Below are 57,671 nucleotides of genomic sequence, written 5' to 3'. Positions count from 1 at the left end.
CGAGGACCTCGGCGAAGCCAAGCGCATCACCATCACCAAGGAAAACACCGTCGTCGTCGAAGGCGCCGGCACTTCCGAAGGCATCACCGGCCGCGTGAACCAGATCCGCCGCCAGATCGAGGAAACCTCCAGCGACTACGACCGTGAGAAGCTCCAGGAGCGCCTCGCCAAGCTCGCCGGCGGTGTGGCCGTCATCAACGTCGGTGCCGCCACCGAAACCGAGATGAAGGAAAAGAAGGCCCGCGTGGAAGACGCCCTGCACGCCACCCGCGCTGCGGTGGAAGAAGGCATCGTCCCCGGCGGTGGCACGGCGCTCATCCGCGCCCAGGCCCTCGTCGGCGAACTCGGCCTCAGCGGTGACGAGTCCACCGGTGCCGGCATCGTCGCCCGCGCCGTGGAATCCCCGCTCCGCCAGCTGGCCGCCAACGCCGGCCGCGAAGGCGCCCTCATCGTCGAGCGCGTCAAGAACGGCTCCGGCAACGAAGGCTACAACGTCGCCACCGACACCTACGAGGACCTCATCGCCTCCGGTGTGGTCGACCCGACCAAGGTCACCCGCTCGGCCCTGCAGAACGCCGCCTCCATTTCCGGCCTCCTGCTCACCACCGAGTGCCTCATCACCGACATCCCGGAGAAGGAAGCTCCGGCCGCCGGTGGTCACGACCACGGCATGGGCGGCATGGGCGGCATGATGTAAGCCATCCGTCAGTCCCACGACTTCCCAGGCCGGGCAGCTTCTGCTGCCCGGCCTTTTTTGCGCTCAGGTTTTCCGGTCATTTCCGCGAACGAAATCCGAGGCCGGGGAATGCATGAAGACGCCCCGGTCACCCGCCGGTCGGCGAAACCCAGTCCCAAAACCCATCCGGATGACCCAAGACCTCTCAAGCCTGCGGGCCCCGCGCCGCAGCCCGTGGAAACCGACGCCCCGCCTTCAAATCGGATCGGGAATCGCGGGATCGCTGCTGGCCCTGAGCCTCGGCATGGCTCCGCTTTCCGCGGAAATCCTGGTCCGCTCCAACGGCACCGACAGCGGCAGCTCGGAGGTGGGAATCCTGGCCGAGATCGATGCCTCCGGCAACGGCCTCAGCGCCACCGGCATCTGGTCGGTCACCGGCTCGTCCGGCGTGCCCGCCGCCTTCGGAGGCAGCGTGCGCGTGAAGTTCGATGCCATGAAGAACGTCAGCACCGAGGCCTCGACGCTCGGCGACAAGCTGGTCGATGGCAACGTGGACCGCGATGCGAATGGTTACATCGGCGTCGTGGATAATCCCAACGGCGGCGGCATCGGCACCGACGCCTCGAACCGAGAAGGCATCGCCATCCGTTTCGATGAAATCAACGGCATGCCCGCCGGCACGGGCGTGCGGATCACCCGACTGAATGTCCGCAACGTGGGCCGCGACGGGACGGATCCGGTCGGCACCGAGTCCTTCACCATCGTCAACCTCCAGACCCGCGAATTCCTGGAGGTGATCCCCACCGAAGGCAGCGAGGGCGACTTCGACGTCAGCTCTCTCAACCTCGTTCGCACCAGCGGCGATCCGGGTCCGGTGGCGGCGATCTTTTCCGGGGATACCGGCGGCTTCCGCATCGATGGCCTGAACTTCGCCATCCAGTCCGACGGTGGCGACCAGCCACCCTACATCGGCTCCTTCGTGGTCAATGACGCCCAGGTCTCGGCCGGCGACCCGGTCCGCCTCGCCTGGGACGTGCTGGGCGCCGACACGATCGAGATTTCCCCCGAACCCGGAGACGTGACGAGCCTGACGGATGGCTTCACCGTGGTGAATCCGGCGGCCTCCACCACCTACACGCTCACCGCCACCAACTCCGAGGGATCCAGTACTTCCACGCTGACCGTGCTGGTGGACCCCTCGCCTGCCACGCCGGAGGGTGTGGTCGAGGCCCACGGCATCCGCTACGTTTCCGGTGATCTCACCATCCTCGACCCGCCGCCGGCATCGGTCCGCGCCGGCGAGTCGGAGCGCTACAGCACGGTGCAGTTGGTTCCGGAAAAGGCCGGCATCACCCTCGATTCAGCAGTTGAGGTCGACCACCTCGTCGCCGGTCCCGTCACCATCCTCGGTGCCACGGGCAATGCCGGTGCCCTGCCCACCGGCGTGCTTCTCAACAGTTATCTCTTCCACGGCGACCTGCCGGCTGACGCGCCGCAGAGCACGCTGACGACCACCGTCACCTTCGATGCGCCCGTCGTCGGGCTCGCCTACCGCACCGGCACGGCTCCGTCCTCGGGCTTTGCCAACCGTCTTGAGGAAACCGACGTCGTCTTCGGTCTCGACGGGATGACCTTCGAGGACGAGTCGCTGTCACCCGATTCAGCCCTGCGCCGCAGCGCCGATGGCGAGGTGGTCGACGAGTTCTCGATCAGCCCGGATGGTCTCACGCTCACCGTGACCTTCCGTCTGCTCGGCGATGCGCCGAAGGTGATCGACGACCTGCGCGTGATCACCCGCGCCACGCCGGTCACGCCGCCGCCGGCCGCGCCGAACATCGTCGTGTTCCTCGCCGACGATATGGGCATCGGCGACACCAGCGCCTATCAGGATTGGTCGGGCCTCACGGACGCCCAGCAGATCGAAACGCCGGCCATGGACCGCCTGGCGGACCTGGGCGTGCGTTTCACCGACGCCCATGCGCAGAACCGCTGCACGCCCACGCGCTACGCGCTGATGACCGGCCGCTACGCCTGGCGGGCCGGCCTTTTGAACGGCGTGCTGATGGGCTCCGTGAAGCCCCCGCTGATCGAGCGCGAGCGGCCGACGCTGCCCGCCTTCCTCAAGGCCAACGGCTACGCCACGGGCATGGTCGGCAAGTGGCACATGGGCCTGGAATACCGGCAGGACGACGGCGCTCCCGCCCCCGGCTGGGACCAGGCCAGCTTCGCCACCCTGATGCGCGACACGCCGCTCGATCACGGCTTCGATTCCTTCTACGGCTTCTCCCGCTCGCACCTGACCTCGGGTCCCGATGGACAGGATGGAAACGGCCCGTCGCAATCGGTCGGACCGGGCTGGATCGCGGGTCGCCGCGTGGCTGGTGCCACCGGAAACGGCAAGCAGCTCGACGGCAGCTACGACTGGAACGAGATGGGTCAGACGATGCTCGATCAGGCGACCGGATTCATGCAGTCGCACATCGACCACCCGGCCGGGAGCCAGCGGCCGTTCTTCCTCTACTTCGCCTCGCACTCGAACCACGTGGTCTACTCGCCGGACACGGAAATCAACGGCATCCCGGTGGTCGGGGCAAGCCGCTGGAAGGACGGCACCCCCACCGGCGACGTCCGCCGCGACTTCGTCTACCTCAACGACGTCCTGCTGGCCCAGCTGATGGATTATCTGGAAACCACCGACGACCCGCGGGCCCCGGGCTCGAAGCTGATCGACAACACGCTGCTGGTCTTCGCCAGCGACAACGGCTCCGAGATCAACGACGAGCGTGCGGTCGGCAACCTGCGCGCCTTCAAGGCCCACATCTACGAGGGCGGTCACCGCGTCCCGCTGATGGCCTACTGGAAAAACGGCGGCATCGGCGACGCCACCGAGGGCAATGGCGGCACGACCCGCGATGACCTGATCGCCATGCAGGACCTCTACCCGACGGTGGCGGAAATCCTCGGCACTCCCCTGGCCCATCCGTCCTCCGGCGACGACGCGGCGGTCGATGGTTTCCCGCGGCTCGCGGTGTTCAAGAACCAGCCAGCCGACCCCCGTCCGCCGATCCTCACCAACGAGCAAGCCGGCAACACCTGGCTGGCGCTCCAGTATCACGGCACGATCCCGGTCGATCCGCCCCTCTCGGGTTATTGGAAGATCATCTTCGACAACCCGCTGCTGGCGAACGCCAACGCCGGAACGGGTCACGCCGTCCCGCTGGAGCTCTACAATCTGGAAAACGACCGCCTGGAAACCCACAACCTGATCCACGACACCAGCTATCGGGATCTGGTCACGTGGCTCTCGTCGTGGGCGGAAAAGCTGGCCAATGGCGAGATCTCGCGCGAGGCACCGCCCGCGCCGGAGTCCTCGCTGGAGAAGGATGGCGAGGGAGCTTCGATCGGCTTCCCGGCCGAGCCGTTCTTCTTTTATGAAATCTGGAACTCGGAGAACCTGAGTGACTGGTCGCGCCTGGCCACGCTGCAATCGCCCGACACCGGCTTCCTCTCGCTGCCGCTCGAATTCGACCCTCCCCGTCGGTTCTTCCAAGTACGAGTGAGGCAGTAGATCCCGGAGCGGGATTCAGTCGCCCACGGGCGTCAGCTCGATCTTCCGGAACTGGATGCCGGCGCCCTCGCTCTGGAGCCCGATGGCTCCCTTGCGGGCGCTCAGGTTTTTCCCCTGGTTCACGAGCTTGCCGTTGATCCACACGATCAGTTCTCCGGCTTCCGCGCGGACTTTCATCGTGTTCCATTCGCCAGGCGGGTTCTCGGCACCGTCCACGAACTTCGGAATCTTCGCCCCTTCCGTCCGGTCCTCCGGTGCATGGGCCGCTTCCAGCGTTTCCCCGAGCATCCAGAAATCCCCCGCGCTGCCGGACTCGAGCTGCACCTCCACGCACTTCGGCCAGATGTCGCGGGTCCGGGGCGTCGAGGCATACAGCAGCAGGCCGCTGTTTCCGCCATCGGAACCCGGCGTCCAGCGCCATTCGATGACCAGTTCGTAGTCGCGATACGGCTCCTTGGTCCGCATCACCCCGACCGGGCTTCCGGTGCAGAAAAGGATGCCGTCCTTGACGCTCCAGACCTTGGCAGGATCGCCATCGTCCTTGAGGTCGAAGCTCCATCCGGCGAGATCCTCACCGTTGAAGAGCTTCACGGTTTCCGCCGACAGGGCGACCGGTGCGAGGGTCAGGGAAAGGGAAGCGGCAAGGGATTGGATCGTCATCGGTCCACTCAAGCGCGTCCCGATCCGGGCCACAAGGCGACAAACCCGCCTGCACGCTCCGCGGCAGGGCTCCCTGCTTTTGGGAGTTACCGCGCATGAACGCCAATGGACGCGAATCTCAGGTCTTGAGGCCATGGGGACCGCGGGTTGGCAGGGACGAGCGCCCTCGGCTCGGACGTCCGCCTGTGGGTGAGGCCGGCACCGCGGGACCACTCGCGGTCGAGCGAGGGCGCTCGACCCTACCTTAGCGGTCGAGCGAGGGTGCTCGACCTTGCGATCACCCCACCGGAGGCTCCGGCTCGGGCTCATTGTTGCTGCGCGTCGGATCTTGGAGGAGGGACTGGTCGAAGTAATCCGCGGCACGTTCGGGGTGGCCGAGGTGGTGGAGGGCGATGGTAAGAATGTTGGCGCCGAGCTGGAGTTCGAGGACGCCGCGGGCGGCGGCGAGGTTGGCGCGGGCTTGGGCGAGTTCGCCTTTGGCATCGACCTGGCCTTCGCGGGCGTTGCTGAAGGTCGCTTTCAGGGCGGTGAACTCGGCGAGGAGTTCGGGGCCGAGCTGGGCCTGGTATTTTTCCGCGGCCGCGATGAGGCGATCGAGCAGGCCGGGAACCTGGCCGAGGCGTGGCTTGTTGTATTCGCTCAGGCCGCGGGGGTAGAACTCGACATAGGGGCCGCTGGCTTTGGCGAACTTGTCGCGGATGCGGCCTTCGCGCTGGCGGACGGTGGTGCGGAAGAGTTCAAGGGCCTCGTCCTTGGTGATGGTGCCTCCGGATTGGGTGGCCTGGAGGATGGTCCGGGCGGAAAGCGCCTCGTCGAAGGCCTGGAAAGCCGCATCAGTGGGTGCCAACAGGGCGGTGAGGGGAGCCGGGAGATCGGGCAGGGCCCGGAGTTTGCCCAGGTGATCCTCGGCGAATTGGCGAAGCTCCTCGGAGCTAATTTCCGGGTTGTCGAGATGGTTCTGGAAGAAGCGTTGGATGTTCATCATGGCGTCACGGCTACTAGCAGAAAGGTCGTTTCGTGCAACCTGCAGCCCCTTCGGATCTGTCATGCAGGATGCCTATCCGCCGGCAGACCGATGGCCTTCGACCCATCCCGGGGAGCCTGCGCCCTTCGGAAAGAGCCATTCGGAATTCTCCGAAGGGCCTTCTCCAGTTGGCGGAAGCCATTCGGAGTTTTCCGAGCGGCCTTTTCCAATCTGCGGAAGCCATTCGGAGTTTTCCGAATGGCCTTTTCCAATCTGCGGAAGGCATTCGGGATTTTCCGAATGGCCTTTTCCAGTTGGCGGAGGGCGTTCGGCGTTTTCCGAGCGGCCTTTTCCGCTTGGCGGAAGGCATTCGGAATTCTCCGATCGGTGCCGGCCTCTGATCGACCCATGGAAATCCTCCGCCTGCTCCTTGTCTCCGCTTGCCTCCTGATCCCGCCCGCACCCGCTGATGGAAACGAGGGCGCCTGCGTGCTCGCCTATTTCCGCCAGAGGTATCCGACGCGGGTCGAGATCGATGCCAAGGGCAAGATCCACGACATCCCGCTGGCCGAGCCGATGGCGGTGGAAAAGCTGCACTTCGCGGTGAGCGATGACGGCCGCCACTGGACGCCGCTCCACGGCAACGAGCCCGTGTGGGACCAGCGCCTGCGCGATCCCTTCATCCGCAAGGCGCCCGACGGCCTTTGGCACCTGATGGCCACCGGCCGCGCGGCGGGCGACCCGCGCCGCGGCCAGGGACCGGTCTGCCTCCACGCCGTTTCGCGCGACCTCGTGAGCTGGGACCTGGTCGAGTCCCTGCCGCTGATGAAGGGCGTGAAGGATGCCTCCGGCCGCCCGGCGAGGAACATCTGGGCGCCGGAGTGGTTTTACGACGAGCGGTCCGGCGACTACCTGCTTCTCTGGTCATCGAGCTTCGAGGACGCAGGGTGGAAAGACAGCCGGCTCTGGTGTTCGCGGACGCGGGACTGGGAAACCTTCAGCCCGGCCCGCGTGCTGTTCGATCCCGACTACTCCGCCATCGATGGCTCCCTGCTCGAACACGCGGGGAAGTACTATCTTTACCATAAAGAGGAGGAGTTCGGCGAACGAACCGGGGAACGCCGCGCGATCCGGCTGGCCACGGCGGACCGGCCGGAAGGGCCTTACGCCGTCCATGAGGGGCCTCTCAATGACGGCCAGATCGTGCCCACCATCACCGAGGGTTGCTCGATCATGGCCGATCCGACGCAACCCGGCTGGCTGCTGCTCTACGATTACTGCATGACCAACCGCTTCGGCGCTTCGTTTTCCCGGAACCTGGTGGACTGGTCGGTGATCGAGGATGTCGGCTTCCCGCCGGATGCCCGTCACGGCAGCGTGTTTCACGTGGATGGCGACCAGCTCGCCAAGCTCCGCAGCGCTTTTTCAAAACCGCGCCCGCAAGGAAACGGCCCTTCCGCCGGCGGATCGGATCGCTAGTTTCGGCGCAAGATGATCCGCGTCCTCACCGCCGCCGTGCTTGCCGTGCTTCCCGCCATGGGTCAGGGAAAAGCCATGACGCTCGAGCAGGCCACCGCCTTCGTCGAACTCGCCGAGGCGGGGATCGACCGCGAATTCCCGAACAAGACCGGCCACGTCACCACCGGTCCGGACGACCTGCGCACCCCGCGGCAGATGCACCCGGTGTTCTACGGGCACTTCGACTGGCATTCCTCGGTCCACGGCCACTGGACGCTGGTGCGCCTGCTGAAGCTTTTCCCGGACGCGCCCTTTGCCGGCGAGGTCCGCGAGCTGCTCGGCCAGCGTTTCGGCCGCGAGGCGCTGGAGGCCGAGGCCGCGTATTTCCGCCGCAAGGAAAACCGCAGCTTCGAGCGGATGTACGGCTGGGCCTGGCTGCTGCGCCTTTCCGCGGAGCTTCGGTCATGGAACGACCCGGACGCCCGTGAGTGGGCCGAGCGCCTGAAGCCGCTGGAATCCGAGATCGTCGAGGCCGCCAAGGCCTACCTGCCGAAGCTCGACTGGCCGGTGCGCTGCGGCTTCCACCCCGAGTCGGCGTTCCCGCTGGGGCAGATGCTCGACTACGCGGAGGTGGCCGGTGATGCGGAACTCGCGAAGCTGGTGCGCGAAAAGGCGGTGGCCTTCTACGGCAAGGATCGTAGCTACCCGGTCGACTACGAGCCGTCGGGCAACGACTTCTTTTCTCCGGGCCTCAACGTCGCCGACCTGATGCGCCGCGTGCTGCCGAAGGACGCATTCTCCACCTGGCTCGACGGCTATTTCCCCGATCTCAAGCACGGCCGCGCCGGCAACCTGCTGGAGCCGGTGCAGGTCAGCGATCCGACCGACGGCCACCTCGTCCACCTCGCCGGGCTCAACCTCAGCCGGGCCTGGACCATGCAGGGCATCGCTTCGGTGCTCGAGGCCGGCGACCCCCGGCGGACGATCCTTGAGGAGTCCGCCGAACGCCACCAGGCGGCGGGCCTGGAATCGGTGGCCAGCGGCCACTACGAGGGCGACCACTGGCTGGGATCCTTCGCCGTCTATCTGCTGACCGGCGTGGGGCGGTGATTCAGCCTTCGATGCCGAGCTTCTTGGCGTGATACGCCTTCCACTCCTCGTTGAGTTCCTCCACCGACTTGCCGGTCCACTCTTTCCACAGATCGTCGTAGTAGCCTTCGTGGGTGGCCACGTTGAGCTTCCGCATCAGGTCCTTTTCGTAGTGCTTGATCACCCAGTCGAAGAAGTTCGCCGTGACGCGGTAGCTGCTGTCGTAGCTGGCGCGCTCGAAGTTGCGCTTGGTGATCTCGGCGCCCTTGCTTTCGGGCTCGTAGAGGAACCAGCGGATGTAGTCGGCCACGCCTTCGGTAACCCAGGTCGGGGGCCGGCGCCCATGGCGGGGTCGCTCCCGGCGCCGCTCTCCACCGCCGCCGAACTGGACCACGTGGACCACCTCGTGGACCCCCGCCCCGATCGCCTCACCGGTCTGCTGGTCGCGCATGAAGCCGGCGTTGAAGACGACCGAGTTACCGCTGGCATAGGCCGGCACGCCGCGGAGGTAGCCCGGCAGATCGGTGGTGTTCTTGAGGGTGAAGGTGATGTCCTTTGACGGCGTGACACCCTCCACCGGCAGCATTTCGATGATCTTCGGATACCACTCATCCATCACCGGGATCAGGTGCTCGGCGCACCACTGCTGCAGGTCGGGCGCCTCGGTCACGTCGAGGGTGTAGTGGAATTCGCCGTGCTTGGAATCAAACTCCTGCTTGATCTTGACCGGCTTTTCGACCTTCACCAGCTCCGGGCCGGCGGCGTCCACGATGTCGATCTCGCTGTAGAAGGTGTCGTTGAAAACGTCGCCCTTGGGGTTTTTGCCGATGTCGAAGAGCACGTAGCGGAAGTTCCCCACCGACTTGCCGGCCGTGGGGGTCAGCCGCACCGCCTGCTGGCCGGGCTCCTCGTCCGAGGTATCGACCTCCGCCAGCAGCGTCCATCCCTGGTCCGCGGGGCTGCCCTCGCCCGGTTCCGCCACGAAGCCCTCGGCGGATCCGTCCGCGGCAAAGACGGAGTATTTCTGCGCCGAGCGTGAGCCGGGGTGCCACGAGTAGGTGGCGATGGCACCGATCTCGATCGGCTTTCCGAGGTCGACCAGGATCCGGCCGCCCTTGCCGGCGGCGGAGAAAAAGAAGTTGCTGCGCGGCTCGTCGGCCCCGCCGGGGATCTTGCCGTCGTGCAATACGGCGAGACCGCCGCCGTTCGGATCGGCCTGGCCGGCGATCATCTTGAAAGTGGCGTCCGTGGCGGCGTCGTTGGTTGCCGGGGAATCCACGGTGTCGGACTGGAAGGCGTCGTCATCGCCAGTATGGGCGGTGGTGACTTTCACCTCGGCGGCCTGGAGCGGCGCCCATCCGGCGAGACCGGCCAGCAGGATCCCGGAGAGCGCCCGGGCTGGGAGAACTTGGAGTGGTTTCATGAGATCGGATGAAAGCCGGCGCCATAGCAGATCGTGGGCCCGGCGGGCGTCCGATGCTACTTGCCAAAGCCTCCGTGGCTTTCATCCACCGGCCTCCGGCGGCGTTTTTTCCCTCCGGGGTGGTTTGTCTGAGGTGCGGCCAAAGAACTTGAGGCCCTCCGGGATGAAATGACCGCTGGACATCCCGGTCACCCCGCCATGGTCGCCGGGATGCGTCTCCGCTCCCTGCCGGCCCTGCTTTTTCTCATCACCGGCCGGCTCCTCGGCGGCGGCGGCGGCTCCGCCCATTCCCTCGGCCAAGTGAAGGGCGAACTGGAAGCCACGGGCAACCCATGGCACGCCCGGCTCTGGATTCCGGCATGGACGGCGTTTCCCGAGAACTCCCTGAAAGCCTCGACGGGCGAGGATGGATCCGCCGGGCAGGCGTGCCTTGATACTCTCGGTCCCGGCGATCTGTAGCTCATGCGCGACATCGCCCGGAGCTTCGGGGAGGACGCCTCGGGTGACCGGGCTTGAAGCCGGACATTGGTATACAATCAACGACTCTTCTTTCTTCGAATGAAGGGAGTCCGGGTTCGTGCACTATTTCACATTGTCTTCATGGACCCCGTGCGCACACGAAATCTCCTTGCGATTGTATACACGCAGACTTAATGGGTCCCTCACTTTCCACCGGGCGGCCTCCGCCCTCGAACCTGAAATCCATGTACCTCCAACCCACTCCCCACGCTTCACCGCGTCAAAACCGGCCCATCCGTGCCGGCGCAGGTCGAAAGCTATGCTCCGCCGCTTTTGCCGGCATCCTCCTCGCCGGGACCTCCCGGTCCGAGGCCTCTCTGATCGCTGCCGATGGCTTTGATTACCCCGCGGGCTCCGCCCTGAGCCTTCAGACCGGCCCCACGGGATTCAGCGGCGCCTACACCGCCTCCAACGGCGGCCTCAGCATTTCCGCCGGAGGAGCGACCTATGGCGACCTGGCCGTGAGCGGCAACAAGCTGGCCTTTTCCGGCTCCAACAACAACGGCAACTACGGTGTTTTCAGTAGTTCGCCGCAGGCACCGGGCACCACGGTCTACTTCAGCTATCTGATGCAGGTCGATCCCGGTGGCTCGGGCTACGCCGGCGTGTCGCTCTTCGATGGCACGAGCGAGACCCTGTTCACCGGCCGCCGCAACGGCACCGGCAACTACTTCGGCCTGGAACCCAAGGACGGCGACGGTGCCGACACCACGACCCGCTGCACCCGGCCCTCGATGGTGGTGTGCCGCATCGACTTCGAAAGCGACTCCGCCACCATCCGGATGTACATCAACCCGCAGACCGCGGACGAACCCGCCACGGCCGATGCCACCGTCACCCGCAACAGCGCGCTGACCTACGACCGCGTCCGCTTCCAGAGCAACGGCGTGGCCGGCAACGTCGACGAGTTCCGCCTCGGCGACACCTTCGCCGACGTGGCCCCGATGACCTACGGCGGCATTCCCGCCGAGGTGGTCGTGCTCGGCTCCTCGGTCGCCGCCGGCACCGGTGCCATCCCGCAGAGCGAGGGCTGGGCCTACCGCCTGGAAACCCTGCTCGAGAAACCGCCGGCGGAAGTGCCGGGCTCGCATGTCGACTGGACCGTTCACAACGCCTCGATCGGCGGAGACACGACCAGCAAGGTTCTTGCGAGGTTCAACAACGACGTCGCGGTTCCCCGGGCCGGGGCGGACATCGTGATGATCGGTCTTTCCCTCGCCAACCAAGGCCTGGTCGGCTCGTCGAACCCGCAGCCGGTGTTCGACAGCTTCAAGAACGGCATGGCCGAAATCGTCAGCCGCTGCCGCGCGGAAGGATTCTATCCGGTGATCGCGCTGTGCTACCCGCAGAATACCTACAACGCCGAGCAGTATGCCTACGTGCGGGAAATGAACCTGCTGCTCAACACCTGGGACGTGCCCTGCGTGAACTTTCTCGGAGCCATCGACGATGGCAACGGGCACTGGGTTCCAGGCTATTCCTTCGATGATGGCCACCCGAACTCGCAAGGCCACCTCGAGCTGTTTTCGTCCATCGTGCCGACCTTCTTCGATGCGGTGATCGCGGGGAAAACCGAGACGCCCGAATGGGACGGCACCCCCGGCTACCTGCGGCTCCAGCAGGACGCCGGCAGCCCCTCGCCGCTGGTCTACACGCCCGATCACGAGTATCGCTCGTTGACCCTGTCCTATCGCCTGCGCACCACCGATACCGGCAGCGTGGCGGCGATCGAAGCGGCCGGCGCCGGAGCCACCATGGAGGTGCGCGACACCGAACTGGTCTACATTTCGCCCACCGGGGCGGAAACGAGCATCCCCGCCGACCTGAACGACGGTCACTGGCACAGCCTCGCCCTCTCGCATCGCAAGCCGACGGCACAAACGCTGGTGTTCGTGGACGGCCAGCTCGAGGCCACCATCAGTGGTGCGCTGGCTGCGGAAACCTTCGTCGTGGGCGGCCCTGGATCGACCCCCGGCCGCGCTGCCGCGCCGCTGCAGGCGGACTTCCAGGACGTGGCGATCTATCGGGCCGCGTGGACCGAGGACGAAGCGCGGGCGCAGAGCGATGGCGCGCTTCAGCAGGCCAGCCTCGACGTGCTCGCCACCCTGAACGACGCCGCCCCGACCCAAGGCGCGGCGCTCGACAACGAAGCCCAAAGCTTCGCCGAGATGACCCTGGAAACGGGCAGCTTCACCACCGCCGCCGTCACCACCACGCCGGACGGGCTCACGGCCGTTTCATACAGCCCGGGCACGGCCAGCCTTTCGTGGACCGACCACGCCGGCGGCTCGGCCACCTTCACCATCGAGCGGCGCCAGAGCGGGGTCGCGGAGCCATGGGTGGAAATCGCCACCACACCCGGCGGCACGACCATCTACGACGACTCCGGCCTGACCGCCGGCACCTCCTATGATTACCGTATTTCCATCCCGGAAGGTGCGCTGCAGGGCGACTACAGCAACGTCGCCACGGTCGCTTCCGCCGGCCAGGATTCCGTTTCCTACGACGACTGGATCGCCTCCTACTATCCGCCGGACGCCGGCGAACCGAGCTACCTCGTCGATTTCAATTCGTCCGGCTCCACGGATTACGGCGACCTCGTTTGGAACACCATCGCCAGCTCGGGACCGTCGGCGCCGCTCGCTCTCAGCGACAGCAGCGGCCGGGCTTCGGGCATCACGGTGGCGATCTCGGACGGCTTCGACCAGGTGCGCGACAACGCGGGCTCCATTTCGACCGCCTACCCCTCCACCGCCCAAACCACTCTGTTCGCGCTGCGGGACGACAATCCGCTGACCGGCTCGATCACCTTCGGCGGGCTCGACCCGGCGGAGACCTACGACTTCGGATTCTTCGCCCGTCGTGGTGCTTTGATCGAGGGGTACGACTACAGCGGCACCTACACCTTCACCGGTGGCGGCGATCCGGTTACCATGGTGGTCGATTCCGCCACCAACAACGCCCTCGCCTACGCGCTGGCCATTGCCCCCACCGCGGGCGGCGAGGTGGTGCTCACCATCACCGCCGGCCCCGGCACGGGGGACGACTTCCCGGTCATCAATTTCATGAAGATCGCGAAGAGCACGCCGGGCATCCACCTCGTCGATTTCAATACCAACGCGGGCCCGAACTATGCCGGCATGGGCTGGAACACGGTCACCTCGATCGCCGCCTCCGGTCCTTACGCGCTGGCCGACATCTACGGCAACGACGACGGGTTCTCGCTGACCCTGAGCGACGGCTTCGATCAGTTCCGCAACGACACCATCACCAATCTTCCCGACTTCGCCGGCGCGGCGCAGGGCAGCCAGTTCGCGCTGCGCGATGACAACCCGCTGACGGCCTCCATGACCTTCAGCGGCCTCGATCCCGCCGCCAGCTACGAGTTCTCGTTTTTCGCGAAACGGGGAACTATCATCGATGGCTACGACTATTCCGGCACCTACACCTTCACCGGCGCGGGGGATCCGGTGGTCGTGCAAACGGATGGCGCGGTCAATACCACCCTGACGGAGGTGCCGCCGCTGATGCCGGATGCGTCCGGCAACATCGTGCTGACCGTTTCCGCCGGGCCGAACAGCGGCGACGATTTCCCCGTGCTCAACTTCCTGCGCTTTGCCACCTCGGTGCAGTCGGCTGCCTATCTCGCCTTGATCGACCCCGATGCCGACCCCGATGGCGATGGCATCAGCAACTTCGAGGAATATGCCCGCGCCTTTGATCCCACCGTGGCGGACGGCACACCTTTCCGAGTCGGCTCCTTCGCTCATTCGCCAGCCGGCAGTGTTCTGGAAATGACCCGCTACCTCCGTGCCTCGGACGCGGAGCTGGTCCTCGAAACCTCCGACGACCTTTCCACGTGGACGCCGGACGAGGCCATCACCCCGATGATCCTCGATCGCAGCGACAACATGGAAACCCTGCGCTACGAGGTCCCGGCCTCCGAAACCGAGCGCTTTTTCCGTTTCGCGATCTCGCCGAACTGATCGGCTCCCGGCGGCGGGCTCCCTCCTGGGGAGCCCGTTCTTTTTACTCCGTTCCGATTTCCACCACGCGGTAAAACCGGACGTCGTCTTCGGCCGGTGGCGAAGCTGTCTTCGGAGGGCCTTGGTCGAGCCACTGGGTCCGGTTGGCCGTGGCGGTCACCGGCTCCCCGGCATCGAGCCACCCGGTGCCGTCACTGGAATACTGCACCTGATAGGCCCGCCCGGCCTGGCTTGCGAACTCGATGAGCATCGAGCCGCGTTCGGTCCTGATCATTCGATCGACGGCCAGCAACTCGCCTGCCGCGCCGGGCTCCGGATCGAGGGGCAACACGAAATCCGCCGACACCTCGGGAGCGACCGCCTCGGCTCGCTGGGTTGAGAAATACTCCAGCACGAAGGTCACCGTTTCCCCGGGCTCGACGGGGTGATGGTAGGCCAAAACATCGCCCGCCGCGCCTTTGCCCATTCCCAGCCAGAGCTCCAGTCCTTCCGGCAGGTCACCGAGTCCGAGCCGGATCCCGCCAGCCGCCCTCGCCCCGGTGTTCGAGACCTGAAGGGTCTGCTCGTAGAGTCCGGTCTGGCGGTTGAGGACGAAGGCCTGCGACACCTCCAGCTCGGGCTCGCCGATCTCCGGCAAGACGAAATCCGCGATCCGCTCCTCCCACAAACCGCGGCCATCGGTATAGCGCACGTTCACCCGCGAGGTTCCGGAAACGTAGGGCGCATAGCTGGCCGACAGCACCCCGGTGAGGGGGTCGATCTCGATCGCTGAAAAAATCGCCGGGTTGCTGTTTCCCTGGATGGAAAACAGCGGTTCATCTCCTCGCGCGAGGTCGGGGTCCGAAAAGACCGGGCCGAAATCGAGCGTCACCGGCCTCGCCTCGGGGTCCGGAGCCGGCACCGGGGCCGCTCCGGCAATGACCGGGGGATTCTCCAGCTCGAAGGCGTGGACCGCACCGATCCCGTCGCGCGGCGCACCGACCACCAGCAGCCCGCCACTGATCGCCACGGAAAAGCCGAAGTACTGCTGCTCCTGCGAACTCGACGATTCCAGCACGGCGACCCGTCCCCAGGCGTCGGTTCCGCCCAGATTCCGATGATAAAGGTAGACTCTTCCCATTTCGCCGTCCTCCAGATGCGCCCCGACCGCGAGATAGTGGCCGCCGATGGCGAGGGAGTAGCTGAACCCGCTGGCGGCTTCCGGATTGTCCGGCTCGAGCACGGCGGTCTCCTGCCAACTGCCATCCGTCCGCCGTTCGAAGACGAAGGCCGAATCAGAGCGCGACTCCCGCGCCGTCTCGTAGATGCCGGTGCCTACGACGATCGTCGTACCATCGACCGCCACCGACGCGCCGAACTCCTCGTTGGAGGCACCGAAAGGACCGCTGACGACCGCGTCCTTCTGCCGCAGCGTGGCCACCTGGTGGAAATCCGGAGCCTCGAGGGAATCCGTCTCGAACACATAGGCGGCGCCGGGGCCGTTGGTATTGCCGATCGCTCCATCATAGGGAGCCCCCGCCACCAGCACCGTCCCATCGAGCGCCAGGCGGTATCCTTCAGCGAAGCCTCTGCCCCCGTTGTCCGGCCGGATCGTCTGCTGGTGCAGATACGGACGGCCGGGCGACGGTCGTTTGAAGACCTCGATGTAGCCGGCCCGGACGCCTGTGTTGACGCCGTCCACGCCGCGGGAGAAGACCAGAAGGTCGCCGCTGATGGCGAAGTTTCCGACCGCGCGTTCGTCGAATTCCCGAAAGGCCCCGGCCTCGAATCCCCACCGCGGGGAACCCCCGAAGATGGCCACCGGTGATCCGCGCAGGTTGGCGAGGTCCGGCAGGAGAGCCCGCACGGCCGCCTTCCCGCCGCTGAGCCCGACCTGATGGCCGAACAAGCCGCCCGCCGCCGCCGAAGGCGGCCTCAGAACCGCCTGCAAGGTCAGCCCGGGGCTCGGTCCTTGATACCTCATCGCATACGCGACCCCTGGGGGTTCGAAAATCGCTCCGGCACCGGGAGCCCCGGCCACCACGAGTTCTCCATCCACGGCCACGCTCCTGCCCAGAGTCGAACCGTCCCGCCGCGCCGACTCGCGATCGGTGAATACCGGCAGCGGCACCTCTTCCCGCAGGGTGTAGAGCAGCCGCTTCGTGGCGCCGTAGGCATTCACCGCCTCCAGCTCGTAGCGCCCGGCTTGCGCGGTGGACAGCTCCGACCCCGTCGCCCCGTCGATCGGCACGTCATCGCGATACCATTGGTAGGCGATCGGACGGCTGCCGGTCACCTCCGCCACCAGTTCCACCGCGGCCGCCCCGCCCAGATAGGCAGGCTGGTGGGATTGCAGGAAAAGCGGTGCCTGATCGATCACCACCACCGTCGCCACCTCGCTCTCCACCACTCCGTAGTCGTTGCGGATCCTCACCGTCCAAGAGCCGGAGTCCGAAGCCAACGCCGGGTCGAGCGTCCACACCGGCAGGTCCGAATCCGGCACCGCGATGCCATCGTGAAACCACTGGTAGTGCCTCGGAATCGCGCCGTCCGCCACCACGCGGAGGGCCATCGTTTCCCCCGAAAAAACCTGCCTGTCCGCCGGAGGCGTGACGATCGTCGGCGGATCCGGCCTCACCTCGACGAGGATCGGCTCCGACCAGACTTCCCCGCCCTGATTGGCGACCCGGACGCGGTAGCTGCCGCCGTCCGCCGGCAGCGCGGGATCGACCGAGAGGACCGGCGAGGTCTCTCCATTCAAAATCGTCCCGTCCTTTTCCCAAACATACTCGAAGGGCCCGCTTCCTCCGGCCGTGACCGACAGCTCGAAGCCAAATCCCGCCGCGACCGAAACATCATCGCTCACCTCCTGGATGACCGGCCCGGGAAGCGGCACATCGAACACATAGGCAGCTCCGTAGGTGTCCCGCGGCTGCCCCTCGTAGGTATCCACATTGAAATGATCGCTGAGGATCAACGTGGAGCCCTTCAGGTCGGCCGCAAAGCCGAACAGATTGGACGCGCTGTCCGGATCCGGGGCCACCACGGTGGCGATCCGCGTCCAGTTCCCCAGCGTGGGCGACTGGAGATCGTAGACATAGCCCGCTCCTTCCTGACCATTGGCGCCGGCCCCGCGGGTCGCTGTCACCACCGCCCTCCGGCCGTCCACCACCACGCTGGAGCCGAAGGAATCGGAGATGCCCCGGGTGGGAGCGGTGAGCTTGGCATGCAGCGACCATGTCGGCGTCTCCCCACCGCCGCGCTTGAAAATGTAGGCCGCTCCGGGGTTGCCGGCCAACTGTCCGGAGTCGAGCGGACAGCCGACGAAGACGTAATCGCCGCTCACCGACACCGAGTGTCCGAAGCGGTCGTTGTTTCCGCCGGCGGTCGCCTGCACCACCGTCACCTCACCCCAGTTCCCGGGACCTCCCCGGTTTCTCTCGTAGATGTAAACGCGGCCGCGCGGAGAAGAGGGCGTCAGGATCTGGGAATCGGCCACCACCAGCGTGTCGCCATCGATCGCCAGCGCCTCTCCATAGACGAACGACGCATCGCTGCGCGAGGGCGTGAGGATCCTGCTCTCCAGCCATTCGTCGCCCTGGCGCTCGAAGACATGGACCTCGCCGTCGTGGGAGGCCGCGATGGTATCGCCGGAAATCGCGACCGTGGCCCCGAAGTGCTTGCCGAAGCCGGGATTGCTGGGCAGCAGCTTGGCCAGTTCCCCCCACCGGTCCTGGCCGCCGAGATCCCGTTGGAAAACATACACCGATCCCGACTCGTAGCTCACCGAGCCGTTGAGGTTGCCGCTCCCTTCATTGGGCGAGCCGACCACCAGCAGGTCTCCTTGGGCGGCCAACGAGGTTCCGAAACTCCCTCCGTAGGCCCCGAACGGGTGGTCCACCACCTCCGGCAGCGCCACGGGTGCCGCCCATCCCCCCGGCGCGGACTCATCGCGGCGGTAGGCGAAGACCTTGTTTTCCCGCGTGTACGACACGAAACAGTAGTCGGAGCCCGTCGCCACCTCCTCGCCGAAGCGGTAAGTCCGCGTCACGGACGCCTGCAGTTTTTTTTCAAACACCGGCAGCTGACCCGCGGCAGGCAGGCAGGCGAGCACCATCAGGACACCGGCCCGCCACCACGCCGGCTTTGGGAAAACAGGGCGGGCTTGGGGCATGAGTCCGAGATCCATCGGTGAAGAACACCAAGGGAGACGGATCGATTCGAGGGAAATTGTCCGGGCATCTTTTACCGGACGCCCGGCCCGTACGACAAACCGCCCGCCCCGGAATCGTCCGGCGCGGGCGGTGATGTTCTGATTTCGACCCGGATCAGGGCGTTTCCGAGATCCGGATGCGGATGAATCCGTTCGCCCCGCCGCCATCGAGTCGGAAACTGCGGAGTTCCCAGGCACCGTCGGGCGTCGCGACGCCGTCGCTGGCGGCCGGGACCACCTCAACGACCTGCGCCGACCAGTCCACGAGGTTGGTCGAGGCCTCGACCCGATAACGGACGCCATCGATTTCCGCCACCAGCGACGTTCCGTCGGCGGAAAAGACCGCGCCCTGCCGGATCGCGGCGGTGAGGACGCCTTCGTTGCCGTCTTTCACCACCTGATGGATGCCGCGCGAGGCGGCGGTCACCGGGCTGCCGTTCAGGCCGAACTCGACGATGTTCGCGATGCCGTCGTGATCCGCATCCTCCTCCGCCAGCGCGCCCGTGAGGCTGAACGAGGCGGCCCACGCGGCGAACTCGCTGGGGGTGCCGTCGCCCACGGAGATCGTGGTGGTGTCGGAGCCCGGGCTGTAAACGGCCTGCGTGCCGGCCACCGCCGTGAACCAGCTCTCGCCAGGCAGGCCCGACTTGTCGCCCTGCAGCGTGATGACGCCGCCGGTGAACTCGAAGGTGCCCATCGCCCCCGCCGTCAGGTCGGCCGCCTCGAGCGTGCCGCCGGACATGGTGAAGCTGCCGCCGGCCGTTTCGGTGCCGACCGTGACCGACTGGTCGCAGAGCAGGCTCCCGCCTTCCAGCACCACCGCGCCATCGGTTCCCTCGCCCACGCGCAGCGGCGTGCTGCCGAGATCGAGCGTGCCGCCGGTGACGTGCAGCAGGTTTCCGCCGGTGCCTTCATGGCCCACGGTGAAGGAGCTGTAATCCACGACGTTCACCGTACCTCCGGCGACCAGGAAGGTCGATGCGCGGGACAGCCACACGTTGTTGTCCGCCGTGCTGGTGAAGGTGGCGCTGCCGCCGGTGATCCGGAACAGGTCGCCATCGCCGCCCTTGCCGAGGTGGACGTTGTAGAGCGTGTTGCCTTCTCCGGTGGAATTGACCTCCAGCACCGCCGAACCGGACATCAGATAGCGCGAGCCCGCGCCCGCCTCGTTGTCGGAGAGGAACCAACCGCGGTCATGGGTGGAAACGATCCGCCCGCCGGTGTGGAACAGGGTCCCCACTCCGCCACTACCGACCAGGAAATAGTTTCCCGCCTGGGTCAGCGTGCCGCCGCTCACGGTGAGCGTGCCGCGGTTGATCAGGCGCCCGTTCACCGTGAGCGAACCCTCGCCGGACACCGCGGTGGTGGCCGTGCGGGTCAGGTTGGCGTTGAGGGTGGCCGCGCCGGTCGCGATCTCCACCGGATCCAGCTCGCCCGGAACGGTGCCGGTGCTCCAGTTGGCCGCCGTGGCGTAGTCGCCCGTTTCGGCGGTCCAGGTGAAGGGCGGGACCGTCACGATGTCCTGCTTCAGCGAGCTTCCCGGCAGCGGAAATGCCTGCGTGTCCGCGTTTCGCGTTTCCGTGACCGGGTAGTCGAAGGCCGTCACGTTGTCGATCAGCGTCCAGCTGGTGCCGTCGTCGCTACCCTCGAGGATCCAGCGCACCGGGTCGGAGTTGATGCTGCCATCGGTGGTGGCGAACTGGTAGCCGTCGATTGTCACCGCCTCGTTGAACTCAAACACCACCGGCCGGCCGCCGGCATCGGCGAAGCGGCTTGGGACGAAGCCTTCGCCGCCCGGCATTTCACTGGTGTAGCCATCGACCAACCGCACCGCGCCGTTGTCCGCATTCGGATCGTTGCTGCCGCCGGGGTTCGTCACGGTCACGGGCACCAGGTCGATATCCGTGCCGTTGCTACCGGTCACCTGCGCGGGGACCGCGTTGGCGGCCGTGAGGTTCAGCGCCGCTCCTTGGTGGAAAAAGCGGAACTCCGACATCTGCACCTCGCCGACGCGGTTGCGCGTGGCGATCGGGGTAAAGCGATAGAACGGGTGACTCGCGCTTCCGCCCACCACCGAGCGGACCACCAGGCTGCGGGTCGCGCTCAGGCCGCCCTTGGTCGCCGTCAGCGTGTAGGTCGTGTCCGCGTCCGCCGGCGGCCTGACGGCCACGTCGAAATCGACCGTATCGAGCGGTTGCGAGGAAATCGAAGGCGCGATCGAGATTTCATCCGGGTAATCGAGGTCCTCGTCCCAGGTGTCCCAGGTGAAGTAGACCGGCTCACCATCGCGCACGATCAGCGGCGAATCGGGCTCGAGTTCGAAGGCCCAGATCGAGGGCGCAAAGGTGCCGGTGGCGGTGAAGCCGGATTCGAAGGTCGAGTTCGCCGCCACGGTCGGGTAGTCGAGCTGCCGATCCAGAATCGTCCAGGTGGTGCCGTCGTTGCTGCCTTCCAGCCGCCAGCTGATCGGATTGCGGTTGGGAAAAGTCGCGGTGTCGCCGCCGGTGGCGAAATTGTAGCCGTCGATTTCCACCTCGCTGCCGAAGTCGAAGGACAGGTAGCGGGCCGCGCCGCCATCGGCGGTGATGCTGGTGAGCCACTTGGTCGAGGTCGAGCCATCGACAATCTTGAGCGCGCCTTCGCCGTCCGTGGTCGCGCGTTCGCCACCGGTGACGATGACGGGCACCATGTCGGTGTTGGTGCCGTCCTGGCCGACGGCCGGCTTGGGCGACAGCTCGAGGTTGTCCGCCACCAGGTTGAGCATGGATCCGTTGTGGAAGAACTGGAACTCGGACAACTGGATGACGGTGCCGCCCTGTGCCAGCGCGAAGGGATCGAAGCGGTAGTAGCGGTAGGCGGCCTCGGCTTGAAGTGAGGTGAGCCCGAGCAGCGGCAGCAGCAGCACCGCCGGACGGGAGTGGAATGAGGTGTTTCTGATCATGGGGTTGATGGAATGAGAGGGCGGGAAAATGCTTCCCACCGCCCCGCGCGCGCAAATCCACCGCGGCCACAATACCGGCACCAAATCGCACTAAACCTCACCGCCGGCCCGGGAGTCTTCTCAAAGTCCGCTTCAGCCGTCGGCCGCCGACATTTTCTCCCTCCCGGCCGTGGCCGGAACGTCGAGCGGGATCGGCTGCATCGCCTTGCCGCCGGCCAGCACCACATGCGGGAACGGAATCTCGATGCCCTCCCGGTCGAAGGCCTCCTTGATTCTCAGCGGGATCTCGTTCTTGACCGTCAGGAAATCCTCCTTCGCTCCCCAGGTGCCGAGCAGGAAATTGAGCGACGAATCGCCGAAACCGGTGAAGATCACCAGCGGCGACGGCTCGTCGAGCACGCACGGATGGGCGTCGGCCACCTGCTTGAGCACCTCCATCACCTTGCCGATCGATTCGTCGTAGGCCACGCCCACCTCGGTATCGATCCGCCGGATCGGGTAGCGCGTCACGGTGATGACGTTGGTTTTCACCAGCGTCTCGTTCGGGATCCGCACCGAGCGGTTGTCGAAGGTGCGCACCGTCAGCGCCATCAGGCCGATCTCCTCGACCAGCCCGATGATGCCCGCGATCTCGACCACGTCGCCTTTTTCAAACGGCCGCTCGCCCACGATGAAGAGCCCCGAGATCAGGTTGGAGAGCGACGTTTGCGAAGCGAAACCGATGGCCACGCCCGCCACGCCGGCCGCCCCCAGCACGGCGGCGAGGTTGAAGCCGAACTGCTGCAGGATCGTCAGCACCACGATGATGAAGCCGGCATAGCGAAGGATCTTCGCCAGCAGCCGGCCGCCCTGCTCGCCGAAGCGCGCCTTCAGCAGCCGGGCCGCAAAGCGCGCGCCGAGCGCCACCAGCGGCAGACCGATCACCGCGATCACGAAGGCGCGCAACATGTGCCCCGGCACGTCGCTCTCGGTGAAGTTCTTCCAGAGTTCGTTCGGATCAAGTTCCGCCCCCATGGTTCAGTCGTCTTGAAAAGTTCCGAGGACGGTGGAGAAGGCGGATCGCAGGATGCTGCGCCTCACGATGCCCCGCCGCGCCGCGCTGATGATCCGGGCATCCGCCGCCGGGCCGTAGGGCTTCGGCGAGAAGGCCACGCCGTTCAACTCATCGGCCCCCTCGCTGGCGCGGATCCGTGCATGGTTCGCCCACAAGCGCGAGCCATGCAGGAACAGCGCCAGGTGGTCGGTCTCGAAAAACAGCCGTTCGAAGGGCAGCGTGTTCTCGGACTGGTTGGAGATTTCGACCGTGGTCGCGATGTCGAACTCGCTCCATTCCTCCGTCGTATAGCGCCGCCGGGCGTGGGTCCGCGAGGCATAGCACAGCTCTCCCTGCGTCGGCACGCCGTGCCAGCTGTTCGAGAGCCTCACGCTCGGCCACGAGGACAGCACGCGGCGCGTCCGCTCAAGGTCGGCCGACAGCTCGATCCACGCCGGAATGCCGAGGTAAAACACCGCCTTGGCCCGCGGCGAGAGGTGCAGCGGTGCCCGTGGCCGCACGATCACCGGCCGGTCCGGAAAAACCGGCCGGAAGTTCAGCCCGCGGTCCTCGGGGCCCCGGTCCCAGCGCTCCCACGGCAGGCCTTCCGGCAGCCGGTCCCCTTTTTCCAGCCCCTCCAGCTCCGACCGGCGCTCGGGTCCCACCGCGGCCACGCGCCACTCCTCCAGGGTCGAGAACACCAGCAGCGTCAGGTCCACAAAGTCGGCCCGCAGCCAATCCCCGTCCTCCAACCTGCGCTCGTTCCATGGTGATGGAAACTCCATGCCGTTGACCTTGGGGTGAACCCCACGGCAGGCAAGGGAAGATCTTCCGCCCGAGCTTGGGATCCGCCCGCGCCCATCCCGCACCGGCTTTCAGCTCTTCAAAAACTCCTCCATTTCCCCGAAGAAATCGTCGAGTTCCTCGTCGTCCACCTCCGCGCCCATGATGTCGTCGTAGGTCGTGTGGATCAGGTGTTTCTCATCGATCTCCGGGATGAAGGTGCTCGGCGCGCAGCCGACCTGCTGACCCCACTTCGTCCGTGCCTGGCAGTAGGTCATCGTCAGCTTCTTCTGCGCGCGGGTGATGCCCACATACAGCAGCCGCCGCTCCTCGTCCTTGGTCCCCTCCTCGATGCTCCGACGGTGCGGCAGCACGCCCTCCTCCAGCCCCACCAGATAGACCACGGGAAACTCCAGGCCCTTCGAGGCATGCAGGGTGATCAACGTCGCGCCCGACTTCTTTTCCAAATCGTCATCCTCGCGATCCGAGGCCAGCGCGCTGTCGTCGAGGAATTTCCGGATGCTCTTCCCGCGCTGCACATATTTCGAGACTTCCTGGAGCAGCTCGTGGATGCTCTCCATGCGCTGGCTGGCTTCCTGTGGGTTCTTGCAGCCGCGCTCCAGCCAGTCGCGGTAGCCGCACTCGTCGAGAAACTCGCTCAGCACCTTGTTCGCCGGCTCCACCTTGCCGTCGATCTTCGCCTTCGCCGTCACCACCAGCGCCACGAACTCGCCGATGGCGTTCCGCGCCTTGGCCGCCAGCAGGTCGGCAAACTCCGGGTCGCACATCGCCTCCCACACGCTCAGCTCGCGCTCGCGGCTGAAATCGGTGGCCATCACGGTGGTTGCCTGCCCGATTCCCCGCGGCGGCGAGTTGAGGATCCGCAGCAGGGGCACGTCGGCACGCGGGTCGTCGAGGATCTCGAGGTAGGCCATCACGTCCTTGACCTCGCGTTTGTCGAAGAAGCTCTGCGCCCCGACCATCCGGTAGGGCACCTGCGACTTGCGCAGCGCCTCCTCCAGCTTGCGGCTCTGCATGTTGGTGCGGAAAAGGATCGCGAAATCCTCCCACGGCCGCTTCTCACTGCCCTTCAGGCCCAGGATTTCCTCGGCGATGAACTCCGCCTCCTCCTCGTCGCCCGGCATGCCCACCAGCCGCACCGGCTCGCCGCCCGCCATCGTCGGCCGCAGCATCTTCTCCCGCCGGCCCGCGTTGTGGCGGATCAGGCTGTTGGCCGTGTGAAGGATCGCCTCGGTCGAGCGGTAGTTCTCCTCCAGCCGGATCACCGTCGGGTTCGGGAAAAAGCGCTCGAACTCGAGAATGTTCGCCGATTCGGCGCCCCGCCAGCCGTAGATCGACTGGTCGTCGTCGCCCACCACGCACACGTGGTACGGCTTGCCCACCAGCTGCTGGAGCAGCTGCATCTGCAGGCCGTTGGTGTCCTGGAACTCGTCCACCGTCACCCGCTTGTAGACCTGCCGGAAATGGTCGCGCACATCCGCATGCTCGCGCAGCAGTTTTTCCGCGAGCAGCAGCAGGTCATCGAAGTCCACCGCATTGCGGACGCGCAGCTCGTTGTCGTAGGCCACCGCGAGCTGCGAGATGAAGTCGTCCTTCATCTTCTCCAGCGGCAGGCCGGCATTCTTCGCCTTCGACACCGCCGCCAGCACCTCCTCGGCCTTGATCTTCTCCTCCTTGCCGCCCTTGCGGACGATCAGTTGCTTCATCACGCCGACCTGGTCGGTCTGGGTGCAGATCGAGAAGTTCTTCTTGTAGCCCAAGCGGTCGATCCCGCCCCGCAGCAAACGGACGCAGAGCGAGTGGAAGGTGCAGACCGTCATTTTCTCGGCCTTCTTCCTGCCCACCATGCCACCGATGCGCTCGCGCATTTCCGCGGCGGCCTTGTTGGTGAAGGTCACCGCCAGCACGTTCTCCGGGGAAATCCCCGACTCCAGCATGTTCGAGATCCGACAGGTCACGGTGCGGGTTTTCCCCGTCCCCGCCCCCGCCAGGATCAGCACCGGACCATCCAGCGTGCCCACGGCATCCCGCTGGGCCCGGTTGAGCGAATCGAACGAAAATCCTCCTGCCATGCGCGGCGCGGAGGAAAGCGCAGCCGACCGGCCGTTTCAAGCCCGCTCGACCATCAGAAATCCGGACCGGCGGATCCCCGCCGACAAGCCCGGCGTCAGCCCTTCTTTTGCGGCACCAGCATCGCCAGCTTCCACTTGCCGTCCATTTTCCCGGCCAGCGAGCGCTGCGACGATGCCGGCCGCCCGCCCTTCGCCTCCATGTGGAAGACGATCACCTTCTGCGGCTCCAGATTCAGGAAAAGCCGGCCATAGCCCGGCACGTCCTGCCCCTCGGAAAACAGGGCCTTGTCCTTTTCCTTCGGCTCCTCGAGCTCGAACCGGCTGATCGTCCCCCCGTCACCCAACGCCGCCTGGGTCATCGCCTTCATTTCCTCGGTCACCCCCGTCTGGTCGAGGCAGTGACTCATCAATTCGCTGACCTTCCCTGCATTGAAGAGCTTCACGTAGGTCTTCCCCAGCTCCTGGACCCCCTGCTCATCCTCAGCATGGATCGAGGCGACGAGGGCGAATGGAACCACAAGGCTGAGCAGAGTTTTCATGCCCCTTCCCTAGCCCCTCCCATCCCCGATGCAAAGCGGATCCTCAGTCCCGACGACCGCCGAGGAACATCATCGCGAAGTAGGCCAGCTGGGCGATCGCCGCCACGGCCCCCGCCACATAGGTCATCGCCGCCCAGAACAGCGCGTTCTGCGCCATCCCGTGGTTCACCCCGCGCACCGAGCCGCTGCTGTCCAGCCAGGCCAGCGCCCGCCGGCTCGCATCGAACTCCACCGGCAGCGTCACCACCGCGAACAGGGTCGTCAGGCCCATCGCACCGAGGAACAGATAGATCAGTACCGGCAGCTTCGCGATCATCACCAGCCCGCTGATGAACAGCAGAATCATCAACACGTTCATCAGCTTGCTCGCCAGTTGCACCGCCGGCACCATGAACGAGCGGAAACTGAGCCACGCGTAGCCCACCTTGTGCTGCACCGCGTGGCCGCATTCGTGCGCCGCCACCGCCGCCGCCGCGACCGAGTTCATGTGATAAACGCCCTCGCTGAGGTTCACCGTCTTTTTCATCGGATCGTAGTGGTCCGTCAGCATGCCGGGCACGCTCACCACCCGCACGTCGGTGATCCCGTTCTCCCGCAACATCCGCTCCGCCACCTGCGCGCCGGTCAGGTTCGTGGCCACCTGCGAGTATTTCTTGAAGCGCGATTGCAGCGTCCCGCTGATCACCATGCTCGCAATCATCGCCCCGAACATCAGCACCAGCGCCAGCCCCGAGCCGGCGCTCATGCCGCCGCCCACGTGGGGTGTCATGTATTGACCGAGTATCTCCAGAAAGTTCATGCCCGGACCATAGTCACCCGTCCTCGTCGCGCAACCTACACCCGCTTGGAAAATTCCTCTCGTTTTCCAAGACCTGCGCCATGATGGGGCGACATGCAGCACATCCTCATCACCGGCGCCACCCGCGGCCTCGGCCGGGCCCTCGCCCTCGGCTTTGCCGAAAAACAGCTCACCGTTTCCGCCTGCGGGACCTCCCCCGAGGCCCTCGCTTCCCTGGCCACGGAAATCGGCGAGCCCCACCTCATCCGCGCCTGCGATGTCACCGATCCCGCCCGCGTCGCCGACTTCGCCGCCGCCGTGCTCGACCGCCACGGCCCGCCCGACCTCCTCATCAACAACGCCGCCATCATCACCCCCAACGCCCCGCTCTGGGAAACCTCCGAGGCCGACTTCTCGCGCATCGTCGATGTCAACCTCAAGGGCGTCCACCACGTCCTCCGCGCTTTCCTCCCTGCCATGATCGACCGCGGCCACGGCATCATTGTCAACCTCTCCTCCGGCTGGGGGCGCTCCACCGCCCCCGAGGTCGCACCGTATTGCTGCACCAAATGGGGCATCGAGGGGCTCACCCGGGCCCTCGCTCAGGAACTCCCTCCCGGCCTGGCCGCCATCCCCCTCAATCCCGGCATCATCGATACCGACATGCTTCGCTCCTGCTTCGGCGGCGACGCCTCCGCGCACCGTTCCGCCGCCGACTGGGCCGCCACCGCCATCCCCTTCCTCCTCTCCCTCACCCCCGCCCAATCCGGCCAACCCCTCACCGCCCCTTGATTCCCTCCCAGGGCCATCCCCGCATTTCATATCTCAAATATGCGATATGGAATCACCCGCCCGCCGACCATTGGGGTGGCCCGCCCCACCATTGGAGAAACCCGCCCGCCCACCACCGGAGAAACCTTTCCGCCTCCCAAAATGGGTGACCCGAGCATCAACGGCAGTTCGCTGCTTGTTTCCACACGGAGGGACGGAGGAAAAACGGAGGTCACTGCAAGAACACGAAAGAGATCGCAGCAGAATCCCACCGTCATGACACCCTGACGCCAATCCTCCCTGCCAATCCTTCACCCCATCCTCCATCCTCCATCCTCCATCCTCCATCCTCCATCCTCCATCCTCCATCCTCCATCCTCCATCCTCACGCCGCGGAAAAAACGCCCGAGCCCCAAGCTTTCCTCAGGGACCAAGCATCCCAAGTTCGAGACGAACTCTCCACGCCCACCCTTTTTCCCTTCTCCTCCAACCCGTGCTTCCCGTCCGCGACCAGAACGGCCTTCACCTGACCGAGCCCGACCTGTGGCTCGATCCGCACCGCCCCAAGCCCTTCGCCTTCGTCTCGCACGCCCACGCCGACCACTTCGCCCGGCACGAGCGCTGCCTCTGCTCGGAGGCCACCGCCACCCTGCTGCGCGCCCGCTACCGGGTTGCCGAGTCGCGCATCCAGGCCGTTCCCTTTCACTCGCCCATCGAACACGCCGGCCACCGCCTCCTGCTGCTGCCCGCCGGCCACATCCGCGGCTCCGCCATGCTCCACATCACGCGGCTGGCCGATGGCAAAAGCCTCCTTTACACCGGCGACTTCAAGACCCGCCACGGCCGCACCGCCGAGCCCGCCGCCTTCCGCCACGCCGACACCCTCATCCTCGAAACCACTTTCGCCCTGCCGAAATACGTCTTCCCCCCGCCGCTCGAAGTCGAGGCCGCCGTGCTGCGCTTCGTCCACGGCTGCCTCGATGGCGGGGAAATCCCCATCCTCCTCGGCTACTCGCTCGGCAAGGCCCAGGAGGCCCTCGCCCTGCTCCACGAGCACGGCATTCCCGCCGTCCTCCACGCTAAGGTGGCGGAAATGACCCAGGCCTGCCGCGACTCCGGCCTCACCAACCTCCCCGAGCCCATCCTCCTCGAGAAAACCGTCCCGCCCGGCCACGCGGTCATCGCCCCGCCGAACGCCGTCCGCTCGACCGTCCTCCGCCGCCTGAAAAACGCCCGCACCGCCATGCTCAGCGGCTGGGCCATGACCCCCGGCGCGGCCTACCGCTACCGGGTCGATGAAGCCATCCCCCTCTCCGACCACGCCGACCACCCCGGCCTCATGGAGTGCATCCAGCGCGTCCAGCCGAAGCGCGTCCTCACCGTCCACGGCTACTGCCGCGAGTTCGCCGCGGAGCTTCGCCAGCGCGGCCTCGACGCCTGGTCCGCCTCGGGAAAAGACCAGCTCGAACTCACCCTCCCCACCGCCCGCGCGCAGAAGATCTCGCCCGTCATCAAGCGCCCCAACTGCGGCCTCGCCGACTTCACCGACCTGCTCCGCCTCGTCGGTGAAACCCACAGCCGCCTCGGCAAGATCGACCACCTCTCGCGCTACCTCGCCGCGCTTGAGCCGGATCTGCTCCCGCTCGCCGCCAACTGGCTTTCCGGCCGGCCGCTCTCCCGCGGCGACGGCGTCCTCCATACCGGCACCGCCGCGCTCCGCCGGGCCCTGCTTTCCCTGCCGAAAGCCCGCGAGGAACGCTACCGCGACATCTCCGTCAGCCAAAACGACGCCGCCCGCACCGCCCGGCTTTTCCTCCAGGAAATCCCGCTCACCCCCGAGCCAATCGAGCTAGCCGGCGCCCACGACTTCTTCCGCGAACTCGCCGCCGCGCCCGGCTCGCTGGCCAAAATCGAGCTTCTCGCCCACCGCTTCCGCCACCTCAACCCCGCCGAGTCGGAGACCCTCGTCCGCATCCTCACCGGCGACCTCCGCATCGGCCTGAAGGAGGGTCTCCTCGAGGAAGCCCTTGCCGCCGCCTTCGGCGCGGATCCCGCCGAGCTGCGCCACGCCCACATGCTCACCGGCGACCTCGGGGAAACCGCCATCCTCGCCCGCGACCAGAAGCTCGCCACCGCCTCGCTCCGTCCCTTCGTCCCGGTCAAGGTCATGCTCGCCTCTCCCGAGACCGCCGCCCAGGCCATCTACGATCGACATGGTAGTTCCAGCCTCTGGCTCGAACCCAAGTACGACGGCATCCGCGCCCAGCTTCACAAAAAGGGCACGCAAGCCGCCTTGTTCTCGCGCGATCTCAAACCCATCGACGCCCAGTTTCCCGAGCTGCTCGAGGCCGCACGCCAGCTCCCTGGCGACTTCATCCTCGATGGCGAAATCATCGCCCACGCCGAAGGCCGGCGCCTCACCTTCAACGACCTCCAGAAACGCCTCGGCCGCCTCGCCACCGCCCAGAGCGACCTCTTCGCCGACACCCCCGCCTCCCTCCCGCCGGTCGCCTTCATCGCCTTCGACATCCTCCTCGGCCCCGCCGGCACGCTCCTCGAGCACCCCCTCACCGACCGCCGCGCAGCCCTCGAAGCGCTTCTTCAATCGACAATCATCAATCGCCAATCGGCGATCACCCCCATCGAAGTCATGCGCACCGACTCGGTCGATGGCATCGAGTCCGCCTTCAAGTCCTCCCTCCTCCAGCATCACGAAGGCCTCATCTCGAAAGACCCGACCTCCTCTTACTCCCCCGGCCGTCGCGGCAAGGCCTGGCTCAAGCTCAAGGGCGTCATGCCCACGCTCGACTGCGTCGTGGTCGCCGCCGAGCAGGGCCACGGCAAGCGCGCCGAATGGCTCTCCGACTACACCTTCGCCGTCCGTGATGAAACCAACGGCGCCCTGCGCATCATCGGCAAAGCCTACAGCGGCGTGAGCGACGCCGAAATCGAGGAACTCACCGACCACTTCCAGCGCCACACCTTGGAAAAGCAGCGCCGCAAGCACCTCGTCGAGCCGAACCTCGTCCTCGAAATCGCCTTCGACTCCATCCGTCCCTCCAAGCGCCACGACTCCGGCCTGGCCCTCCGTTTCCCCCGCATCAAGGGGATCCGCCGTGACAAGTCCCCGCAGGAAATCGACACCCTGCAACACGCACGGAGCCTCCTCTAAAACAACTTCACCGAGCTCAAGCCGCCATCCGGCCGCATCACTTGGCCGGTGATGAACTTCGAGGTGTTGGAAAGCAGGAAGGCGGCCAGCGTCGCCACGTCTTCGGGGTCACCGACTGCCTGGAGCGGATGGCGTTTTTCCGCCGCCTCCCGCTTCTGGGCAGAATTCAGCAGCGGCTCGGACAGCGGGGTGTCGGTCAGCGAGGGTGCAATCGCATTGACGCGGATCTTCGGCGCGAGTTCCGCGGCCAGCGAGCGGGTCAGGCCTTCCACCGCGCCCTTGGCCATGGCGATGGAGCTGTGAAACGACATCCCCTGCGCCACCGCCACCGTCGAGAACAGGACGATCGAAGCCGACTCCGCCGCCTTGAGCGCGGGCAGCGCCGCCCGGATCGCGCGCACCGCTCCCAGCGCGTTGAGTTCGAAGTCGGCGAGGAAATCGGCATCGCTGAACCGATGGAAGGGCTTCAGCAAAATACTACCCGGACAGTAGATGAGCCCGCCGAGTTTCTCCGGTAGGTCGTCCCACCTCGGTTGCCCGTCCGCCTGGAAAGGCAGGTCGGCATCGTGCCGGCCGGCGGTGAGATACGGCATCCTCCAGCTTTCCAGCTTGGTGACGAGCTTGCTGCCGATGCCCGAGGTCGGCCCGATGACGAGGATGGGTTCGCTCATCCGGCCATCATCCGGCAGTTCCCCGAACGGTCAACTTCGCGGGCTCAACAACGCCTGAACCAGGCCCGGACATGCTGCCACGCCTGCTTCACCGGTGACCGGTCCCGCCAGCTTCCGAGACAATGGTGGAGGGCCACCGTTTCCGCGCGGGAGAATTCGCCGCGCGCATGGGTGAAGACGACCGGTGGATAGATGCACAGCCCTTCATCAAGATCCTGCTTCACCGGCTCGTGCGCGAAGCCGAATCGGGCCGCTGCCTCACCGATGACCCCGCTGACGATGGTCTGGTCAAAGCTGCCATCGCCGCGGACGAACGGCCGGTCGCGGTAATGTTCGAGACAGGCCGCAATCCACGGGTGCCCGGCTTCGGCGCCGAGCACGGCTCCCTCGATGTCCGGCTTTGGGATCTCCGCCCACAACTCCACGCCGGAAAACGCGCGATGATGAAGAAACGGATCGAAACTGCTGAATACTTCGACGTCGCTGTCCAGATAGATCCCGCCCTCGGTGACGAGCGCGTGAAGGCGGATGTAGTCGGCCGCGAAGGCCCACTTCCGATTTTCCACCGCCTCGCGGACGAAGGGGACGGACTCGACGTCGAAGCGCTCGCGATCCCAGCAGACCAGCTCGTAGTCGGGCAGGTGGCGGCGCCAGCTCGCCAGGCAGCGTTTCTGCAGCGCCGGCATGGGGTCGCCGCTCAGCCAGCAGTAATGGACCTTGCGGGGAATGCGTTCGGGGAAGGATGGCATCGTCCGGAATCAGCCCGCTCGGTCAGGCTCGGCGGAGTCTCCCACCTTTTGTTGGAAATCCAATGCCGATTTGAGGGAACCTACTGCCCGGACGGCCGGTGCGGCACCTCCGCCAGCTGTGCCTTCACCTCGCCGATCAGGAACAGCGATCCGGCGATCAGCACCGGTCCCCCGCGTTCGAGGACCGCCGCGAGGGCCTGCGGCACCGTCTCGTGGGACACCACTTCCGTTTCCACAAAGGCACCCGCCAGCTCGGCGGTCGGCACGGCCCGCGGACTGTCCAACGCCACCACGTGGACCTCCGAGGCGATCCCCCCGAGCGGCGCGGCGATGCCCGGGATGTCCTTCGCCGCCACCGCGCTGAAAAGCAGCACGGCCTTCCTTTCCCCGAAACGCGCCTGCCAGGTGCGGACCAGCTGGGCGGCTCCGTGGGGGTTGTGGGCACCATCGAGCACCAGCGGTCCGCCCGGGTGGTCGATCACCTCGAAGCGGCCCGGCCAGGTCACGGTCGAGAGGCCGTGGAAAAGCGTCTCGTAATTGACGCGGAGCCCGGCGGCATGGACGCACTCGACCGCCAAAGCCGCGTTCCACGCCTGATGCTCGCCGGGCAGCTTGATCGGGTAGCCTCTGAGGGGGCCGGCGACGAAGCCGAGGGGCGCACGGACCTCGTTGGCCTCCATTTCCAGCACCCGCTGCGCCTCCGGCTCCTGCGGGGAGCTGAAGGCGGGCTTGCCCTCGACGAAGATGCCGGCCTTTTCGCGAGCGATCTCCCGCAGCGTGGAGCCGAGCCACTGGGTGTGGTCCATGGCGATCGGCGTGATGCCGCACACATCGGCGGGCACCGCGGTGGTGGCGTCGAGCCGGCCGCCCATGCCGGTCTCCAGCACGATCACCTCGCACTCCCGCTCGCGGAACCAGCGCATCGCCAGCGCGACGGTGATTTCAAAAAACGTCGGGTGGGGGTCGAGCGACTCGCAGATCGCGCGCAGCTCGGTGAGCATCGCCGCACAGGCGTCCTCGGGGATTTCCACCCCGCTCACCCGGATCCGCTCGCGGAAATCGACAAGGTGCGGCGAGGTGAAGAGACCGCAGCGGTGGCCGCCGGCACGGGCGATCGCGTCGATCATCGCGCAAGTACTACCCTTGCCGTTGGTGCCGGCGATGTGGATCACCTTCACGCCGTGGGCGGGAAAGGCGAGATACTCCTTGAGCAGGCGGCGCGGGCCGTCGAGGCCGAGCTTGATGCCGAAAAGCTGCGTGTTGAACAGCCAGTCGATGGACTCGCGGTAGGTCATGTTTCGTCGGGAATGCTACGATCCATGCCGTAGTCGGGATGGCGGGCGTCGTGGCGGCCAGTGGGTGGACGTGCGCCGTTTCACTCTGCCAGCTTTCGCCACTTCTTCATGGCCTCATCCCACGGAATCATCTCCACCTCACCGCGCTCGACCTGCGCCAGGCGCTCCCCGGCGATGCGGATTCCCTCCTTTTGATACTCCTCGTCGAGCCGCTGCTTGAGTCGCCACGCCAGATACTCCATCTCGGCGTCGTCGAGCTTTTCGGCCTGTTCCAGGATCGCCTGAGCCTTTTCGGTCATCTTGGGAGAAGCATAGCCGCGGCCCGAGCGCGCATCAAGGCCGCTTCCGCCGGGCTCAGGGCATCATGTAGTTGAGCATGGTGGCCAGCTTGTCGCGCATCTTGCCGCGCGGCACGATGTCGTCGATGAGGCCGTGCTCCTTCATGAACTCCGCCGTCTGAAAGCCGGGGGGCAGGTTCTGGTGGGTCGTTTCCTTGACCACACGGGGGCCGGCGAAGCCGATCATGCACTTCGGCTCGGCCAGGTTGACATCGCCGATGGTGGCGAAGCTCGCGGTCACGCCGCCGGTGGTCGGGTGGGTCAAGACGGAGATGTAGGGCAGTCCGGCCTCGCCCAGACGGGCCAGCGCGCCGCAGGTCTTGGCCATCTGCATCAGCGAGAGCATCCCCTCCTGCATGCGGGCCCCGGAGGAGGCGGAAACGATGATCATGCCCCGCTTCTCGTGGATCGCCCCTTCGATCGCGCGGGTGATCTTTTCCCCCACCACCGACCCCATCGAGCCGGCGAAGAACTTGAAGTCCATCACCGCGATCATCGCCGGCTTGCCACCAATGGTCAGGCGGCCGGTGACCACGGCATCCTCCAGCCCGGTGGTCTCGCGCAGCGAAACCGTTTTCTCCTGATAGCGATCGAACCCGAGCGGGTTGGCGGACACCAGACCGGTCTCCGTTTCCTCGAAGCTGCCGGGATCCGCGACCAGTGCGATGCGATCGCGGGCGCCGAGGAGGAAATGATGGCCGCAATGGTGGCAGGTCTGGTGGTGCTGGCGCAATTCGAGCTGATGCAGCATGGCCGAGCATTCGGGACACTTGGTCCACAGACCCTCCGGCATGCCGTCCTTGCTCTTGTTCTTTCGGAGCGGCGGTCGATCGAAAATCCCCATGGTGGTCTGGTGAAATGTAAAAGGTGGGCCGCAAGCAGCGGCGTGAGGTCGAGGCTAGCCACGCATCACGGTCACGACAACCACCTTTTGGACACCGGCTTGCGTCAGCACGCGGGCGCACTCGTTGACGGTGGAGCCGGTGGTGAAGACATCGTCGATGAGGACCGCGCCGCGCCAGGCATCCACGGCGGCGGCCAGTCGAAAGGCGCCGCGGAGGTTGCGCTGGCGTTCCTTGCGGCTGAGGCGGGTCTGGGTGCGCGTGGCCCTGACCCGCTTCAGCGCTGCGACGACGGGCAGCCCCAGTTCACGCCCCAGCGGGCGGGCGATTTCCAACGCCTGATTGAAGCGCCGCCAACCGCGGCGTCGCCAGTGCAGCGGCACCGGCACCAGCGGCCATCGTTCCTCGAGCGCCGGCTGCAGGCGGGGATCGCTGAAAGCCTTCAACGCCAGTCCGGCCAGATCCCGGGCAAGGTCGATGCAGCGGCCGTATTTGAACTGGTGCACCAGCTCCATGCCGGCCTGGGACCGCTGGACACCGGCGCGGGCGAAATCGAAGGCGAAGGTCTGGTCGCGACAATTGGGGCAGTCGAAAACCGCGTCGATCCGCCCCTCGAACCCCTCCGAGCAGGTCGAACAGAAGGGCTCGCGCACCTCGGGGATCGAACGCGCACAGGCTCCGCACACACTTCCTCCCCCCGCCACGGCGTCCCCGCACAACCGGCACACACCCGGATAGAGCCAGTCGAGCCACCCGCTCCACCGGAAGCTGCCCGGCTTTTCAGCCATGGCCGGGGAGATTCTTGCGGCGTTCGGTCATTGCCATCACCAGCATGCCGGTCACCACCGCCAACCCCAGCGGCACCAGGCCTTCAAGGATCGTCGAGCCCACCAGCAACTTGGAGGAAGCGGGCAGCTGGGCGACCGGCCAGGTGGCGCCCTTGAAGACCTGATAGGCGAAAATCCAGCCGGCGTGCAGGCCGATCGGCAGCCACAGCGAAGCGGTACGGTATCGCGCCACGGCCAGCACCAATCCCACCGCCAGGATGGAGAAAAAGCGGCCCGCCAAGGCGAGAGGATCGATGAAATGGTGCAGGATCTGGCCGAGCAGAACGAAACCCGCGTCGAGCGCCTCCGGATCGGGCACGGTCGCCCCGCGCGGAGGCTCCAGGAAATGAACCGCAGCGAACAGGACGGAAAGCGACACGATCGCCGCCGCCGGCTGCATGGCCCGCAGGAAGATTCCCAGCAGCACGCCGCGAAAGAGGAATTCCTCGATCACCGCCACGATGGTGGCCGCGATCAGGGCCCGGCGGATCACCGAGCCCCACTTGATTTCCGTGACCAGCGGATTCACCCACCCGCGGGCCGACGCCCCCGCATCGCGCCAGACGAAAAAGCCGGCGGTCGTCAGCAGCCACCCGGAAACCAGCAGCAGGCCCGCCGCCAGCATGAAACCGAAGAGCAGCTCCACCGGCCCGCGGCGGTTCTTGGCCAGCCGCTGGCCGGGCCGTCCGGCCGCATTTTCCGGGATATAAAGCGACCAGTCGCCGCAACTGGGTTTCCCCCGCCCCAGCCGCAGCCAGGCGACAAGCGGCCCCAGCAGCAGCAGGGCGGAAAACAGCACGGAGCGATCGAAAAAGCGCGGAAAATTGTCCTGCGAGCGCCGGGCCGCCGCGCCCAGCCAGGAAACCAGGCTGTTGGTATCCTTGCCTTCGGTCACCTCGGCGATTCCCATGCCGAAATTGTAGATCCACGGAGCGAGCACCGCCCCCAGCAGCAGGCTGACCACGAAATAGGCGGCGATTTTCCACACGTCGCTCTGGGCATAGCGGGACACGCAACGGACGCTAGGCCTCATCTCCCCCCTGCCAAGAGAGAAGTTCCACCCGGCCGGGAAGCGACCTTGATCCCAGCCGCCGGACGACCTGATGCTCCGCGGCATGGAATCCCACGAATGGCGCGAGCGAACCGAGGACGGCCTCCGCTTCTGGCGGGCCAGCCGGCACGCCGGCAAATGGAGCTTCAGAACCACGCTCAAGACGGACCCCGACTGGGAGCCGATCGACCCGGTGCCCCGCGAACTGTGGCAAACGCTGCGGGAAATCCTGTGGCGCAAGTACCAACGCAAGCGCTGCCCGTGGAAGCTGATCGAGGAAATCGACAAGCGCCTGGAAGCCAGCGACGACGAGTTTCCCGGCGATCCCCGCTGAGGCGCGGGGCCATCCCATCTCCGGCGGCATCCGAGCTGCGGGCGACCACCGCCTCTTCGATGAGCATGAGTGCATATTCATCACTAACGTTATGTGTTCCATGAATCCGTGATGGCCTATGACGTGATATCGTAGAACCCTTCCCGAAATATCCGGGCCAGTCTCTTCGACATCAGCGGTGAGGAGTTACATGAAATGTTGTCGACGAAGCTTTGGGGTCATGAATTCAGGTTCCATTCAGCTTGGTGGCTTCATGACGGGGCTTTCCCATTTCTCGTCTGAGTCGGTTGGTGTGGGGTTCGGTCATGTGTGGACCGGGCTCTGACCATGGCCATCGGGACCTTGGCCCACAGACGAGTTCCAAGGGACGGAGGCGGGGCGATTGAAGGCTGATCGGCCTCCGCCTCCGTCCTCCACTCATCCCGACCCACTGGTCGCTGCGGACGGGGTCGGATCCCCACGTCCCACCTGAAAATCGGTGCTGTTCGGGCCGCCCGTCGATTCGGGAACGAAACTGACGGGGTGCCGTTCTTTTCCAGGTGCCGAAAGACCGGGCCCGATCCGCAGCGTTATCCTCTCCCCGCCCCGGCGGCATGCATTTCATGAATCCAATGACCAAGCCGTATCAACTGGCCTCCCTGCTTTGTTTTCTCGTGATCCCGTCCCACGCCGGGGACCTGGTCATCAGCAGCTTCGAGGCACCGGGCTTTGGTGCCTGGGAAACCACCGGTGAGGCGTTCGGGACGGGGCCGGTCGATGCGACTCGTTGGTCGGCGCTGGAAATCCAAGGAGCCTCGGGCCGCGGACTGGCCTGCAGCGAGGGCTTCGAAGCCGGAGACGGCCCCGGCAACGACGCGCCGCAAGGGCACCTGCTTTCGCCGGAATTCACCGTGGAGCGGGATTTCATCGCCTTCCGCATCGGCGGCGGCGACTTCGAAAGGCACTGCTGTCTGAATCTGTGGATCGATGGCCGCATCGTCAAAAGCGCGACCGGGCGAAACTCGGACAGGCTTCACGCGGAAAGCTGGGCCGTTTCCGAATGGAAGGGCCGCAGGGCGAGGATCGAGGCGGTCGATGAAGCCAGCGGCCGGTGGGGCCACCTGCTGGTGGACGGACTGGTGCAGACCGACTCACCCGAGGCCTTGCCTGTGGTTTCAACGCCCCCCTACCGGGAATCCCTGCGACCCTTGTTTCACTTCACCGCCCGCCAGTGGACCATGGACCGCCTCGAGCCCGGCATGCGGCAGGAGGGCTGGATCAACGACCTCAACGGCATGATCCATTACCGGGGCGAGTATCATCTTTTCGCTCAGCGTTGGAACAAATGCTGGCTGCACGCGATCAGCACCGATCTGGTCCACTGGCGGGAGCTCGAACCGGCCTTCTGGGAAAAGACGCTCGATGCCGGCCGCCAATCGGGGCACTGCGTGGTCGATTTCGACAACTCTTCCGGCCTCGGATCGGCCGGCGGCGAGCCTCCGATGATCGCCTTCTGGAGCCACGCGGACAACCGGCGCCATGGCATCAGCTACAGCCTCGACCGGGGTCGGACGTGGCGGGACTACTCGCAAAACCCGATCCTCGAATTCCCCGAGCGCGACCCCAAGGTCTTCTGGCACGAGCCGACCGGGCGCTGGGTGATGTTGCTTTACGGAGCCGGGCAGTATCATTTCTTCACCTCCAGCAACTTGCTCGATTGGCAGAACGAGGGGCACCCGATCGCCGATGCCTTCGAGTGCCCCGATTTTTTCGAGCTTCCGGTTGAAGACAGCGACGAGCGCAAGTGGGTGCTGATCCATGCCGACGGTCGCTACTCCACAGGCAGCTTCGACGGCACCCGCTTCACCGAGGAAACGCCCCGCCGCCTTTGCGACCTCGGCGGTGAGGCCTTCTACGCCACGCAGACTTTCGAAAACCCGGATCCGAACGATCCGCGGCGGATCCAACTGGCGTGGATGCGGCGCTTCGACGGTCCGGCCCTGTTTCCGGAGATGCCGTTCAACCAACAGTTGAGCTTTCCTTGTGAACTATCGCTTCGCTCGACAGACGACGGCTTGCGCTTGTTCAGGCGGCCGGTGGCGGAAATCGAAAAACTCGAAGAGGATGTCATCTCCCTGCCCGGCACGCGTTTCCGCATCCATGAATCGCGAACCTTGGCCGGGGATGGAGAGGCCTATCGCCTCCGGGCCGGGGTGTCATCGTGGTCGCAAGAGGCCGCCGTCGTGTTCCGCCTGCGCGGAGCCGAGGTCAGGCTGACGCCCCATGGAGTGAAGATCCGCGATGTCCTCAACACGCAGCCCGCGGTGAGCGCCGAGATTTCCCGGGAGGTGAAGTCGGTGGAAATCCTGCTCGACCGACGTTCGCTGGAAGTCTTCGTGAACGACGGCGAAGTCTCCTGCACCCGTCACCTCATTCCCTCCGAGTCCGGCATTTCCATGAAGGTGGAGGGAGGGCCCGCCAGCCTGGAAACGATACGCCTGGCCCGCCTGCGATCGATGTGGGACTGATCGGCAATCTCCGGTCGCCGCATGCGCGTCGGCGGGCTTCGGCGCGCCGAGGTAGTAACTGAGGTGGGGCGGCTTGTTGTAGACGACGTTCTGCGGGAGGGAGATCCGGATGACCCGCCGCGCGTGGTCTGGGACGATACCGCCGAGTCGCCGGACGCAGCGGGCAAGCCGATGGGATCGCTGTTCCGGTGACCTGCGTTGAACCGGAGCGGGCTGGACAGTGCCCGCCCTTGGCCCCTATGCGTTCATGGTGTTCCGCCTTCTCTGCTGTTTGTTCCTGCTCGCCCGGTCCGCGATGCTGGGCGCGGAGCCCGAACCGGATTTCCTGGTCAAAATGTGGCAGTCCGAGGACGGCCTTCCCGGCAACGTGGTGCGGTCGCTCGGACAAACTCCGGACGGCCTGCTGTGGGTCGCCACGGCCGAGGGGCTGGCGCGCTTCGATGGCTTGGAATTCCGCCTGATCAGCGGGACGGGCGGCTATCGCGGGAGGCGGCTCGGATTTTTCCGGGTGATGACGCCGGCGGACGGCAGCGTCTGGGTCTCCACCTTCCAGGGCGGCCTTTTGAAGGTCTCCGGCGACCGGATGGAGCGCTGCCTGGAGGACCAGGATGAGCCGAACCCGCCGCTGGTGACCCACCTCATCGAATACCATGGCAGGATCCATTTCCTGCGTGGCGAAACGATCTACCGGCTGGGAAAAAAGGCTCCGGAGGCGGTCCCCCGGCCCGATACCGCGCTGGAAGCCGCCATCGAAAGCGAGGTGACGGCGCAGGTGAGGCGTGGCCGCTCGACCGCAGCGCCATCGCTCGGGCGCCTCGCTTGTGATGACGGCTCGGCCTGGGAAATCATCGACCGCTCGCTGTTCTTCCACCCCGCCGATCCGCGAACTCCCGCCCGGGTGGTGGAGGCCCTGGAAAGACAGGTCCTCGTCAACGACATGCTCGAGGACCACGAGGGCAACCTATGGCTTGCGAGCCCGGTGGACGGCCTGGTGCGGGTCCGGCAGGACCGGGTGATGCGGCTCGGACGGGACACCCCGCTGGACGACCTGGCGATCCGCTCGGCGATCCAGGCACACGATGGCACATGGTGGATCGCCGGTCGCAGCCGGGGCATCGAACGCATGCGGGACGGAAAAGTGCAGCATTTGGAGCTTGTCGAGGGTGGCTACGACCGGCCGGTGAGCTGCCTTTTTGAAGACCGCGATGAAGCCCTCTGGGTGGCCTCGACGGACGGGTCGGTGTTTCGCTGGAACGGCGAAGGCTTCGACCTCCCGCTGCGCGGAAATCCCTCGCTGTCCAAGGTGAATGCCATCGCCCAGACGCCCGATGGTCTGCTCTGGTTCGCTGGCGGCCAGGGCATCGCCTCCTGGGACGGGACGGTGGCGACGCCCTATCCGGTGGGGCTCGACGATCTGCCGACCGAGTGCTCGACGCTCGCCATCGGCAGCGATGGCGAGGTTTTCGCCGGCACGATCGATGGCAGGGTGCTCCGCCGGGTGGGGGCGCGGTTTAAGGTCGATGAGGTTACGCCTGCAGCCACCGGACGAAGGATCTCCGCGATCTATCCTGCCTCGTCCGATGAGTTGTGGGTATCCACCATCGGTGCCGGGCTGTTCCTGAAGATGGGGCAAAAATGGCATCATTTCGGTGCCGACGAGGGCCTGCCGGACGACCGGCTGACCGCGCTCACGGTCGATGGCGCGGATACGTTCTGGTTCGGCTCGCTGGCCGGGATCCTGCGGGTGTCCCGTCCGTCTCTACTGCGCGCCTTGGACGAGCCGGATCGATGGGCACCGTGGTTGACGCTCGACCGCTCGGACGGGATGGCGACCCGTGAATGCGTCGGAGGTTCGCAGCCCGGCTCGTTCCGGGACCAGGCGGGCTCGATCTGGTTCCCTACCTCCAACGGCCTCGTCGGCGTTTCCCCCGGTTCCCTCATCGTGGAATCCACACCTCCCCCGGTTCACTTCCGGTCCCTTGAGATCGACGGCCAACCGGTCCCCATCGGGCAGGATATCGTGCAAGGCGGACCGGGCCGCGTCCGCCTCAAGTTCGCCTTCACCGGCATCTGCCTCTCGTCCCCGGAGAAAGTCAGTTATCGCGTCCGACTTGCAGGCCTTGATGATACTTTCCAGGCCGTGGGAAACCGCGGCGAGATGACCTATGAGTCGGTGCCGCCGGGGCGATACCGCTTCGACGTGATCGCCATCAACAGCGACGGGGTGGCCAGCCCTCTGCCCGCGACGATTTCGTTGCGGGTGAGGCCGTTTTTCTGGCAAACGATCTGGTTCGGGGTGCTCGTGGGGCTGGTGCTGGCAGGCATCGCCCTCCTCGGAGGCATCGATGTCACCCGCCGTCGCCTGCGGCGGAGCCTCGAGTCGCTGCGGCTTCGCGGCGTGCTGGAAAAGGAGCGCTCAAGGATCTCTCGCGACCTTCACGATGACTTGGGCGCCAGCCTGACGGAGCTATCCATTCTATCGGCGCTGGCGGCGGAAAAACCGGATTCGAAGGACCTCGGGCAGTCCTTGGATACCCTCTCGGCCAAGGCGAGGGAAGTCGTCACCGCGCTTGATGAAATCGTCTGGGCCACCACCCCGCACGAAGACAGCCTGAGGTCCCTGATCGAGTACCTGGCGGCCTTCGCCCGCGAGTTCCTCGGCTCGGCTCGCATCCCGCTGCACACCGAAGTCGAGCGCCAGGTGCCGGATCTCGTCATCGGCCCCCGCCGACGCCACAATGTTTTCATGGCCACCCGCGAGGCGCTCAACAATGCCGTCAAATACTCCCGGGCCTCCGGCATTTCCCTGCGCATCTCGATCGAGGCGGAAACCTTGCTCATCGAGGTGCGGGACGATGGCGTGGGCTTCAACCCCGCCCTGACCCGCACCGGAAACGGCCTGACCAACCTGCGCGAGCGGCTCAAGGATTCCGGAGGCGACTGCCGGCACGAAAGCTCGCCGGCAAAGGGAACCACGGTCACCATCACCCTTCCCCTCCCCCCGGCCTGACTGGTAGTCCTTCCCTCATGCCGAAGACCCACCCCATCACGGTCGCCATCGTCGAGGACAACGCCGCGCTCGCCAACGGGCTGCGCAAGATCGTTGAATCATCCGACGACTTCCAGTGTCTCGGCCTCTGGACCACGGGCGAGGAAGCCCTGCCCAAGCTCGATGCCTTCCGCCCGCAGGTCGTGCTGATGGACATCAACCTCCCCGGCATGTCGGGCATCGAAACCACCGCCCGGCTCAAGCGGCACCTGCCGGAGATCCAAGTCGTGATAGTCACCGTCTATCGCGACCATGACAAGATCTTCGCCGCCCTCAAGGCGGGTGCCTCCGGTTATCTGCTCAAGCGGTCAACGCCGGCCGAGGTGCGGGATGCCATCCGGGACGTGCTCAGCGGCGGCGCCCCGATGAGCGCGGAGATCGCGCGGCGGGTGGTGGAGGCCTTTCACCAGCCTGCCCGCGAGCCGCAGGAAGAAATCAACCTTTCGCCGCGCGAAACGGAAATCCTCGAGCTGCTCTGCGAAGGCCTCGCGAACAAAGAGATCGCCCACCGGCTCGGCATCTCCACGGAGACCGTGCGCGTCCACCTGAAGCATATCTACGAGAAACTGCACGTCCGCTCCCGTACCGAAGCCGCGATGAAATATCGCGACGCCAAGGAACAAGAGCCCTGGAGGGATTGAAATGGGCCACCCGCGGCGAGGCGGAAATCCATCGCCCCCCTGTGTTAACCCTCAAGAGGTATTCATCCCCGATCATGGGGGTGCTTGAATGGTGATGGAAGTGAAGAGGTTGGTGAAAGCCACCCTTGGCACGTCGATCCCATCAGGTCATGGTCCGCTATGACTTGAGTTCCCTGGAACCGGGCGCGGATCGTTCGGGGGCCACCCTTTCCCTCTCCTTCAACATCTCCAACCGGGCCCCACCGTTGAGATCTACGGACTCCGCGACGAAAGCCTCGATGACTGGCCGGAATCCACCACGAGCTACTCCAATGCTCCGGGAGCATCACCCGCCGCGGCTGGCAACTACTCCTACGATTTCTACGATGCCGCTACCCACCCGACGGGAAAGTGGCAGCTGCTCGGGACTTTCGTCATTTCCAACCTTGCGCCTCCCTACACCGACACCAGCTCCCCCGCGACCCTCAACCTTGATGCGTTTCTGGCTGCGGACACCAACCATCTGGTGAGCTTTCTCGTGGTTTCCGGATCGGATGCCGCACCCAGCTGGTATCTCGCCTCGAAGGAGATCGATGGCGACGAACTGGATGATCTCTGGGAGGACCAATCTTCAGGAGTCGATTCCCAGCAAGGATTCCCCACCGGATCCGAACAGCCCTACCGATCCCATCCCTTCGAATCCGAACGATATCAATTCGGTGCCCGGGGATGCCGATGCCGACGCTCTGTCGGACTCATGGGAAATCACGTATTTCGGTGCCATTGACCTCGAAAGTGGTTGGGGAGACCCCGACGGAGACCTCTATTCGAATGAAGAAAACTATTTCGGCAGCATCGATGCCTACGATGGCAACGACGACCCGGACCAGGACTACGCCACCAACGAAGAAGAGGAGAACAACTTCGATATCGCCGGATACGAAACCAGTCCGATCGTCCGCGCGGACTCTCCCGACAACGACGGTGTGGACAACCTCGGTGACGGGCTCGGAGATGCCTGGGAAATCTTTTCCTTCGGCGACACCTCCACCACCGACGACCCGGGCGAACGGGATGGCACCGATCCCTCGTCCGACACCAGCTTTGCCGACCCTGGAATTCTCACCACCGCCGTCGGAAACGGAGCGGACACCATGCTCACCAGCGACACTCAGAATGCCACCTACAACCCGACGGTGGCCCATGGAGACGCCCGCACCTTGGAGGCCCGCAACAATACGGACGCCCGTCAGCGCATCACGCTCCTCCGCTTCGACGTCTCGGCTCTTCAGGGTGATATGACCCATCTGACACTCCGCATGTCCTGCAACGCCGCGCTGGCGACACGTTCCCTACCCATCTACGCGCTGATCGACGGAGCCCCAGGAGAGGATTGGGATGAAGCGACCACCGCCTACCTGACCGCGCCGGGTCTGCTGAGGGGTGAAATCCATCAGATCAATCAATTCGCCCGCGATCCTTCCACGTTGGTTCAGGTGGGAACCCTTGACATCGTTGCGGGGCGGGGCGGCATCTACTACAGCAGGCCCTTCACCTCCCACTTGCAGTCGGTGCTCAACAAGGATTCCGATGGCGTGGTCACGCTTGCGATCGCAGGAGTGGACAACAACCAGCTCCAGTTCGACAGCAAGGAACGTGCCGCCGATCTGGCCGAACCCGCCCTGGCGCCGGCGTTGGTGGCCCCCTTGGGTTCGGTCGTCCTGCCGGTGACCTCGGATCCGGTCGTGATCGACCTCACCCTCGATACCGCGGCGGACCCGGACACATTGACCCTCGATCTCGGAGGCTTGGCAGCCAGCCAGTCCTACCACGTGGAAAGCGCGGGCAACCTCGGCGATTTCGCGGCCATTCCCGGATCGACCTTTGACGCGGCCGGCACCACGGACAGCGTAACCTTGGAGGTCGATGCCACAGCCAACCCGAAGGCCTTTTTCAGGGTCGTCGAGGGTGCCGAGCCTTGATTTTTTTCCTGGGTTGGATGCGGCGCCTGCCGGGCTCGTCCGGCAGGCGCTCTTTCGTCGTTGAAAGAAGCGGCATTTCCATTTGGCCGGGTCGCCGGTTCCAAGCTAGCATTCGCGTGCACCCATGGATTCTTCCGTTCAGCAACTCGTCGATCGCTGCCGGGGGCTCGGCCTGCGCAGGACGAAAGCCCTCGAGCAACTCCTCGCCACCCTGCTGGAAACCGCGCGGCCCATGACCCTGGCGGAGCTCGCCGATTCGCCACGGCTTTCCGACCAATGCGACAAGGCGACGGTTTTCCGGCTCCTCCAGCGCCTGGAAAGCCACGGCTTGGTGCGCCGGCTCGGGCTTCACGAGCGAGCCGCCTATTTCACCCTGTTGATCCCCGACCGCCATCATGACTACCTGATCTGCACCCGCTGCGGGTCCATCGAGGCGATCAAGGCTCCCTGCCCGGTTCACGCTTTGGAGGACGAGATCCGGGAATCCACCGGCTTCCGGGATCTCTATCACGAACTTGAGTTTTTCGGCACCTGCCCGGCCTGTGCATGAACCGCCTCACCCGCATCGCCGTCACCCTGTTCGCTTCCGCTACGGTGCTGATCGTACTTGCGAAAATGAGGCTCGCTCGCGTGGTCGGCCTCGATCCGGACAGCTCGGCGGAGTTCATCGCCAATGAAACCCGCATGGCCGAACTGGCGGTTGGCATCGCCGGGCTGCTGGTCCTTGCCGCCGCCAGCCTGATCGTGGTGCGCCTGGTCGGAAGAGGGCGCAATTCCGGCAACCCATGAGTGACTCTCTCACGGCGGACTTCCTTCGTTTTCTCGAGACCGAGAAGAACTGCTCTCCGCGGACCCTGGCCAACTACCGGCTCGCTCTGGACGCGTTCCGCCGGTTTTCCGGCGGGGACACGGAGCCCGACTGGACCCGCCTTGAGGCGGAACCCTTTCGGGCGTGGCTGTTTGAGATGATGAAGTCCGGACTTTCCCGCGCGACGGTCCGTCTCCGCTTCTCGGCCATCCGCTCGTTCTACAAGTATCTCGTTCACCGGCGCGGTCTGGCATCGAGCCCGGTGGCCGCCCTTCAGCTTCCCAAGGTTCCAAGGAAGCTTCCGGTGGTGCTCAACGCGGCCCAGATCGACGAGCTGCTGGGCCTCCCCCTGGCTCTTCCCCCGGCCCGCAACAGTCCGCCGTGGGCCCCCGTCCGGGATGCCGCCATTCTGGAACTCTTCTATTCTTGCGGCCTGCGGGTCTCGGAGCTGAGGTCACTCGATGTCGATTCCATCGATTTCCTTGCCGAAACGCTCAGGGTGATGGGAAAAGGTGCCAAGGAGCGGCTGGTGCCGATCGGCACCCCCGCACTGGAGGCTGTCCGCCGCTACCTGCGCGAGGCCACGATCGCCTCGGGGCCTCTTTTTCTCAGCAAGCGTCGCGGCCGCATCACGCAGCAATCCATCGACCTCCTGCTCAGGAAATACGTGGCCAAGTCGTCAATTCCCTTCTCCATTTCCCCCCACAAGCTCCGGCACAGCTTTGCGACCCACCTCCTCGATGCGGGAGCCGATCTTCGCTCGGTGCAGGCGATGCTGGGCCACGCCTCGCTTTCGACCACCCAGATCTACACCCACGTTACCAAGGAGCGTCTCCGGCAGGCCTACAATCAAGCTCATCCCCGGGCGGGAGAGTAACGTCCCTCAGGACGTCGCATAAAAAAGAGCGGTCGCCCTGAAAGGACGACCGCTCGAAGTAAGCTCAGATCTCTTCTCGAGACCCGGACCGGGATCAGAAGCTGACAGCCAGCTTCACGCCACCGATCAGGTACTCTTGGCCGGAGGTGGCGTAGAGGTCGGTGATGAGATCGCTGTCACCATCGGTGTACTTCACGTACGGGGTGAGGGTGACACCTTCGCGGAATTCCCACGGAAGGGCGGCGGTCAGATACCAGCCTTGGAAACCGTCGGCGGTGCCGGTCGGGCTGGTGGCGGAGAGCTGGAGGCCTTGGCCATCGGCGAAGCCGACACCGGCACCCAGTTCAAGGGAAAGGCAGTCGTTGAACTCGATCGTGTAACCGAGGCTGGTATCCCAATACCATCCATCGAACGCGTCGAAGTCGTAGTAGAAGGTCGAGCCAAGGGAAACACCGAAGGGCAGGTCGTAGGACGCGCCGAGGTAGACTTCCTGGGTATTGGCACCGGCATCCGGGAAGTAGTAGTAGATGTAGCCCAGTTCGAGGGTCACATCGCCAATCCCGTAGCTGACGCCACCGTAGAGGTCGAGTTCGTCGTTGTTGATGGCGGGGCCGCCAAGCAGGGTCGACGTCGCCTGAGTGGCGTTGTCGGTGTCCCACGTCGCATACCACGCGCCGGCGCTGAAGCTCAGGTCGCCCATGGAGTAGGCCACGTCCACACCGGCATCGACGAGGTCGTTGCCAAGGTCGACGAATCGGAATTCATACATGTTGGTGTAGCCCACGTGGACTTCACCTTCGAGTTCCGCCGAAGCGTAGCCAGCCACGAGGGTGGAGGCAGCGGCCAGGGCGCCAACGGTTTTGCAGTAGTTGCGCATCGTTTTTAGTTTTTCGGTTGCTGCTAGAACCCCCGAGCGCGGTGAAACCACTTCCGGGAGACTTGGGGCGATTAGCATCCGCCATGCCATTTTGGCCGCCGGACACCACTCATCACGTCTTCATTTAAGAAAACTTGATAATCGTGTCCAGCGAAAAGCAGGATGGGTGCGCTTCGCGAGCGCTAGGTAATTCGACCGTCGTCAGGCTGGCAAGCGAGAATCTCGTGCTCGATTGCCTCCTTTTGAAGCGATGTCACGGCCCGACGATGAGGGTCCGAGGGGGGGCTTGGAGGCCGGTGCAGCGGGCGGCGACTACCCTTTCCGTCATGACGCCCGCTCCCGCCAAGGCATCGACTCTTCCACGGACCCGGAACCCTTGAAGATTCCCGCCCCGGTCACCCTGCGGCGAATGGCACACGAAATGCTTACCGAGGCCTGTCAAGTTCGTTTTTCTTTCGAACAGACATTTTGATGAATCCACATCCAACCGCATCTCCATGAAGCCTTGGTTCAAAGTAATGTCCAAAGTATCCGCCAGGACGCTCCTCTTCGTCGCGTTTCTGGCTCTGATTGTTCCGTCCTTCGCGCAGGATCCTGCAGCTGCCACGGAGGCTCCGCCCGAGGTGGCCGAGGCGGTCGCCTACCTACCGCAGGAAGCGGCGGACATCATCTGGTTGGTCATTGCCGGCCTGCTGGTATTTTTCATGCAGGCGGGCTTTGCCATGGTGGAATCCGGGCTCACCCGGGCCAAGAACTCGTGCAATATCATGATGAAGAACCTGATGGACTTCTGCATCGGAGCGCTGGCGTTTTGGGCGATCGGGTATGCCATCATGTATGGGGAGAACGGCAACAGCTGGATCGGATGGGACTCGAACCTGCTGCTCCTCGGGTCCGCCACCGCAGGTCAGGACTACGCGTTGAGTGCGGGGTGGTTCTTCCAGGTCGTGTTCGCAGCAACGGCGGCGACGATCGTCTCGGGAGCCATGGCGGAACGAACCAAGTTCATCGCCTACTGCTTTTATTCGTTGATCATCTCCTTGGTCCTTTACCCCATCACCGGCCACTGGATCTGGGGCGGTGGCTGGCTGAGCTCCATGGGAATGCGGGATTTCGCCGGATCGACGGTGGTGCACTCCGTAGGCGCATGGGCGGCTTTGGCGGGAGCGATCGTCATTGGTCCTCGAATCGGCAAATTCAAAGACGGAAAGTCCCATCCGATTCCGGGCCACAATCTGCCGCTCGCGGCCCTGGGCGTGTTCATCCTGTGGTTCGGCTGGTATGGATTCAACCCCGGCTCGACGCTCCTCGCGATCGGCGGTGTCTCGCACGTCGCCGTGACCACCACTCTGGCGGCTGCTGCAGGTGCGCTCGGAGCCATGTTGGTCTCGTGGATGAAGTTCAAGAAGCCGGACCTCTCGATGACATTGAACGGCGCGCTCGCCGGACTTGTCGGAATCACCGCCCCTTGCGCTTCGGTCACCACGGGTGCCGCGGTGATCATCGGATTCGTGGCGGGCATCCTGGTGTTCATTTCGGTCATGATCATCGAACACAAGTTCAAGATCGACGATCCGGTCGGCGCGATTTCGGTGCACGGCGTGTGTGGAGCCTGGGGTACCCTCTCGATCGGTCTTTTCGGCAGCCGGGCGGTCGATCTCCCTTACTGGGATGAGTCCAGCGCCATCCAGGACGGTCTGTTCTACGGCGGTGGCTTCCATCAACTGTGGGTCCAGTTCGTCGGTGTCGCCTCCGTATTCGCATTCACCTTCGCCTGCGGAATGATTCTCTTCCTGGCGCTGAAGGCGACCATCGGGCTGCGAGTTTCCGCAGACGAGGAAGTGAGTGGCCTCGATATTCTGGAACACGGAAACGAAGCTTATCCGAATTTCGTCCAGCACGACTGATTCCGAGTTTCTCTCCAGCGAATTCACGGCCGGCTCCCCTTGAGGAGCCGGCTTTTTTTGTCCCCACGACGGTCAGGAAAAGCGCGGATCGACCTGCCCCATTCTGTTGGAAAAACGGGGCTTCCGAGGGATCGACGGGCAACCGGAGGAGCGATCCGCGCCGCCAGCTGACGAGCAACCCGCCGCCTAACGGCTCCGCTGGCACGTGCGATGCTTATGAGGCGCGTTCATCAAACCAACCACGCCAACCAACATGCGAAAACTGACGAAACTGACCTACCTCATCCCGCTCCTGCTGACGGCCAAGGCCTTCGGACAGGAAGAACCGCCCGCCGAGGGAACCTACGATGCCTTCATGGCGGGTAGCGATGCGGCGATGTTCACCGTCAACAACCTCTGGATCCTCCTCTCGGCCGCCCTTGTGTTTATCATGCACCTTGGCTTCTGCTCGGTGGAGTCCGGGCTTTGCCAGAAGAAGAACACGGTGAACATCCTGTTCAAGAACGTGTTCATCGTCTGCATCGGCGCGCTTGGCTACATGGCCTGGGGCTTCAATGCGATGTATCCCGGAGACGTCGGGCCCGACACTTGGAACGGTATTATTGCGAAAGGAGCTCCGCTCATGAACGGATTTGCAACTGAGGCTGATCGCGTTGCGAACGTTACAACAGCCTATGTCGGCTCCAACTACACGATCTGGGCCGACTTCATTTTCCAAGCGATGTTTGCCGCCACCGCCGCGACCATCGTTTCCGGTGCAGTGGCGGAGCGGGTGAAGCTGGTCAGCTTCATGATTTATGCAGCGATTCTCGTCACCTTCTTTTACCCCATCACCGGGTCTTGGAAGTGGGGGACAGGTTGGCTTGACGCCATGGGCTTTGCCGACTTCGCCGGCTCCACTCTGGTCCACGCCTTCGGGGGCTTCGCCGCCCTTGCCGCCATTCTGGTGCTCGGACCGCGCCGCGGCAAGTTTACCAAGGAAGGCATCAAGCCGATCCTTCCCCACAACCTCCCGCTCGCCAATATCGGCGTCTTCATGCTTTTCCTCGGCTGGTTCGGGTTCAATGGCGGCTCGGTCCTGAGCGCCGATCCTGAATCCGTTTCGCGGGTTTTCGTGACCACCGCCATGGCTGGCTTCGCCGGCGGCCTTGCGGCCATGTTCACTTCGTGGGCCGTGCTGAAGAAGCCCGACCTTTCCATGGGCCTCAACGGCATTCTGGCGGGCCTCGTCGGCATCACCGCCGGTGCCGACGTCATTTCCCCGTGGATGTCCGTGGTGGTGGGCGCGATCGCTGGCGGCATCGTCGTCCTTTCGGTGATCTTCTTCGACAAGATCAAGATCGACGATCCGGTCGGCGCGGTCTCCGTTCACGGCGTCTGCGGCGTCTGGGGTACGCTTGCGGTCGGCATTTTCGGGGGCGGAAACCTCGGAGTGCAGGCCCTCGGCACCTTCTCCATTAGCGCCTTCGCCTTCGCCGCCTCCCTCGTGCTCTTCCTGATCCTCAAGTTCACCCTCGGAGTCCGCGTGGACGCCCAGGAAGAAGAAGAGGGTCTGGACGTGGCCGAACACGGCTCGCCGGCTTACTCCGACTGAACCTCTCCCCCCCAAGGTTGACACCATCCAACAGGCGGCCCGATCCGGGTCGCCTGTTTTTTGTGTCTGGAGCGACCCGGTGGATTACCCTAAAGCCCCCCGCGTGAAGCGACGCTCACTCTGGTTCCTGGCCATCACCCTTCTCACCCTTTCCGGGGCCGCGTGGCTTTGGCTCCGCCCCTACGAGTGGCACCCGGATCCCGCCGCGCCCGCTGAAATCGAGACCGCCAGCCTCAGGCGCGACGAGTCCTACTTCTGGCTCGATCTCCGCCTCGACACCCGCGACCTCCGCGCCGTCCCCGAGCCGTTGTTTGTGGAAACCCCCAGCGGCGCCGAGATCAAGCCGGCCCAGATCGACTACCAGGGGCCCGGCCCGATCTCCGGGACGGAGGACGGCACCCTGCCCCAGATCGACGCGATCTTCCTGAAGTTCTGGCTTGAGGAAAGCTCGCTCCAGGGCCCGCTCGCGCTACGGATCGGCAACGGCCGTCTCCGGGTTCGGACCCGTTCCGGCATCCCTTCGGTGAAAAACGGAAACACCAGGATTTACCACTCCAGCCGCTGGTAGTCATGCGTCTCCTCGTGATTGATAACTCCAACACCCGCACCAAATTTTCCATCAGCGAGCGGGCCGGAAGCTTGGGCGACACTTTCTGGATCCCCACGGCAAAGGTTTCCGAGCCAACACTCGACGAGGCGCTCGACGGATCGGATTTCGATGCGGCGTTGGTCTGTTCGGTCGTGCCGGCAAAAGCCGCCATCCTCGGATCCTGGCTGGAACGGCTCGTGCCCGTCCATCATCTCAATGCCGCGAGCCCGCTGGGCATCGGCATCGATTACCCCGATCCCGCCAGCATCGGTGCCGACCGGCTTGCCAATGCGGTCGGCGTGGTCGCCCGACACGGAGCTCCTGCAGTGGTCATCGATTTCGGCACGGCCGTCACTTTCGATGTCGTTTCCCCCGCCCCATCCTACCTCGGAGGCGTCATCGCCCCGGGTCTTGGTGCCATGGGAGAGTATCTCGGTCGGAAGACCGCCCTGCTGCCCATCGTCGATCTCGAAGAGCCCGCGCAGGCCATCGGCCGTTCGACCACCGAAGCCATGCGCGCCGGAGCCGTGATCGGCTACCGCGGCCTGGTGCGTGAAATCCTCGGTGCCGTCCGCCATGAACTCGGCGGGCGCGCCATCGCAGTCGCCACCGGCGGGGATGCCGCCCTGATCGCCCGCGGTGTGCCGGAGATCGACCAGGTGGATCCGGACCTCACCCTCCACGGGATGGAAATCGTGGGCCGGCGGGTTTTCGAGGCGGCCTGAGAACGGAACACCGCCGGGACCGGCAAAAGGACGTGCCTTCGCCGTCCCCGCCCCCTACACCTCCCCGCATGCAGAGCGACGCCCTTGCCATTGGCATCGATTTCGGAGGTACTTCGGTCAAATTCGGAGTCATCCGCGGTGCTGAAGTCATCGACCAGGCCCCTCCCATCGCCACCCAGGATTTCGACGGTCCCGCGCCCTTGTTGGATGCGATGGTCCGCTACATCGAGGACCTGCGTGCCCGCCACGCTGGCATCGCCGCAGTCGGCGTCGGCATGCCTGGCTTTGTCGATTTCGAGCAGGGCGTCGTCCGCAACCTCACCAACGTCGCCGGCTGGCAGGAATTTCCCCTGAAGGCCCGGCTTTCCGAACGCACCGGGCTGCCGGTCGTGGTCGACAACGACGCCAACTGCATGGCCTACGCCGAGTGGAAACTGGGGGCCGGGCGTGGGCTGCAGCACCTCATCGCCATCACCCTGGGCACCGGCGTGGGCGGCGGTCTGGTGGTGAACAACCGCATGGTCCGCGGAGCCCGCTTCGGGGCCGGTGAAGTCGGACAAATGTCGCTCGATTGGAAAGGCCTCCGCGGCACCTATGGGAACTTCGGCGCGCTGGAGGAATACATCGGCAACCAACAAATCACCCAGGCCGCCACCGAGGCCTACCATGCCGCGGGCACCCACCGGTCGCCGGACGACCTGACGCCCGCCGCCCTGTCGCGGGCCGCGCATCAAGGGGATGCCACCGCGCTTGCCATCTGGAAGACCGTCGCCGAGCAACTCGCGAATGTGCTGATGGACTGTTGCTGGCTGCTCAACCCGGAGGCCCTCATCATCGGCGGCGGCGTGGCCAAGGCCGGGCCGCTGCTCTTCGATCCACTTCGCGAAAGCCTGCACGCCCAGCTCAGCGCACCTTTCAAGGAGGCCCTGCAGCTCCTGCCCGCGCACTTCGGCAACGAAGCCGGCATGATTGGAGCTGCCGCCCAAGCCTTGGAGGCAGGGAGCAAGTAGCAAGTAGCAAGTAGCAAGTAGCAAGTAGCAAGTAGCAAGTAGCGAGCATCTTCCATCTTCCATCTACCATCTTCCCCATGGACTTCGACACCCTGATTCCCCGCCGCGGCACCGGAAACATCAAGTATGACCGCCGACCCGAGCTCGATCCTTTCTGGGTCGCGGACATGGATTTCCCCTCCTGCCCGGAGATTCTCGAGGCCCTCCACCGCCGCGTCGATCATGGCATTTTCGGTTACGCCCAGGCCCACGCCGGTCTCAATGACGCCGTGCTCGACTATCTGGAACGCCGGCATGACTCGCGTCCCCCGCTCGATCACCTCATCCACCTCGGAGGCTTGGTTCCGGCTCTTTCCCTCGCAGCACGGGCTTTCTGCCGACCCGGCGGAGCGGTCATGACCTGCACCCCCGTTTACCCGCCTTTCCTCGGAATCCACCACGATGCGGGTGCCAAGCTGATCACCATCGACCACATCCTCGTCGAGGGTCGATACACCTTCGATTGGGACGGCATGGCGGCGGCCGCCACTCCGGAAACCAAGATCTTCATCCTCTGCAACCCGCAGAACCCGATCGGCCGGGCATTCACCGCGGAGGAAGTCACCAAGGTCGCCGAATTCTGCCGCGACCGCGAGATCATCCTGGTTTCCGACGAAATCCACTGCGACCTCATCCTCGACGAGGCGGCCACGCCGCATTTCTCGGCGCTGAGGCTGCCCGAGGAGCTTCGCCAGAACACCATCACGCTGCTTTCCCCCAGCAAGACCTGGAACATCGCCGGCCTCGGCTATGCCTATGCGGTCATTCCCGACGACTCGATCCGGCGCCGCTTCAGCGCCGCCCGCGGTCACACTCTCAGCGAAATCAACGCCCTCGCTTACTATGCCGCCGAGGCGGCCTACCGCCATGGCGAGCCCTGGCGGCAGGAACTCCTCGCCTACCTCCGCGGCAACCGGGAGACCCTCCTCGATTTCCTCGCCGAGCGCCTCCCCGCGCTGAAGCCGGTCGTGGGCGAGGCCACCTACCTCCAATGGATCGATGCCCGCGCCACCGGTCATGACAATCCCGCGCTGTTTCTGGAAAAGGAAGCCGGCCTCTTTGTTTCCGACGGTGCCTACTTCGGCTGGCCCGGCTGGATCCGCTTCAACTTCGCCTGCCCCCGCCCGCACCTGCTCCAGGGGCTCGAAAAAATGGCCCAAGCCTTCGCCGTGACCTGAATTCTTGCCGTTGCCTTCCCCCGCCATCGAGGTTCCAATTCCCGACGACATGCCTGCATTCCTTCGCCCGCTCCTCCTGTTCCTGATCGTCCTCGGCTTCGCGCCCTCCGCCATGGCCGGCGATCATGTCATCGTCACCGGCGGCCCCGCCCTGCGGGAATGGGAGGACCTCAGGATCCCGCGCGATCGGCACGACCGCTTCTGGGGAAATTTCGTCCGCGCCTCGACCCTGCGCATGGTGGAAATCCGCAAGGCCTACGGGTCCAACGCCCCGCTGGTGTGGATCATTTACCGTCCCGCCTATCAGACGCGGGCCAACGAAGAGGGCAAACCGCTCACCACCTGGCTCAGCGAACTGGCCTCCGAGCGCAACGCCACCCTCCGCTGGGTCTCCTCGTCAGCGGACTTCGTCAATGCCCTCAACAGCCGGCCGCGGGGATCGATCGAGACCTTCGATTACTTCGGGCACAGCAACAAATTCTGCTTCATGCTCGACTACGGCAACTCGATCATGGCCGCCTCCACCGCTTGGTTTCATGAAAACGACATCTCGCGCGTGAACCGGTCGATTTTTGCCAAAAACGCCTACTGCAAGAGCTGGGGCTGCCACACCGGAGAAAGCATGAGCCAGGCCTGGAAGCGCCACCTCGGCGTCCCGCTCGAGGGCGCGGTCGGACCGACCGACTACACCGCCATCAGCCGGGGCGCCCTGCCCGTGGTCAACGGCCGCTGGGCACGCTGACCGGCAAGCAAGGCGCAGGCAGCATCCCGCAAGGAACGCCGAGCCCCACCCTCCATTCGCGACTATCTCTCTTCCACTTCCGACCACCGCACCGACATGACCTTTGACGAACTCCAGGCCCTCCACGACCTTCCGCTCTTCAAGCTCCTTGAAAAGGCGCACGCCGTCCACGAGGAGCACTGGCCGGAGGGCGAGGTCCAGCTCTGCACGCTGCTCTCCATCAAGACCGGCGGCTGTTCCGAGGACTGCTCCTACTGCGCCCAGTCGGCCCGCTACAATTCCGGCGTGCCGCTCGAGCGCCTGATGGAAAAAGAGGCCGTCATGCAGCGCGCCCGCCATGCCAAGGAAACCGGCTCGACCCGGTTCTGCATGGGCGCCGCCTGGAAGGGCGTCCGCGGAGGCACCCAGCGCTTCGAGCAGGTCATCGAGATCATTGAGGAAGTCGGCACCCTCGGCATGGAGGTCTGCGTGACCCTCGGCGAGGTCGGCCCCGAAGAAGCCAAGCGCCTGCGCGCCGCCGGCGTGACCGCCTACAATCACAACCTCGACACCTCGCCCGAGCACTACCCGAACATCGTCACCAGCCACACCTATGAGGACCGGCTCAACACGATCCGCAACGTCCAGGACGCCGGCATGTCCGTCTGCTGCGGCGGCATCCTCGGCCTCGGGGAGACCACCAAGGATCGCCTGCGCATGCTGGAAATCATTTCCAGCTTCGACCCGCAGCCCGAGAGCGTGCCGATCAACTCGCTCATGCCCATGCCGGGCACCCCGCTCGAGGGCACCGCGCCGGTCGAGCCGCTCGACGTCGTCCGCATGATCGCCGTGGCCCGCGTCGCCATGCCCAAGTCGAAGGTCCGCCTCTCCGCCGGCCGCGAGCAGATGTCCGACGAGCTCCAGACGCTCTGCTTCTACGCCGGTGCCAACTCGATCTTCTACGGCGAGAAGCTCCTCACCGGGAAAAACCCGGCCATCGAGCACGACCGCCAGCTGCTTGCCAAACTCGGCCTCGGCACCCTCGCCCCCAACCCGCTCACCCCCGAGCAGGAACCCGCCTGCTGCTGACGTGGCCGCGGCCGCGCAGCCAATCCCTTCCTCAGCCGGTCTCTCCCCCGAGAGCCCGGCTTTTCCATTCTTTGCGCCTACGCGTCTTTGCGGTTCACTTCCGTTAGGATGTCCCTCCGCCAGCACAAACTCCGCGCCTTCCTCCTCATCGTCCTCGCGCTGGTCGGCACCTCGCTGGTTCTCGTCATCCCCACCATCGCCCGCCAGTTCACCGATGTCATCATCGCCCAACGGCGGCCCGACCTGATCCTGCGCACCACCCTGATCGGCCTCGGTGCCATCGCCCTGCGCCAAGGCCTGCTTTCCCTCCGCTCGCTCATCGCCCAATCGCTCGAGGCCCGCCTCGTCCACGACCTCCGCGTCCGGCTCTTCGACCAGCTCCAGCGCCAGCCGGTCCGCTGGTTCGACCGCCACGCCTCCGGCGAAATCATGTCCCGCGTCTCCGACGACGTCCCTGCCATGGAGCGCGTGCTCGTCGAGTCGCTCGATGTCGCCCTGCCGGCCCTCTTCCAGTTCCTCGCCATCCTCGGCGCGCTGTTCTGGCACGATTGGCAGCTCGCCCTCGTCGCCATCGCCCCGCTGCCCGTCATCGGCCTCATCACCTGGCGTCACGCGATCCGCGCCGCCCCGCACTGGCGCGAATCCTCCGAGGCCACCGCCGACCTCCACGCCCGGCTCCACGACTCCCTTTCCGGCATCCGCCAGATCAAGGTCTTCACCCACGAGCCCGAGACCCTCGACTCCTTCGCCGCCGCCAGCAACACCTCGCGCCAGAAACACATGCGCGTCATGAAAGGCCAGGCCGTCATTTGGCCCGGCGTCTCGATGCTCGCCGAGGCCGGCATCATCCTCATGGTCGCCTACGGCGCGTGGCGCGTGCTGCAGGGCGACATCACCCCCGGCACCCTCTTCTACTTCCTCTTCGCCTGGGGATTTCTTTTCGACCCCGTGTCGAAGATCAACCCGCTCTCCCAGACGTGGAACCGCGGCCTCGCCGCCACCCGCCGCGTCCGCGAAATTCTCGATCGCCCCGCCGAATCCCACCTCACCGAAGGACACCGGCCCGCCGCCATCCGCGGCGATCTCCGTTTCGAAAACGTCTCGTTTTCCTACGACGAAAATAGTAGTTCCATCCCCGCGGTTTCCGACATCTCCCTCCACGCCTCTCCCGGCGAAACGATCGCCCTCGTCGGACCCACCGGTGCCGGCAAGTCCACCCTGCTCCACCTCATCGCCCGCTTCTACGAGCCCTCCAGTGGTTCCATTCTCCTCGACGGCCAGCCGCTGGCCGACATCTCCAAGGAATGGCTGCGCGACCGCATCGGCTACGTCACCCAGGACAGTTTC

General features: G+C 65.3%; 43 protein-coding genes (2 of these 43 only partly in view). 25 read left to right on the top strand and 18 right to left on the bottom strand.

The window, feature by feature from the left end; all coding sequences use genetic code 11:
- Both groL and ABXH26_RS07810 read left to right on the top strand, forming a co-directional pair.
- Positions 1-697, top strand: the 3' end of a protein-coding gene (gene groL / locus ABXH26_RS07815) for a chaperonin GroEL (RefSeq protein ID WP_353566490.1). The gene continues 938 nt to the left of window position 1, outside the view; only the last 697 of its 1,635 coding nucleotides appear in the window; the start codon falls outside the window, past its left edge; its stop codon occupies positions 695-697.
- A gap of 169 nt (positions 698-866) precedes the next feature.
- Entirely contained in the window at positions 867-4,244 is a 3,378-nt protein-coding gene (locus ABXH26_RS07810; protein ID WP_353566489.1) for a sulfatase-like hydrolase/transferase, read from the top strand.
- 15 nt (positions 4,245-4,259) lie between these two features.
- Here ABXH26_RS07810 and ABXH26_RS07805 read toward each other — a convergent pair whose 3' ends face one another.
- Both ABXH26_RS07805 and ABXH26_RS07800 read right to left on the bottom strand, forming a co-directional pair.
- Positions 4,260-4,904, bottom strand: coding sequence for a 3-keto-disaccharide hydrolase (locus ABXH26_RS07805; RefSeq protein ID WP_353566488.1), 645 nt, complete (start codon positions 4,902-4,904; stop codon positions 4,260-4,262).
- A gap of 277 nt (positions 4,905-5,181) precedes the next feature.
- A complete protein-coding gene (locus ABXH26_RS07800) occupies positions 5,182-5,889 on the bottom strand; it encodes a hypothetical protein (protein WP_353566487.1) in 708 nt (235 codons plus the stop codon).
- A gap of 387 nt (positions 5,890-6,276) precedes the next feature.
- Here ABXH26_RS07800 and ABXH26_RS07795 point away from each other — a divergent pair, with 387 nt between their 5' ends.
- Both ABXH26_RS07795 and ABXH26_RS07790 read left to right on the top strand, forming a co-directional pair.
- Positions 6,277-7,347 carry a glycoside hydrolase family 43 protein gene (locus ABXH26_RS07795; protein WP_353566486.1) on the top strand — a complete coding sequence of 357 codons (1,071 nt, stop codon included), beginning with the start codon at positions 6,277-6,279 and terminating at the stop codon, positions 7,345-7,347.
- A gap of 12 nt (positions 7,348-7,359) precedes the next feature.
- Entirely contained in the window at positions 7,360-8,436 is a 1,077-nt protein-coding gene (locus ABXH26_RS07790) for a DUF2891 domain-containing protein (RefSeq protein WP_353566485.1), read from the top strand.
- 1 nt (position 8,437) lies between these two features.
- On the opposite strand, the gene ABXH26_RS07785 is transcribed toward ABXH26_RS07790, so the two are convergent.
- Entirely contained in the window at positions 8,438-9,838 is a 1,401-nt protein-coding gene (locus tag ABXH26_RS07785) for a basic secretory protein-like protein (protein ID WP_353566484.1), read from the bottom strand.
- 210 nt (positions 9,839-10,048) lie between these two features.
- Between ABXH26_RS07785 and ABXH26_RS07780 the strand changes: the two genes are divergently transcribed.
- Both ABXH26_RS07780 and ABXH26_RS07775 read left to right on the top strand, forming a co-directional pair.
- On the top strand, positions 10,049-10,297 hold the full coding sequence (locus tag ABXH26_RS07780; protein WP_353566483.1) for a hypothetical protein: 249 nt from the start codon (positions 10,049-10,051) through the stop codon (positions 10,295-10,297).
- A gap of 245 nt (positions 10,298-10,542) precedes the next feature.
- Entirely contained in the window at positions 10,543-14,343 is a 3,801-nt protein-coding gene (locus tag ABXH26_RS07775) for a GDSL-type esterase/lipase family protein (protein ID WP_353566482.1), read from the top strand.
- A gap of 43 nt (positions 14,344-14,386) precedes the next feature.
- Here the strand turns inward: ABXH26_RS07775 and ABXH26_RS07770 are convergent, their stop codons facing one another.
- The 7 genes from ABXH26_RS07770 to ABXH26_RS07740 all read right to left on the bottom strand — a co-directional run bounded on the left by ABXH26_RS07770 (position 14,387) and on the right by ABXH26_RS07740 (position 26,723).
- Positions 14,387-18,496, bottom strand: a complete 4,110-nt coding sequence (locus ABXH26_RS07770; protein WP_353566481.1) for a hypothetical protein — start codon at positions 18,494-18,496, stop codon at positions 14,387-14,389.
- A 154-nt stretch (positions 18,497-18,650) separates the two neighbouring features.
- Entirely contained in the window at positions 18,651-21,476 is a 2,826-nt protein-coding gene (locus ABXH26_RS07765; RefSeq protein ID WP_353566480.1) for a discoidin domain-containing protein, read from the bottom strand.
- A gap of 132 nt (positions 21,477-21,608) precedes the next feature.
- Entirely contained in the window at positions 21,609-22,490 is an 882-nt protein-coding gene (locus ABXH26_RS07760; RefSeq protein ID WP_353566479.1) for a mechanosensitive ion channel family protein, read from the bottom strand.
- A gap of 3 nt (positions 22,491-22,493) precedes the next feature.
- Positions 22,494-23,294, bottom strand: a complete 801-nt coding sequence (locus tag ABXH26_RS07755; protein ID WP_353566478.1) for a DUF432 domain-containing protein — start codon at positions 23,292-23,294, stop codon at positions 22,494-22,496.
- Positions 23,295-23,384: 90 nt separating this feature from the next.
- Positions 23,385-25,385, bottom strand: coding sequence for an ATP-dependent helicase (locus ABXH26_RS07750; RefSeq protein ID WP_353566477.1), 2,001 nt, complete (start codon positions 25,383-25,385; stop codon positions 23,385-23,387).
- 95 nt (positions 25,386-25,480) lie between these two features.
- Complete coding sequence (locus ABXH26_RS07745) at positions 25,481-25,924, bottom strand: hypothetical protein (RefSeq protein ID WP_353566476.1); 444 nt, start codon at positions 25,922-25,924, stop codon at positions 25,481-25,483.
- Between the two features lie 43 nt (positions 25,925-25,967).
- On the bottom strand, positions 25,968-26,723 hold the full coding sequence (locus ABXH26_RS07740) for a zinc metallopeptidase (protein ID WP_353566475.1): 756 nt from the start codon (positions 26,721-26,723) through the stop codon (positions 25,968-25,970).
- 93 nt (positions 26,724-26,816) lie between these two features.
- On the opposite strand from ABXH26_RS07740, the gene ABXH26_RS07735 reads away from it, so the two are divergent.
- Positions 26,817-27,494, top strand: a complete 678-nt coding sequence (locus ABXH26_RS07735; RefSeq protein ID WP_353566474.1) for an SDR family oxidoreductase — start codon at positions 26,817-26,819, stop codon at positions 27,492-27,494.
- Positions 27,495-27,966: 472 nt separating this feature from the next.
- Entirely contained in the window at positions 27,967-30,645 is a 2,679-nt protein-coding gene (locus tag ABXH26_RS07730) for an ATP-dependent DNA ligase (protein ID WP_353566473.1), read from the top strand.
- Here ABXH26_RS07730 and ABXH26_RS07725 read toward each other — a convergent pair.
- The 7 genes from ABXH26_RS07725 to ABXH26_RS07695 form a co-directional block, all read right to left on the bottom strand.
- Entirely contained in the window at positions 30,642-31,316 is a 675-nt protein-coding gene (locus ABXH26_RS07725) for an SDR family NAD(P)-dependent oxidoreductase (protein ID WP_353566472.1), read from the bottom strand. The two genes, ABXH26_RS07730 and ABXH26_RS07725, sit on opposite strands and share 4 nt — an antisense overlap.
- A gap of 44 nt (positions 31,317-31,360) precedes the next feature.
- Positions 31,361-32,065: a glycosyltransferase family 32 protein gene (locus tag ABXH26_RS07720; protein WP_353566471.1), complete on the bottom strand. Its 705-nt coding sequence runs from the start codon at positions 32,063-32,065 to the stop codon at positions 31,361-31,363.
- An 80-nt stretch (positions 32,066-32,145) separates the two neighbouring features.
- Positions 32,146-33,360, bottom strand: coding sequence for a bifunctional folylpolyglutamate synthase/dihydrofolate synthase (locus ABXH26_RS07715; protein WP_353566470.1), 1,215 nt, complete (start codon positions 33,358-33,360; stop codon positions 32,146-32,148).
- Positions 33,361-33,440: 80 nt separating this feature from the next.
- Entirely contained in the window at positions 33,441-33,659 is a 219-nt protein-coding gene (locus ABXH26_RS07710; RefSeq protein WP_353566469.1) for a hypothetical protein, read from the bottom strand.
- Positions 33,660-33,714: 55 nt separating this feature from the next.
- Complete coding sequence (gene accD, locus ABXH26_RS07705; RefSeq protein WP_434783422.1) at positions 33,715-34,542, bottom strand: acetyl-CoA carboxylase, carboxyltransferase subunit beta; 828 nt, start codon at positions 34,540-34,542, stop codon at positions 33,715-33,717.
- 54 nt (positions 34,543-34,596) lie between these two features.
- Positions 34,597-35,328, bottom strand: a complete 732-nt coding sequence (locus tag ABXH26_RS07700) for a ComF family protein (protein ID WP_353566468.1) — start codon at positions 35,326-35,328, stop codon at positions 34,597-34,599.
- Entirely contained in the window at positions 35,321-36,379 is a 1,059-nt protein-coding gene (locus ABXH26_RS07695) for a CPBP family intramembrane glutamic endopeptidase (protein WP_353566467.1), read from the bottom strand. The genes ABXH26_RS07700 and ABXH26_RS07695 overlap by 8 nt, the downstream gene beginning before the upstream one ends.
- 103 nt (positions 36,380-36,482) lie before the next feature.
- Here ABXH26_RS07695 and ABXH26_RS07690 point away from each other — a divergent pair, with 103 nt between their 5' ends.
- From ABXH26_RS07690 to ABXH26_RS07655, 8 genes are all read left to right on the top strand, one after another.
- Complete coding sequence (locus tag ABXH26_RS07690) at positions 36,483-36,752, top strand: hypothetical protein (protein ID WP_353566466.1); 270 nt, start codon at positions 36,483-36,485, stop codon at positions 36,750-36,752.
- Between the two features lie 602 nt (positions 36,753-37,354).
- The gene (locus ABXH26_RS07685) at positions 37,355-39,259 is read left to right on the top strand and encodes a glycoside hydrolase family 32 protein (protein WP_353566465.1); all 1,905 of its coding nucleotides are present in this window, start codon (positions 37,355-37,357) and stop codon (positions 39,257-39,259) included.
- Positions 39,260-39,506: 247 nt separating this feature from the next.
- The gene (locus ABXH26_RS07680) at positions 39,507-42,269 is read left to right on the top strand and encodes a sensor histidine kinase (protein WP_353566464.1); all 2,763 of its coding nucleotides are present in this window, start codon (positions 39,507-39,509) and stop codon (positions 42,267-42,269) included.
- 17 nt (positions 42,270-42,286) lie between these two features.
- Complete coding sequence (locus tag ABXH26_RS07675; protein WP_353566463.1) at positions 42,287-42,949, top strand: response regulator; 663 nt, start codon at positions 42,287-42,289, stop codon at positions 42,947-42,949.
- A gap of 698 nt (positions 42,950-43,647) precedes the next feature.
- On the top strand, positions 43,648-44,910 hold the full coding sequence (locus tag ABXH26_RS07670; RefSeq protein WP_353566462.1) for a DNRLRE domain-containing protein: 1,263 nt from the start codon (positions 43,648-43,650) through the stop codon (positions 44,908-44,910).
- 124 nt (positions 44,911-45,034) lie between these two features.
- On the top strand, positions 45,035-45,460 hold the full coding sequence (locus ABXH26_RS07665; protein WP_353566461.1) for a Fur family transcriptional regulator: 426 nt from the start codon (positions 45,035-45,037) through the stop codon (positions 45,458-45,460).
- The gene (locus ABXH26_RS07660; RefSeq protein ID WP_353566460.1) at positions 45,457-45,699 is read left to right on the top strand and encodes a hypothetical protein; all 243 of its coding nucleotides are present in this window, start codon (positions 45,457-45,459) and stop codon (positions 45,697-45,699) included. Before ABXH26_RS07665 ends, ABXH26_RS07660 begins: the two co-directional genes overlap by 4 nt.
- Positions 45,696-46,595 carry a tyrosine recombinase XerC gene (locus ABXH26_RS07655; RefSeq protein WP_353566459.1) on the top strand — a complete coding sequence of 300 codons (900 nt, stop codon included), beginning with the start codon at positions 45,696-45,698 and terminating at the stop codon, positions 46,593-46,595. The genes ABXH26_RS07660 and ABXH26_RS07655 overlap by 4 nt, the downstream gene beginning before the upstream one ends.
- Positions 46,596-46,689: 94 nt before the next feature.
- On the opposite strand, the gene ABXH26_RS07650 is transcribed toward ABXH26_RS07655, so the two are convergent.
- Positions 46,690-47,472: a TorF family putative porin gene (locus tag ABXH26_RS07650; protein ID WP_353566458.1), complete on the bottom strand. Its 783-nt coding sequence runs from the start codon at positions 47,470-47,472 to the stop codon at positions 46,690-46,692.
- 518 nt (positions 47,473-47,990) lie between these two features.
- Here ABXH26_RS07650 and ABXH26_RS07645 point away from each other — a divergent pair.
- From ABXH26_RS07645 to ABXH26_RS07605, 9 genes are all read left to right on the top strand, one after another.
- Positions 47,991-49,379: an ammonium transporter gene (locus ABXH26_RS07645; RefSeq protein WP_353566457.1), complete on the top strand. Its 1,389-nt coding sequence runs from the start codon at positions 47,991-47,993 to the stop codon at positions 49,377-49,379.
- A 253-nt stretch (positions 49,380-49,632) separates the two neighbouring features.
- A complete protein-coding gene (locus ABXH26_RS07640) occupies positions 49,633-50,973 on the top strand; it encodes an ammonium transporter (protein ID WP_353566456.1) in 1,341 nt (446 codons plus the stop codon).
- Positions 50,974-51,076: 103 nt separating this feature from the next.
- On the top strand, positions 51,077-51,541 hold the full coding sequence (locus ABXH26_RS07635; RefSeq protein ID WP_353566455.1) for a hypothetical protein: 465 nt from the start codon (positions 51,077-51,079) through the stop codon (positions 51,539-51,541).
- Positions 51,542-51,543: 2 nt separating this feature from the next.
- Positions 51,544-52,287 carry a type III pantothenate kinase gene (locus tag ABXH26_RS07630; RefSeq protein WP_353566454.1) on the top strand — a complete coding sequence of 248 codons (744 nt, stop codon included), beginning with the start codon at positions 51,544-51,546 and terminating at the stop codon, positions 52,285-52,287.
- Positions 52,288-52,355: 68 nt separating this feature from the next.
- A complete protein-coding gene (locus ABXH26_RS07625) occupies positions 52,356-53,297 on the top strand; it encodes an ROK family protein (RefSeq protein ID WP_353566453.1) in 942 nt (313 codons plus the stop codon).
- A gap of 77 nt (positions 53,298-53,374) precedes the next feature.
- Positions 53,375-54,514, top strand: a complete 1,140-nt coding sequence (locus ABXH26_RS07620; protein ID WP_353566452.1) for a MalY/PatB family protein — start codon at positions 53,375-53,377, stop codon at positions 54,512-54,514.
- A gap of 49 nt (positions 54,515-54,563) precedes the next feature.
- Positions 54,564-55,256, top strand: coding sequence for a hypothetical protein (locus ABXH26_RS07615; protein ID WP_353566451.1), 693 nt, complete (start codon positions 54,564-54,566; stop codon positions 55,254-55,256).
- Between the two features lie 96 nt (positions 55,257-55,352).
- Positions 55,353-56,324 (top strand): biotin synthase BioB, encoded by a 972-nt coding sequence (gene bioB / locus ABXH26_RS07610; protein WP_353566450.1) that lies wholly within the window; start codon positions 55,353-55,355, stop codon positions 56,322-56,324.
- Between the two features lie 108 nt (positions 56,325-56,432).
- A protein-coding gene (locus ABXH26_RS07605) for an ABC transporter ATP-binding protein (RefSeq protein WP_353566449.1) crosses the window boundary here: on the top strand, positions 56,433-57,671 show its 5' portion. The gene runs 486 nt beyond the window's last position; the window shows 1,239 of its 1,725 coding nt (coding positions 1-1,239); the start codon lies at positions 56,433-56,435; its stop codon lies beyond the right edge, outside the window.

It is taken from the genome of Haloferula sargassicola (assembly GCF_040362925.1).
In the GTDB taxonomy this organism is placed as follows: Bacteria; Verrucomicrobiota; Verrucomicrobiia; order Verrucomicrobiales; family Akkermansiaceae; genus Haloferula; species Haloferula sargassicola.
Note: the sequence above shows the minus strand (reverse complement) of the source record. Positions and strands in the feature narration are given on the sequence as shown.

Bases quoted from the DNA above. Each gene is read 5' to 3' on its own strand.
- ABXH26_RS07770 (WP_353566481.1), bottom strand. From the start codon at position 18,496: ATGCCCCAAGCCCGCCCTGTTTTCCCAAAGCCGGCGTGGTGGCGGGCC.
- ABXH26_RS07615 (WP_353566451.1), top strand. From the start codon at position 54,564: ATGCCTGCATTCCTTCGCCCGCTCCTCCTGTTCCTGATCGTCCTCGGC.
- ABXH26_RS07810 (WP_353566489.1), top strand. From the start codon at position 867: ATGACCCAAGACCTCTCAAGCCTGCGGGCCCCGCGCCGCAGCCCGTGG.
- ABXH26_RS07785 (WP_353566484.1), bottom strand. From the start codon at position 9,838: ATGAAACCACTCCAAGTTCTCCCAGCCCGGGCGCTCTCCGGGATCCTG.
- ABXH26_RS07725 (WP_353566472.1), bottom strand. From the start codon at position 31,316: ATGAGCGAACCCATCCTCGTCATCGGGCCGACCTCGGGCATCGGCAGC.
- ABXH26_RS07685 (WP_353566465.1), top strand. From the start codon at position 37,355: ATGAATCCAATGACCAAGCCGTATCAACTGGCCTCCCTGCTTTGTTTT.
- ABXH26_RS07675 (WP_353566463.1), top strand. From the start codon at position 42,287: ATGCCGAAGACCCACCCCATCACGGTCGCCATCGTCGAGGACAACGCC.
- ABXH26_RS07740 (WP_353566475.1), bottom strand. From the start codon at position 26,723: ATGAACTTTCTGGAGATACTCGGTCAATACATGACACCCCACGTGGGC.
- ABXH26_RS07655 (WP_353566459.1), top strand. From the start codon at position 45,696: ATGAGTGACTCTCTCACGGCGGACTTCCTTCGTTTTCTCGAGACCGAG.
- ABXH26_RS07795 (WP_353566486.1), top strand. From the start codon at position 6,277: ATGGAAATCCTCCGCCTGCTCCTTGTCTCCGCTTGCCTCCTGATCCCG.
- ABXH26_RS07760 (WP_353566479.1), bottom strand. From the start codon at position 22,490: ATGGGGGCGGAACTTGATCCGAACGAACTCTGGAAGAACTTCACCGAG.
- ABXH26_RS07720 (WP_353566471.1), bottom strand. From the start codon at position 32,065: ATGCCATCCTTCCCCGAACGCATTCCCCGCAAGGTCCATTACTGCTGG.
- ABXH26_RS07735 (WP_353566474.1), top strand. From the start codon at position 26,817: ATGCAGCACATCCTCATCACCGGCGCCACCCGCGGCCTCGGCCGGGCC.
- ABXH26_RS07715 (WP_353566470.1), bottom strand. From the start codon at position 33,360: ATGACCTACCGCGAGTCCATCGACTGGCTGTTCAACACGCAGCTTTTC.
- ABXH26_RS07630 (WP_353566454.1), top strand. From the start codon at position 51,544: ATGCGTCTCCTCGTGATTGATAACTCCAACACCCGCACCAAATTTTCC.
- ABXH26_RS07690 (WP_353566466.1), top strand. From the start codon at position 36,483: ATGGAATCCCACGAATGGCGCGAGCGAACCGAGGACGGCCTCCGCTTC.
- ABXH26_RS07625 (WP_353566453.1), top strand. From the start codon at position 52,356: ATGCAGAGCGACGCCCTTGCCATTGGCATCGATTTCGGAGGTACTTCG.
- bioB (WP_353566450.1), top strand. From the start codon at position 55,353: ATGACCTTTGACGAACTCCAGGCCCTCCACGACCTTCCGCTCTTCAAG.
- ABXH26_RS07710 (WP_353566469.1), bottom strand. From the start codon at position 33,659: ATGACCGAAAAGGCTCAGGCGATCCTGGAACAGGCCGAAAAGCTCGAC.
- ABXH26_RS07660 (WP_353566460.1), top strand. From the start codon at position 45,457: ATGAACCGCCTCACCCGCATCGCCGTCACCCTGTTCGCTTCCGCTACG.
- ABXH26_RS07700 (WP_353566468.1), bottom strand. From the start codon at position 35,328: ATGGCTGAAAAGCCGGGCAGCTTCCGGTGGAGCGGGTGGCTCGACTGG.
- ABXH26_RS07640 (WP_353566456.1), top strand. From the start codon at position 49,633: ATGCGAAAACTGACGAAACTGACCTACCTCATCCCGCTCCTGCTGACG.
- accD (WP_434783422.1), bottom strand. From the start codon at position 34,542: ATGGGGATTTTCGATCGACCGCCGCTCCGAAAGAACAAGAGCAAGGAC.
- ABXH26_RS07775 (WP_353566482.1), top strand. From the start codon at position 10,543: ATGTACCTCCAACCCACTCCCCACGCTTCACCGCGTCAAAACCGGCCC.
- ABXH26_RS07650 (WP_353566458.1), bottom strand. From the start codon at position 47,472: ATGCGCAACTACTGCAAAACCGTTGGCGCCCTGGCCGCTGCCTCCACC.
- ABXH26_RS07780 (WP_353566483.1), top strand. From the start codon at position 10,049: ATGCGTCTCCGCTCCCTGCCGGCCCTGCTTTTTCTCATCACCGGCCGG.
- ABXH26_RS07800 (WP_353566487.1), bottom strand. From the start codon at position 5,889: ATGATGAACATCCAACGCTTCTTCCAGAACCATCTCGACAACCCGGAA.
- ABXH26_RS07790 (WP_353566485.1), top strand. From the start codon at position 7,360: ATGATCCGCGTCCTCACCGCCGCCGTGCTTGCCGTGCTTCCCGCCATG.
- ABXH26_RS07745 (WP_353566476.1), bottom strand. From the start codon at position 25,924: ATGAAAACTCTGCTCAGCCTTGTGGTTCCATTCGCCCTCGTCGCCTCG.
- ABXH26_RS07765 (WP_353566480.1), bottom strand. From the start codon at position 21,476: ATGATCAGAAACACCTCATTCCACTCCCGTCCGGCGGTGCTGCTGCTG.
- ABXH26_RS07750 (WP_353566477.1), bottom strand. From the start codon at position 25,385: ATGGCAGGAGGATTTTCGTTCGATTCGCTCAACCGGGCCCAGCGGGAT.
- ABXH26_RS07645 (WP_353566457.1), top strand. From the start codon at position 47,991: ATGTCCAAAGTATCCGCCAGGACGCTCCTCTTCGTCGCGTTTCTGGCT.
- ABXH26_RS07620 (WP_353566452.1), top strand. From the start codon at position 53,375: ATGGACTTCGACACCCTGATTCCCCGCCGCGGCACCGGAAACATCAAG.
- ABXH26_RS07755 (WP_353566478.1), bottom strand. From the start codon at position 23,294: ATGGAGTTTCCATCACCATGGAACGAGCGCAGGTTGGAGGACGGGGAT.
- ABXH26_RS07665 (WP_353566461.1), top strand. From the start codon at position 45,035: ATGGATTCTTCCGTTCAGCAACTCGTCGATCGCTGCCGGGGGCTCGGC.
- ABXH26_RS07680 (WP_353566464.1), top strand. From the start codon at position 39,507: ATGGTGTTCCGCCTTCTCTGCTGTTTGTTCCTGCTCGCCCGGTCCGCG.
- ABXH26_RS07805 (WP_353566488.1), bottom strand. From the start codon at position 4,904: ATGACGATCCAATCCCTTGCCGCTTCCCTTTCCCTGACCCTCGCACCG.